The 57,671-nt window shown below is 34.5% G+C and carries 59 protein-coding genes and 1 pseudogene (1 of these 60 running past the window's edge); 35 read left to right on the top strand and 25 right to left on the bottom strand.

Annotation, left to right across the window (positions count from 1 at the left end):
* Positions 1–649, top strand: partial view of a class I SAM-dependent methyltransferase gene (locus ACT9TX_RS03330; RefSeq protein WP_481336787.1) — the 3' portion only. It extends 98 nt beyond the left edge of the window; the window shows 649 of its 747 coding nt (coding positions 99–747); its start codon lies off the left edge, out of view; it ends in the stop codon at positions 647–649.
* Here the strand turns inward: ACT9TX_RS03330 and ACT9TX_RS03325 are convergent, their stop codons facing one another.
* The gene (locus ACT9TX_RS03325) at positions 650–1,081 is read right to left on the bottom strand and encodes a hypothetical protein (protein WP_481336786.1); all 432 of its coding nucleotides are present in this window, start codon (positions 1,079–1,081) and stop codon (positions 650–652) included. It lies immediately after the preceding gene.
* A 113-nt stretch (positions 1,082–1,194) separates the two neighbouring features.
* Here ACT9TX_RS03325 and ACT9TX_RS03320 point away from each other — a divergent pair, with 113 nt between their 5' ends.
* Both ACT9TX_RS03320 and ACT9TX_RS03315 read left to right on the top strand, forming a co-directional pair.
* A complete protein-coding gene (locus ACT9TX_RS03320) occupies positions 1,195–1,818 on the top strand; it encodes a phosphatase PAP2 family protein (protein ID WP_481336785.1) in 624 nt (207 codons plus the stop codon).
* Positions 1,815–3,482 carry a glycosyltransferase family 39 protein gene (locus ACT9TX_RS03315; protein ID WP_481336784.1) on the top strand — a complete coding sequence of 556 codons (1,668 nt, stop codon included), beginning with the start codon at positions 1,815–1,817 and terminating at the stop codon, positions 3,480–3,482. Before ACT9TX_RS03320 ends, ACT9TX_RS03315 begins: the two co-directional genes overlap by 4 nt.
* A gap of 50 nt (positions 3,483–3,532) precedes the next feature.
* Here the strand turns inward: ACT9TX_RS03315 and ACT9TX_RS03310 are convergent, their stop codons facing one another.
* Positions 3,533–4,270, bottom strand: a complete 738-nt coding sequence (locus tag ACT9TX_RS03310) for an MlaE family ABC transporter permease (protein WP_481336783.1) — start codon at positions 4,268–4,270, stop codon at positions 3,533–3,535.
* Positions 4,271–4,611: 341 nt separating this feature from the next.
* Entirely contained in the window at positions 4,612–6,957 is a 2,346-nt protein-coding gene (locus ACT9TX_RS03305; protein ID WP_481336782.1) for an NADP-dependent malic enzyme, read from the bottom strand.
* A 395-nt stretch (positions 6,958–7,352) separates the two neighbouring features.
* On the opposite strand from ACT9TX_RS03305, the gene ACT9TX_RS03300 reads away from it, so the two are divergent.
* From ACT9TX_RS03300 to ACT9TX_RS03275, 6 genes are all read left to right on the top strand, one after another.
* Complete coding sequence (locus tag ACT9TX_RS03300; protein WP_481336781.1) at positions 7,353–7,847, top strand: hypothetical protein; 495 nt, start codon at positions 7,353–7,355, stop codon at positions 7,845–7,847.
* A gap of 412 nt (positions 7,848–8,259) precedes the next feature.
* Positions 8,260–8,466 carry a hypothetical protein gene (locus tag ACT9TX_RS03295; protein ID WP_481336780.1) on the top strand — a complete coding sequence of 69 codons (207 nt, stop codon included), beginning with the start codon at positions 8,260–8,262 and terminating at the stop codon, positions 8,464–8,466.
* A 38-nt stretch (positions 8,467–8,504) separates the two neighbouring features.
* A complete protein-coding gene (locus ACT9TX_RS03290) occupies positions 8,505–9,662 on the top strand; it encodes a tyrosine-type recombinase/integrase (protein ID WP_481336779.1) in 1,158 nt (385 codons plus the stop codon).
* A gap of 218 nt (positions 9,663–9,880) precedes the next feature.
* On the top strand, positions 9,881–10,864 hold the full coding sequence (locus tag ACT9TX_RS03285; RefSeq protein WP_481336778.1) for an adenine-specific methyltransferase EcoRI family protein: 984 nt from the start codon (positions 9,881–9,883) through the stop codon (positions 10,862–10,864).
* A 23-nt stretch (positions 10,865–10,887) separates the two neighbouring features.
* On the top strand, positions 10,888–11,691 hold the full coding sequence (locus ACT9TX_RS03280) for an EcoRI family type II restriction endonuclease (RefSeq protein WP_481336777.1): 804 nt from the start codon (positions 10,888–10,890) through the stop codon (positions 11,689–11,691).
* A 291-nt stretch (positions 11,692–11,982) separates the two neighbouring features.
* Positions 11,983–12,162: a hypothetical protein gene (locus ACT9TX_RS03275; protein ID WP_481336776.1), complete on the top strand. Its 180-nt coding sequence runs from the start codon at positions 11,983–11,985 to the stop codon at positions 12,160–12,162.
* Here ACT9TX_RS03275 and ACT9TX_RS03270 read toward each other — a convergent pair.
* Positions 12,148–12,282 (bottom strand): hypothetical protein, encoded by a 135-nt coding sequence (locus ACT9TX_RS03270; protein ID WP_481336775.1) that lies wholly within the window; start codon positions 12,280–12,282, stop codon positions 12,148–12,150. The genes ACT9TX_RS03275 and ACT9TX_RS03270 overlap by 15 nt on opposite strands.
* Before the next feature lie 18 nt (positions 12,283–12,300).
* Here ACT9TX_RS03270 and ACT9TX_RS03265 point away from each other — a divergent pair, with 18 nt between their 5' ends.
* Together ACT9TX_RS03265 and ACT9TX_RS03260 are read left to right on the top strand one after the other, a co-directional pair.
* Positions 12,301–12,696, top strand: a complete 396-nt coding sequence (locus ACT9TX_RS03265) for a hypothetical protein (protein WP_481336774.1) — start codon at positions 12,301–12,303, stop codon at positions 12,694–12,696.
* A 345-nt stretch (positions 12,697–13,041) separates the two neighbouring features.
* Positions 13,042–13,224 carry a hypothetical protein gene (locus ACT9TX_RS03260; protein ID WP_481336773.1) on the top strand — a complete coding sequence of 61 codons (183 nt, stop codon included), beginning with the start codon at positions 13,042–13,044 and terminating at the stop codon, positions 13,222–13,224.
* Between the two features lie 10 nt (positions 13,225–13,234).
* Here the strand turns inward: ACT9TX_RS03260 and ACT9TX_RS03255 are convergent, their stop codons facing one another.
* Complete coding sequence (locus tag ACT9TX_RS03255; RefSeq protein ID WP_481336772.1) at positions 13,235–13,408, bottom strand: hypothetical protein; 174 nt, start codon at positions 13,406–13,408, stop codon at positions 13,235–13,237.
* Positions 13,409–13,853: 445 nt separating this feature from the next.
* Here ACT9TX_RS03255 and ACT9TX_RS03250 point away from each other — a divergent pair, with 445 nt between their 5' ends.
* Positions 13,854–14,408, top strand: a complete 555-nt coding sequence (locus tag ACT9TX_RS03250) for a hypothetical protein (protein WP_481336771.1) — start codon at positions 13,854–13,856, stop codon at positions 14,406–14,408.
* A gap of 160 nt (positions 14,409–14,568) precedes the next feature.
* Positions 14,569–15,504, top strand: coding sequence for a hypothetical protein (locus ACT9TX_RS03245; RefSeq protein WP_481336770.1), 936 nt, complete (start codon positions 14,569–14,571; stop codon positions 15,502–15,504).
* A 219-nt stretch (positions 15,505–15,723) separates the two neighbouring features.
* On the opposite strand, the gene ACT9TX_RS03240 is transcribed toward ACT9TX_RS03245, so the two are convergent.
* Positions 15,724–16,185: a hypothetical protein gene (locus ACT9TX_RS03240; RefSeq protein ID WP_481336769.1), complete on the bottom strand. Its 462-nt coding sequence runs from the start codon at positions 16,183–16,185 to the stop codon at positions 15,724–15,726.
* A gap of 182 nt (positions 16,186–16,367) precedes the next feature.
* Between ACT9TX_RS03240 and ACT9TX_RS03235 the strand changes: the two genes are divergently transcribed.
* Positions 16,368–16,823 (top strand): hypothetical protein, encoded by a 456-nt coding sequence (locus ACT9TX_RS03235; RefSeq protein WP_481336768.1) that lies wholly within the window; start codon positions 16,368–16,370, stop codon positions 16,821–16,823.
* A complete protein-coding gene (locus tag ACT9TX_RS03230) occupies positions 16,823–17,836 on the top strand; it encodes a serine/threonine-protein kinase (RefSeq protein ID WP_481336767.1) in 1,014 nt (337 codons plus the stop codon). Before ACT9TX_RS03235 ends, ACT9TX_RS03230 begins: the two co-directional genes overlap by 1 nt.
* Before the next feature lie 427 nt (positions 17,837–18,263).
* Here ACT9TX_RS03230 and ACT9TX_RS03225 read toward each other — a convergent pair whose 3' ends face one another.
* Positions 18,264–18,440 carry a hypothetical protein gene (locus ACT9TX_RS03225; RefSeq protein WP_481336766.1) on the bottom strand — a complete coding sequence of 59 codons (177 nt, stop codon included), beginning with the start codon at positions 18,438–18,440 and terminating at the stop codon, positions 18,264–18,266.
* A gap of 72 nt (positions 18,441–18,512) precedes the next feature.
* Here ACT9TX_RS03225 and ACT9TX_RS03220 point away from each other — a divergent pair, with 72 nt between their 5' ends.
* The 4 genes from ACT9TX_RS03220 (at position 18,513) to ACT9TX_RS03205 (ending at position 20,646) form a co-directional block, all read left to right on the top strand.
* A complete protein-coding gene (locus ACT9TX_RS03220) occupies positions 18,513–18,854 on the top strand; it encodes a DUF6567 family protein (RefSeq protein WP_481336765.1) in 342 nt (113 codons plus the stop codon).
* 516 nt (positions 18,855–19,370) lie between these two features.
* Positions 19,371–19,871: a hypothetical protein gene (locus tag ACT9TX_RS03215; RefSeq protein WP_481336764.1), complete on the top strand. Its 501-nt coding sequence runs from the start codon at positions 19,371–19,373 to the stop codon at positions 19,869–19,871.
* Positions 19,864–20,001, top strand: coding sequence for a hypothetical protein (locus ACT9TX_RS03210; protein ID WP_481336763.1), 138 nt, complete (start codon positions 19,864–19,866; stop codon positions 19,999–20,001). Before ACT9TX_RS03215 ends, ACT9TX_RS03210 begins: the two co-directional genes overlap by 8 nt.
* A gap of 348 nt (positions 20,002–20,349) precedes the next feature.
* Positions 20,350–20,646 (top strand): hypothetical protein, encoded by a 297-nt coding sequence (locus ACT9TX_RS03205; RefSeq protein ID WP_481336762.1) that lies wholly within the window; start codon positions 20,350–20,352, stop codon positions 20,644–20,646.
* A 441-nt stretch (positions 20,647–21,087) separates the two neighbouring features.
* Here ACT9TX_RS03205 and ACT9TX_RS03200 read toward each other — a convergent pair whose 3' ends face one another.
* Positions 21,088–21,990, bottom strand: coding sequence for an LAPAL motif-containing putative phage structural protein (locus tag ACT9TX_RS03200; RefSeq protein ID WP_481336761.1), 903 nt, complete (start codon positions 21,988–21,990; stop codon positions 21,088–21,090).
* A gap of 313 nt (positions 21,991–22,303) precedes the next feature.
* On the opposite strand from ACT9TX_RS03200, the gene ACT9TX_RS03195 reads away from it, so the two are divergent.
* Positions 22,304–22,639: a hypothetical protein gene (locus ACT9TX_RS03195; protein WP_481336760.1), complete on the top strand. Its 336-nt coding sequence runs from the start codon at positions 22,304–22,306 to the stop codon at positions 22,637–22,639.
* On the opposite strand, the gene ACT9TX_RS03190 is transcribed toward ACT9TX_RS03195, so the two are convergent.
* On the bottom strand, positions 22,636–22,914 hold the full coding sequence (locus ACT9TX_RS03190; RefSeq protein ID WP_481336759.1) for a hypothetical protein: 279 nt from the start codon (positions 22,912–22,914) through the stop codon (positions 22,636–22,638). The two genes, ACT9TX_RS03195 and ACT9TX_RS03190, sit on opposite strands and share 4 nt — an antisense overlap.
* Positions 22,915–23,160: 246 nt before the next feature.
* Between ACT9TX_RS03190 and ACT9TX_RS03185 the strand changes: the two genes are divergently transcribed.
* From ACT9TX_RS03185 to ACT9TX_RS03115, 15 genes are all read left to right on the top strand, one after another.
* Positions 23,161–23,892, top strand: coding sequence for a hypothetical protein (locus ACT9TX_RS03185; protein ID WP_481336758.1), 732 nt, complete (start codon positions 23,161–23,163; stop codon positions 23,890–23,892).
* Positions 23,893–24,215: 323 nt separating this feature from the next.
* Complete coding sequence (locus ACT9TX_RS03180) at positions 24,216–24,776, top strand: HepT-like ribonuclease domain-containing protein (protein WP_481336757.1); 561 nt, start codon at positions 24,216–24,218, stop codon at positions 24,774–24,776.
* Between the two features lie 273 nt (positions 24,777–25,049).
* Entirely contained in the window at positions 25,050–25,982 is a 933-nt protein-coding gene (locus ACT9TX_RS03175) for a DUF4268 domain-containing protein (protein ID WP_481336756.1), read from the top strand.
* Between the two features lie 239 nt (positions 25,983–26,221).
* The gene (locus tag ACT9TX_RS03170) at positions 26,222–26,500 is read left to right on the top strand and encodes a hypothetical protein (protein ID WP_481336755.1); all 279 of its coding nucleotides are present in this window, start codon (positions 26,222–26,224) and stop codon (positions 26,498–26,500) included.
* A 12-nt stretch (positions 26,501–26,512) separates the two neighbouring features.
* Positions 26,513–26,761, top strand: a complete 249-nt coding sequence (locus ACT9TX_RS03165) for a hypothetical protein (RefSeq protein ID WP_481336754.1) — start codon at positions 26,513–26,515, stop codon at positions 26,759–26,761.
* A gap of 103 nt (positions 26,762–26,864) precedes the next feature.
* Positions 26,865–27,230: an endonuclease NucS domain-containing protein gene (locus ACT9TX_RS03160; protein ID WP_481336753.1), complete on the top strand. Its 366-nt coding sequence runs from the start codon at positions 26,865–26,867 to the stop codon at positions 27,228–27,230.
* A 229-nt stretch (positions 27,231–27,459) separates the two neighbouring features.
* Complete coding sequence (locus ACT9TX_RS03155; RefSeq protein ID WP_481336752.1) at positions 27,460–28,098, top strand: hypothetical protein; 639 nt, start codon at positions 27,460–27,462, stop codon at positions 28,096–28,098.
* 278 nt (positions 28,099–28,376) lie between these two features.
* Positions 28,377–28,913, top strand: a complete 537-nt coding sequence (locus ACT9TX_RS03150) for a hypothetical protein (RefSeq protein WP_481336751.1) — start codon at positions 28,377–28,379, stop codon at positions 28,911–28,913.
* Positions 28,914–29,146: 233 nt separating this feature from the next.
* A complete protein-coding gene (locus ACT9TX_RS03145) occupies positions 29,147–29,872 on the top strand; it encodes a DUF6000 family protein (protein ID WP_481336750.1) in 726 nt (241 codons plus the stop codon).
* A gap of 215 nt (positions 29,873–30,087) precedes the next feature.
* A complete protein-coding gene (locus ACT9TX_RS03140; RefSeq protein ID WP_481336749.1) occupies positions 30,088–30,621 on the top strand; it encodes a hypothetical protein in 534 nt (177 codons plus the stop codon).
* Between the two features lie 263 nt (positions 30,622–30,884).
* Positions 30,885–32,558, top strand: a complete 1,674-nt coding sequence (locus tag ACT9TX_RS03135) for an AIPR family protein (protein WP_481336748.1) — start codon at positions 30,885–30,887, stop codon at positions 32,556–32,558.
* A 498-nt stretch (positions 32,559–33,056) separates the two neighbouring features.
* Positions 33,057–33,479, top strand: a complete 423-nt coding sequence (locus tag ACT9TX_RS03130) for a hypothetical protein (RefSeq protein ID WP_481336747.1) — start codon at positions 33,057–33,059, stop codon at positions 33,477–33,479.
* A gap of 240 nt (positions 33,480–33,719) precedes the next feature.
* Complete coding sequence (locus ACT9TX_RS03125) at positions 33,720–34,217, top strand: hypothetical protein (protein WP_481336746.1); 498 nt, start codon at positions 33,720–33,722, stop codon at positions 34,215–34,217.
* 257 nt (positions 34,218–34,474) lie between these two features.
* Positions 34,475–34,837, top strand: coding sequence for a hypothetical protein (locus tag ACT9TX_RS03120; RefSeq protein ID WP_481336745.1), 363 nt, complete (start codon positions 34,475–34,477; stop codon positions 34,835–34,837).
* Positions 34,838–34,851: 14 nt separating this feature from the next.
* Positions 34,852–35,133: a hypothetical protein gene (locus ACT9TX_RS03115; protein ID WP_481336744.1), complete on the top strand. Its 282-nt coding sequence runs from the start codon at positions 34,852–34,854 to the stop codon at positions 35,131–35,133.
* 200 nt (positions 35,134–35,333) lie between these two features.
* Here the strand turns inward: ACT9TX_RS03115 and ACT9TX_RS03110 are convergent, their stop codons facing one another.
* The 16 genes and pseudogenes from ACT9TX_RS03110 to ACT9TX_RS03035 all read right to left on the bottom strand — a co-directional run bounded on the left by ACT9TX_RS03110 (position 35,334) and on the right by ACT9TX_RS03035 (position 57,403).
* Complete coding sequence (locus ACT9TX_RS03110) at positions 35,334–35,708, bottom strand: hypothetical protein (protein ID WP_481336743.1); 375 nt, start codon at positions 35,706–35,708, stop codon at positions 35,334–35,336.
* A gap of 2,047 nt (positions 35,709–37,755) precedes the next feature.
* On the bottom strand, positions 37,756–40,122 hold the full coding sequence (locus ACT9TX_RS03105) for a DEAD/DEAH box helicase family protein (protein WP_481336870.1): 2,367 nt from the start codon (positions 40,120–40,122) through the stop codon (positions 37,756–37,758).
* Positions 40,102–40,685, bottom strand: a pseudogene (locus tag ACT9TX_RS03100) (TOTE conflict system archaeo-eukaryotic primase domain-containing protein); the annotation flags it as partial. The pseudogene ACT9TX_RS03100 and the gene ACT9TX_RS03105, both read right to left, overlap by 21 nt.
* 88 nt (positions 40,686–40,773) lie before the next feature.
* The gene (locus ACT9TX_RS03095; protein WP_481336742.1) at positions 40,774–41,751 is read right to left on the bottom strand and encodes a nucleotidyl transferase AbiEii/AbiGii toxin family protein; all 978 of its coding nucleotides are present in this window, start codon (positions 41,749–41,751) and stop codon (positions 40,774–40,776) included.
* Between the two features lie 2 nt (positions 41,752–41,753).
* Positions 41,754–42,479: a DUF6088 family protein gene (locus ACT9TX_RS03090; protein ID WP_481336741.1), complete on the bottom strand. Its 726-nt coding sequence runs from the start codon at positions 42,477–42,479 to the stop codon at positions 41,754–41,756.
* A gap of 164 nt (positions 42,480–42,643) precedes the next feature.
* Positions 42,644–44,704: a Piwi domain-containing protein gene (locus ACT9TX_RS03085; RefSeq protein WP_481336740.1), complete on the bottom strand. Its 2,061-nt coding sequence runs from the start codon at positions 44,702–44,704 to the stop codon at positions 42,644–42,646.
* Between the two features lie 122 nt (positions 44,705–44,826).
* The gene (locus ACT9TX_RS03080; RefSeq protein ID WP_481336739.1) at positions 44,827–47,781 is read right to left on the bottom strand and encodes a type I restriction endonuclease subunit R; all 2,955 of its coding nucleotides are present in this window, start codon (positions 47,779–47,781) and stop codon (positions 44,827–44,829) included.
* Between the two features lie 5 nt (positions 47,782–47,786).
* Positions 47,787–49,235 (bottom strand): hypothetical protein, encoded by a 1,449-nt coding sequence (locus tag ACT9TX_RS03075; RefSeq protein WP_481336738.1) that lies wholly within the window; start codon positions 49,233–49,235, stop codon positions 47,787–47,789.
* A gap of 27 nt (positions 49,236–49,262) precedes the next feature.
* Complete coding sequence (locus ACT9TX_RS03070; RefSeq protein WP_481336737.1) at positions 49,263–50,531, bottom strand: restriction endonuclease subunit S; 1,269 nt, start codon at positions 50,529–50,531, stop codon at positions 49,263–49,265.
* Entirely contained in the window at positions 50,531–51,391 is an 861-nt protein-coding gene (dinD, locus tag ACT9TX_RS03065) for a DNA damage-inducible protein D (RefSeq protein ID WP_481336736.1), read from the bottom strand. Before dinD ends, ACT9TX_RS03070 begins: the two co-directional genes overlap by 1 nt.
* Before the next feature lies 1 nt (position 51,392).
* Positions 51,393–53,159, bottom strand: a complete 1,767-nt coding sequence (locus ACT9TX_RS03060) for a type I restriction-modification system subunit M (protein WP_481336735.1) — start codon at positions 53,157–53,159, stop codon at positions 51,393–51,395.
* A gap of 84 nt (positions 53,160–53,243) precedes the next feature.
* Positions 53,244–54,287: a DUF6371 domain-containing protein gene (locus ACT9TX_RS03055; protein WP_481336734.1), complete on the bottom strand. Its 1,044-nt coding sequence runs from the start codon at positions 54,285–54,287 to the stop codon at positions 53,244–53,246.
* Between the two features lie 36 nt (positions 54,288–54,323).
* Positions 54,324–55,412 (bottom strand): AAA family ATPase, encoded by a 1,089-nt coding sequence (locus tag ACT9TX_RS03050; RefSeq protein WP_481336733.1) that lies wholly within the window; start codon positions 55,410–55,412, stop codon positions 54,324–54,326.
* A 9-nt stretch (positions 55,413–55,421) separates the two neighbouring features.
* A complete protein-coding gene (locus ACT9TX_RS03045; RefSeq protein ID WP_481336732.1) occupies positions 55,422–55,742 on the bottom strand; it encodes a helix-turn-helix domain-containing protein in 321 nt (106 codons plus the stop codon).
* Positions 55,743–55,842: 100 nt separating this feature from the next.
* A complete protein-coding gene (locus tag ACT9TX_RS03040; RefSeq protein ID WP_481336731.1) occupies positions 55,843–56,907 on the bottom strand; it encodes a DUF6617 family protein in 1,065 nt (354 codons plus the stop codon).
* Between the two features lies 1 nt (position 56,908).
* Positions 56,909–57,403 (bottom strand): tyrosine-type recombinase/integrase, encoded by a 495-nt coding sequence (locus ACT9TX_RS03035; protein ID WP_481336730.1) that lies wholly within the window; start codon positions 57,401–57,403, stop codon positions 56,909–56,911.
* Positions 57,404–57,671: the final 268 nt, after the last annotated feature.

Raw genomic sequence — 57,671 nt, 5'->3', positions numbered from 1 at the left:
GCGCTTGGTAGCACATTTACAGCCAAAAAAAGATGCAACAATGTTGGATGTAGCTTGTGGTAAAGGTAGGCACAGCAAGGCTTTGGCCGATATGGGTTTTGATGTGACTGGTATTGATTTGTCGCAATCATCTATCGCAGCCGCTAAGTTGGATGAAAGCGAACACCTGCATTTTTACGAGCATGATATGCGCTTACCTTTTTGGATTAATTACTTCGATTTTGCATTTAATTTTTTCACAAGTTTTGGCTATTTCAGAACTGAACGTGAACACAACAATGCATTAAGAACTATTGCACAAAGCTTGAAAAAAAATGGTTTATTAGTAATTGATTATTTGAATGTGCATTACACAGAAGATAATTTACAGAAAAGCTTCACTAAAACATTCGATGGTATTACTTTTCATGTAAGCAAATGGCATAATGAACACCATTTTTTTAAGCAAATACAAGTAACTGATACCAAGAATTTCTCACCAAAACATTTATCTACAGAGAAAGTAGCTAAGTTTAGTTTAGGCGATTTTACAGATATGCTTGCTTACCAAAAAATGCAAGTACAGCAAGTGTTTGGTGATTATCAACTAGGTAGTTACGATGTAAAAAAATCGCCACGAATGATTATCGTGGCGAAGAAAATGGTGTAACTAAAATTTGGGTTTTAACTGTAATGTTTTAACTGAATCGACAAAGGCAATTGAATCTTTTTGTGATGGAAATACAAAGTTGTATTTGTTGTTTCCTTTTGGTTCAAAGCGTTTATGTTTGAGCTTATTGATAACATCTGTCAAGTTTCTAGTCGCTGTTGGATTTGCAACCATATTGTCAACATAGCTACTATCTGGTTTTGCGATAGGCATATTATCGGGTTGGCTTTTGTAAATGTCTAAACCATTGCCATTATTGAATGTAAACGTTTGACCACTAGGGCCAACATTTGCCGAAGGCATATTATCAATTGGTTTATTCAACGATAAATTATTCAAGCGGTTTTCTCTAGCTAGTTTAAGTGAAGGTGATTGCTGCGCAAAGCCAACAAGCGTACCAAGACTTAATACTGACAATATTAAAAATTTCATAAGAGACGGTTTATTTTGCTAATATACAGAAATGACAGTATTTGATACGATTGCGCTGCAAAAAAAACCTTAAAATTTACACGCAGTGCTTAGGCAAACTTTACTTTTACAAGATGTTATCAATCAATGCTATTTTTCTCAACATTGTAGATTGGATTAAAAAATGGGATACCTATTTTTTTCTGAAAATCAATACCAGACTCACCAATCCTTTTTTAGACTTTGTATATCCTTGGTATAGAGATAGTATTACTTGGGTACCTTTCTATGTGTTTATGCTCGCCTTTATGGCTATCAATTTTGGTAAAAGAACTTGGCATTGGTTGTGGTTTGCAGTATTAACCATTTTAGTGTCAGACCAAACAAGCAGCACATTGATAAAAGGTTTCTTCGCAAGACCAAGACCTTGTAGAGATGAAATATTACAGTTTCAAGTACGCTTATTGCTAGATGGTTGTTCGGGTGGTTATAGTTTCACATCGTCTCATGCTACCAATCATTTTGCTATTGCTATGTTTTTCTCACAAACACTTAAGCCATTTATAGGCAAGTGGCACCAACTTTTTTTTGTGTGGGCTGCTACCATTGCTTATGGCCAAGTGTATGTAGGTGTGCATTACCCTCTAGATATTATTTGTGGTGGTTTGCTTGGTTGTGGTATTGGTTATCTTGTTGCTTTATTGTTTAATAGAAACGTGGGTGACTTGCAACTGCGTTCTCAAATACCTAGTTTATGATTGCAAAACGTTCGTCTATTATCATATTAACGCTGTGTGCTATTGCGTATTTGCTTGGTATGTTTTGCGTGCCGCTAATGAATATTGATGCGGCGCAATACGCATCCATAAGCCGTGAAATGCTAGAGCGACATAGCTTTTTACAAGTGTTTGATTTGGGTAAAGATTACCTCGACAAACCACCAATGTTGTTCTGGCTGTCTGCCCTAAGTATGAAGCTATTTGGTATTCATGATTGGGCTTATCGTTTGCCATCATTTTTGTTTGCAGTGTTGGCTATTTATAGTACCTATCGTTTGGCTTTATTGTTTTACAAAAAAGAAATTGCCATTTTAAGTGCATTGGTATTAGCTACTTGTCAGGCTTTGTTTTTAATCAACCACGATGTAAGAACCGATACCATGTTAATGGGTTGGGTAATTTTTAGCCTGTGGCAATTAGCAGAGTGGTATAGCACTGAAAGTTGGTTAAACTTCTTCTTAGCATTTTTGGCTATTGCCGGCGGCATGATGACGAAAGGCCCAATTGCCTTGATGGTGCCTGCCTTTGCATTTGTACCACATTTTATGTTGAGAAGAGAATGGAAGCAATTATTTAGGTTAGAATATTTACTCGGCTTAATCATTATTGCTGTGGCTTTAGTACCTATGAGTTGGGGCTTGTATCAGCAGTATGATTTACATCCTGGTAAATTAATAAACAATATACCTATCAAATCTGGCTTGAAATTTTATTATTGGACGCAGAGTTTCGGCCGCTTTACTGGTGAAAATTATTACCGTGAAAATGGTTATTTCACCTTCTTGTTTGAGAATATGTTGTGGAGTTTTTTACCTTGGATTTTATTCTTTTTAATAGGCTTAGTGTTTGATTTTATAACGCTAATACAATCTCGTTTTAAACTCACGCAAAATGAAGAATGGATAAGCACAGGTGGTTTTGTAATTACTTATTGTATACTGGCTCGTAGTCAGGCGCAGTTGCCGCACTATATTTTTATTGTATTTCCTTTGGCAGCCATTATTACGGCGAAGTTTTTATACAAACTCACTTATACTGAGCAATTGGTTATATGGCGTAAAGCTTTAACAGTATTGCACGTGGTTATTTTTACAGCTATTTGGGCTGCTTTGGTGGCTTTATTAGTGATTCCGTTTGCATCTATACCAAAGTATGTGGGCTGTTTGGCAGCTATTGGTTTGCTAGCCATGTTGTACATTTTAACCTTAAAGAAAACGGGCTTTCCTAAATTGCTTGAAGTGGCTTTTTTCACAATTATTGGTGTCAATATTTTTCTCAATTCAGCATTTTACCCAACACTTCTAAAGTTTCAAATAGGTAATACTGTAGCCGATGTGATTGCTAAACAACAATTACCAAAAGATAAAGTAAGCATTTATGGTGCTGGTAACGATTATACGCTGCACTTTTATGGTAATCATATTTTTAAGCAAAAGACAAGCATAGCACAACTTGATAGCAGCGATATTATATTAACACCAAAAGATAGTGTTGCAGTAGTTGCAGCTAAATTTCCTGCAAATAAAATATTGTATAATGGTAGAAGCTATGGTGTAACACAACTAACCAAAGAGTTTCTAGACCCTACTACAAGAGAAACGGTAATAGACAGGTATGTGATTATGAAACTAAATGGTAAGTAGTTTTTCGGTCGACGGTCGACAGTCAACAGTCGACTGCAAGAATCGTGCAATTACAACAACAACGCTGCTAGCACATAATCTGCAAATAAAATCAAGATACAGCTTACAACCACAGCACTTGTACTAGAGCGGCCAATTTCTAATGAACCGCCTTTTACGTGGTAGCCATAATAAGCTGGTATGCTGCTGACAATAAAGGCAAACGTATAGGCCTTGTACATGGCAAATTGTATGTTGAAGAGATTTAAGTTTTGGCGTAAACCGATGTCGAAAATATCTGGTGCTAAAATACCTGTAAAGTTACCTGCCATTCTACCGCCCCAAATACCCAATACCGCTGAAATAACTATCAATGCAGGAATTACAACCAAGCCGCCTAATATTTTGGGTAGCACCAAATAACTTTTGGTATTAATGCCCATTATTTCAAGTGCATCTATCTGTTCGCTTATGCGCATATTACCTAATTCGCTTGCTATTTTACTACCCACAACACCTGCTAGTACAATGCTCAATACAGTAGGTGATAGTTCTAAAATCATACTATCTCTCACAATTTGAGCAATGGTTTGTGGTGGTACCAATGGGGTTACTAATTGATAAGCTGTTTGTACAGTAGTAACCGCACCTAAAAACAATGAGATGATAATAACAATTGGTAAAGCACCTACACCAATTTCTACGCATTGGTGCATAAATTCTTTCCAGTACATTTTTAAATTTTCAGGCTTGGTAAACATGCCTTTCAACATTAAAAAATAAGCACCTAAATGACTAAAAAATTTCATGCACTAGATTTAATTGTTACAAAGAAACGAGTTTTAAAGAGAACAGTTACAAGTTGCAGGTTACAAGTTTCAAGTTACTGGTTGCAGGTTACATGTTGCAAGAACCGTATTGGATGTGCCTAGAAATAAAAACAAGATTCAAGCGGCATGCCTGAATCTTGTTTCTTTCGTATTTTATTTCTTTAAATCAGTAACTAGTAACTGGCAACTAATTCCTTCTTTGCTTTTTTGCTCTGTGTTTCAAATTACCAGCAACCAGTAACTAGCAACTAATTCCTCTTCCTTGCTTCCTTGCCCTGTGTTTCAACATCTCAAATCATAAATCATAAATCTCAAATCCCTTACATCTTATGCTTCTTCTTCAAGCTTTTCCACCAGCTAGTTTTGGCTACTTCTACTTCTGTATCTAGCTTGGTTTTAGATTGTGCATCTACCACAGCCACCAATGCCATATTTACAATATTACGTACGCTACTACCTAGTTGCAATACGTGTACTGGCTTTTTCATACCTAATAAAATTGGGCCAATAGCTTCTGCACCACCTAGCTCTTTTAATAGGTGATAAGCCAAGTTGCCTGAAGTCAAGTTCGGGAAAATCAACACATTCACATCTTGGTCTACTAGCTCGCTAAAAGGATAGTTTTCTTTCAATACATCGTTGTTAAAAGCCAAGCTACCTTGCATTTCACCATCTACAATTAACGATGGATTGCGTTGTTTTAAAATGGCCGTTGCTTTAGCTACTAATTTGGCTTCTGCACCGTCGCTACTACCAAAATTACTGTAACTCAACATGGCTATACGTGGTGTAATATTAAAGCTGCGTACTTCTTTCGCCACCATTTGTGCTATGTCTGCTAGTTCTTCTGCGGTTGGGTTAAAGTTTACCGTAGTATCAGCCAAGAAAATAGGCCCTTTCTTGGTAATTAATAAATACATACCGGCTATCTTTTTCACGCCTTCTTCTGTACCTATTATGTGCAAGGCTGGTCTTATCGCTTCTGCATAGTTTCTTGTTAGGCCACTAATCATCGCATCTGCATCGCCTGTTTCTACCATCATACAGCCGTAGTAGTTACGTTCTTGCATCATTTTAAAACTCTCATACGCATTAAACCCTCTGCGTTGGCGCTTTTCAAAAAACAACTCCCCATAAACTGTTCTTTTTTCTTCTTGTGCATCTACTCTTGGGTCAATAATTGGCATTTCATGAATGTCAATATCGTTCTCTTCGGCTATCTGTTTTATCTTATTTACATCACCCAATAAAATAGGGTAGGCCACACCATCTTCATACAAAATGCTGGCAGCTTTTAATATTTTCACATTATCTGCTTCTGCAAATACCACACGTTTAGGATCACGTTTTGCCTTGCTTGCAATTACACGCAATAGCTGATTATCTAAGCCCAAGCGTTTATTTAGTTCTACCACATATTCATCCCAATTGGTTATAGGCTTTTGGGCTACACCACTTGCTATGGCTGCTTTTGCTACGGCTGGTGCTACGGTGCTTAGTAGGCGAGGGTCTACCGGTTTTGGTATTATATACAGTGGCCCATAGCTCATATTTTTTTGGTTGTAAGCCATGTTTACAATATCTGGCACAGGTGTTCTTGCAAGTTCTGCTAACGCTTTTACGGCAGCTAATTTCATGGCTTCGTTAATCTTGGTGGCACGTACATCTAATGCGCCTCTAAATATGTATGGAAAGCCCAGTACATTATTCACCTGATTAGGATAATCGCTTCTTCCTGTCGCCATTATCAAATCTTTACGTGCAGCAATGGCTTCTTCGTAGGTAATTTCTGGGTCAGGGTTGGCCATGGCAAATACAATTGGGTTCTTGGCCATGGTTTTAATCATCTCACCAGTTACCACATTGCCTACGCTTAGCCCCACAAATACATCGGCATTTTTAATAGCTGTGGTAAGCGTCCAATCGCTTTTTTCGGTGGCAAATTGTTGTTTAATTTCATCAAGGTCAGTACGTCCTTTGTGCAAAGCGCCATCCTTATCTAGCATTATAAAGTTCTCGTACTTAGCACCAAGCGCCACATACATTTGCACACAAGCCATAGCGGCTGCGCCAGCACCGTTAATTACAAATTTGGCATTGCCTATTTTCTTTTTCTGAATATCCAATGCGTTTAGCAATGCCGCACCACTAATAATGGCTGTACCATGTTGGTCATCATGCATTACCGGAATTTTCATCCGTTCCTTTAGTTCACGCTCTATGTAAAAGCACTCAGGGCTTTTAATATCTTCTAGGTTGATGCCGCCAAACGTAGGTTCAAGCGCCTTTACTATTTGTACAAATTTCTCAGGGTCTTTCTCGTTTATCTCAATGTCAAATACATCTATATCGGCAAATATTTTAAACAATACACCCTTTCCTTCCATCACAGGTTTGCCTGCTTCTGGCCCTATATCGCCAAGGCCAAGCACCGCTGTACCATTGCTTATCACGGCTACCAAATTGCCTTTGGCCGTGTATTTATAGACATCATCGGGGTTTTCTTTAATTGCCAAGCAAGGCCAAGCCACACCAGGGCTGTAAGCAAGGCTCAGGTCACGTTGGGTTTTGGCTTCTTTGGTAGGTATTACCTCTATTTTACCCGGCCTACCTTGTGCGTGATATTCTAATGCTTGTTCCTTCTTACTGTTGTTCTGTTTTGTCATTTGTATCAATTTTTTTATTGAAACTAACTGTAGTAGTGCTATGATGCTTTTGTTGCGTCGCACACTTGTACGGTTGGTTCTTTATGCAGCTTTTACAGCATTGCTACCATTAGCAATGTTACGGCTAAAAACTAACAGTTGATAGTTTTTAAGGGATGCAAAGTACAATATTAGACATCAGATTGCTACAAATTTTTGCCTTTTATCATTCTTGTAATAGTTATTTACAGTGCTCCTAAAAATGTCATATCTCTTTTTGATAGTACTTTCTTTCTTTTTTGGCCTTTAGTACCATTTTAATTAAATTATGGTTAAAAAATGGTCTATTTATTTGGCTATTTAAAAATGCTGTTATATTTTAGTATTCATTTATTAACCAAAAAATTATTTATTGTATGGCAAATGTTTTGCAAAACCGCATCAGCACTAGCTTTACTACTACCGAGCTAGACAGTTTAAACACCCACCACACGGCTTACGTAGCAGTAATTAACCCCAAAATGGTAACCGTAACCGATGAGGAGCTAAAAGGTATACCAAGTATTGATGTAGACAACTATGTATTTGTAAATGACACTATTACTACTTGCGATGCAGAGGGGCTAGCTATGCTGCCACCCAATGTAGCAGCACAAGTGCCTGAAATGGAAAAGGATTATACCTTTTACGACCAAGCAGAGGTAGAAATTACAAGGCTGCTAGGCGCTGTAGACAAGCTAAGACGTAGCCAACGCCTTGCGGCTGCCGAAAGCTACGGAGTGGCTAATAAAGTGTACGAAATGTTTGGCAGCCTAGCCGATGCAGGTGTACCCGGTGCACAGGCTAAATACGATTACCTAAAAGCCCGCTACAAAGGCAACGGGGCAGGTAGGCCGCAGGATGCAAAATAAGGGTATTAAAACCTATTTTACAGGTTATATATACCTAATAAATAGGTGTATATAACCTATTTAAATAGTGCAATATGAATATTAAACATGTTAAATACACTGTTTTAATTAATGTTAAATATCTATTAAACGGGTTGTTTACACCTATTAAACCAGTATGATACACCTATTGTTTAGGTTAGTTATACTGGTTTATTGTATTTATTATACCTAATATAATGGGTATATAACCATGTAAAAATGCGGTTTTACATTATTTTACAATACAAAACATACAATTATGACCCCACCACCACATATAGGAAAGATGCTTAGGCAATACATAGATGATAATCGTTTGTCGTAAGCAGCATGGGCAAGGCGAGCCAATGTAAATATTACCACAGTAACGCAATATTTAAAACAAGCTACCATGCGGGTAGATACGCTAATGGCAGTGTGCGAGCAACTAGAATACAATTTTTTGCGAGACATAGCCAACAGCTTACCACCCGAACTACCACCACAAGCCCCTACAGACCAAAGCGCCGAACTAGCCAGCCTAAAAGCCGAAAACGAAAAACTAAAAATAGAAATAGCCGCACTAGAAAGGGCGATAGGGCTGATGGGGAAGCAATAGTACTAAAAAATAATACCTTCAATTTTAAAAAAGTGCGTATGCTACACATTGTATTACAACCACTATGGCATAATAAACAAATGGTGATAGGCATTTATTTTGCAAAAAATACCCAGTTAAATAGCATTATTAAACAATTGCCCAGTGCAAAATGGACACAAACACACAAATGCTGGTATATATCTAGTACCAACGAAGCCTACCATGCACTACAACTAGCGGTAAAAACCCTAGCAACTATAGATGCAAGCTTACTTACCCCACCACCAGCCAAAAATAGTATAGTGGCTGTACAGCAAATGCCAGCTACTACTAGCGTAGTGCTATTAAAAATACATACTAAAAATGCCCATGTACTGCCCAATATGCAGCAGCACCTACAATTAAAAGCCTACAGCGCTAGCACCATAAAAACATATACCAACGAAATGGCACAACTGCTATATACCCTAAAAAGTACTTCTGCCGATACACTAAGCATACAGCGCATTAAAGACTATTTGCAATACTGCTACAACACACTACAGCTAAGCGAAAACACCTTGCACAGCCGAATGAACGCCCTGAAATTTTACTATGAACAAGTGCTACACAAAGAGCGTTTTTTTTGGGAAGTACCACGGCCAAAGAAGCGCCTAATACTGCCCAAAGTAATAAGCGAAGAAAAAATATTGAAAGGATTATTGCGTATAGAAAATTTAAAACACAGGGCTTTGCTATTTACAGCTTATAGTGCTGGGCTAAGGGTAAGCGAAGTGGTAAGCCTAAGGGTAACAGATATAGATAGTGATAGAATGCAAATACGGGTAGAAAATGCTAAAGGCAAAAAAGATAGAACGGTAACGCTGGCAAAAGCGACTTTGCAAATTTTAAGAGATTATTTTATTGAATACAAGCCCACCAAATATTTGTTTGAGGGGCAACACCAACACGAACACCTAGCCACAAGAACGGCGCAGAAAATATTTCAACAAGCTTACAAAAGCTTGCAACTGCCAGCAAGCATTAGTTTTCATAGTTTAAGGCATAGCTATGCCACCCATTTATTAGAAAACGGCACCGATATAAAATACATACAAGAACTTTTGGGGCATAATGATATTAAAACCACTTTACGCTATACCCATGTAAGCAAAAAAGAACTGGGTAAAATAGAGAGTCCGTTGGACAAGATTATGAGGCAACTTTCGGAATGACGTAAATTGTATTTCCGTCTTTTATTTAAATGGACGCATTTTGTATTGTTGCAGTATTTGCAATGGGTTTAGAAAATAATAAATAATTTGGGTGGCAAAAAAAGGACGCCTATTTTTGAGTTAGGTGCAAGCGTAGAGCGACCCCTAAACAGACAGACATTTCGACAAATAACAAAAATTAAATTCGTAAATTGCGAGCTTAACGAATACAATTGAAAATGATAGCAGAAAGGACATTAAATAGAACATTGCACATTGCTAAGTCTTCCAAAAAAGATGAGTTTTATACCCAACTATCGGACATTGAAAGTGAGTTGAAACATTACAAAGAAAACTTTAAAAACAAGGTGGTTTTTTGTAATTGTGACGACCCAAGAAATAGTAATTTTTTTAAATACTTTGCATACAATTTTGAATATTTAGGACTAAAAAAACTAATAACGACTTGTTATAAAAATCAAGAAACAGACTTGTTCTTTCAAGAGGAATCCGAAAAAGCAGTATTCCTCGAATACAATGGTGACATAAATGGTAATAAAATTCCTGACGCAGAAGAAATTGGTATAAAACCTCTCATTGGTGATGGTGATTTTCGGAGCAGAGAATCCATTGAACTTTTGAAACAATCTGATATTGTAGTAACAAATCCACCATTTTCTTTATTTAGAGAATATGTCGCCCAATTGGTAAAATACGATAAAAAGTTTTTAATAATTGGAAATATCAATGCAATAACATACAAGGAAATTTTTAAACTAATTAAAGATAATAAGGCTTGGTTAGGTATTAATATGGGCAGAGGTATTTCAGGGTTTATAGTTCCAAAAGATTATGAATTATTTGGAACAGAAGCTCGAATTGACGAAGATGGAAATCGAATAGTTGCAACAAATAATTGCTTATGGTTAACAAATTTGGACACATTTAGACGACACGAAGATATTATGCTCACTAAAAAATACTATGGTAATGAAATTGAATATCCTAAGTTCGACAACTATGATGCAATTAATGTAGATAAAACCCAAGATATTCCAATGGATTATGATGGAGTTATGGGAGTTCCAATTACATTTTTACATAAATACAATCCAGAACAATTTGAACTAATTAAATTTAGAAAAGGAAATGACGAGAAAGATTTATCTATAAATGGCAAGTGTCCATATTTTAGAATTTTAATCAAAAATAAAAAACTCTAAATATTTCAATACAAAACAAATCAATGGCAAAAAAGCAAACAGAACGACTACGAATAGAAAAAGTAAGAGGACAAGGACCGAAGGAAATATTTGGAGAGAATGCTCAAATACACGATAAGTCAGTAAATAGTTTTTCAAAAGCTGTTTTTGAAACTTTGAAAATAGACTTTCCTCATCTTGAGTTTCGTTTTAGAGACAACATCAAAAAAAAGGAAATCAATGAAAAACTCAATTCGGTTGACCCAAGATTAGGCGTTACTGTTTTTGTTGAAAACGCATCAATAAAACCCGATGGCGGAATTATTGAAGTTAAAGACAAAGACGACAAGTGGCGAATCGTATTAGTATGTGAAGCAAAACATCAAGGAAAAGATATTGAAAACATCGCCAAAGGAATTTTGGTGGGCAAAAACAGCAATCAGGATTTAATGGTAGCAGGAAATGCAATTGAGCGTTCTCACAAGAACATCAATGAAATGAGAAACATAATGATTGACGAAAAGCACTTTCCGTATATCCTGTTTTTACAAGGTTCAAATTTTCTGACAGAACCAACAGCGGTATTAAGACCAGACGGAACTGAAGTAATTTTGAAACACGATGCAGGTTCTCTAAACAGAATAGACAGATTGACCTCAGCAAATTACAGTTTGCCTATCAACCAAAATAGTTGCGAAAATATATTCATCACAGTTGACGGAAAATCTGTTATGCTTCAAGCAGTATCCATATATACAAAATCAACCGAATGGACGGTTGATGAAATGTTACCTATAATGATGGATGTTTCAATAACATCACTAAGAATTTTAGGCTTGACTGAATAAAGATGATAAGAATAACCTATGACAGACAGAACGCCAGCACCTAACATATGGTTTGGCATTATTGGGGCTTGACGAATATTGCCTCAGCATTTGTTCTTTATTGCACTTCAGTTCGGGCTTGACGTTATAAATTTGGCTTATGAATAAAACATCAGCAATATTGCAATCATTGGGCTTTGGTTATGGGCAGACGGAATTCTAATTCCCCAACAACGCCAAGCCTTTTTCGTTGTACGTCACTTTTATGTTTTGTACCTTGACATATTTATTCACTTTTAACTATAAACAATTATGACACAAGAGCAATTTTTATCTATTGAATCTTATTTAGAAAATCTTAAAACTCGTTTTGACTCTTTAAATATTAAAAGTATCAAAGACGATACTGATGCTATCTGGAATAAACTAGAAGAGCAAAATGAGAAATTAGACAAAATAACTAATCTATTGACAGACTTAATCAACAAATGATTTGACAATAGCAGTTTCTTTTATTCTAAAAATGACACTAAATAAAAGTTCACAAGCATCTTTTACGGTAAGTCCTTTTACTAATTCTTGAACTTGTACTTCAATTTCTTCGGTTGACATATTTTTAAATTTATTTAAATGACTAAAGATTTTTTATTAAAATTTGTTTGGACTGATTTTGCAATTATGTCTTTTGAGGACACGCAAGTTCTTGTTTTACTTTATGACAACCCTTCTGTAGCTAAACAATTCCTAAGTATTTTACATGACAATGAATTTGATATATCAGTCAATACAGAAAATGAAAGATATTATATAAAAATAAAGTTTATTAAATTTGACTTAGGTTTGAAAATAACTACCAACAAGACAGAAGAAACTCATAAGATTGAAAAATATCTTTATGATGACATTTCTTATATTTCTACAGGTATTTTAGACAAAGTCAAATTGCCTACGAGGTATGTTCTATTTGATCAACGCCTGAAAAGTATAAAGTTTGACCTTGACACATTTCTAAATAACCCTCATTAGAAGGAACAGAATACCATAAAAAAATTACTTTTTCTTTTTCGTTACTACCATTTTCTACATATACATCAGCTTCCATAAATTTATGATTTAAAGCGAACGTACAACATGAGGTTTTGTGCAAGGCTGGCTGACAGTTGTACAATCAGCTTTTGTAACCTTTTTTAGCATTTGTCTCAGCTTGACGTTCTTTGTTTTACAATTTTGTTTATTGAGCTTTTGTTTTGGGCTGATAATTATTAATGTCAGCCCTGCACAAAGCCTTTTTCGTTGCACGTCAGCTTAGTGTTTTGCACCAGAGGCTGACTTTTACAACATTTTTATTTAATCGTTTATAAACCATCAATTATGACACAAGCTCAGTTTGACGAATTAAAATCTTTAATAACCTCAATAAAGGATGATTCATCTGAAATTAGAGAAATTCAAATGGATTCTTTAGAGGAAAAGGTTGACAAAATTTTAAAGAAACTAGAATCTATGGAAAATGAAATTATAACTCAGTTACGTGAAGACATAAAAGGTATATGATGTGCTTAAACTACACAGTTGACTGAACTTTAGTTTCATCAGCTATTTCCTTTGCGACACCACGTAAAAGTGTAGACACTTCTGTAACTGAAAGACCTTCTAAACATTTTTTAATTGACTCGTTACGTGATGCCACTTCCTGTGACAAACCGTAATAGTACTTTTCTAATTTTTCTTTTGACATTGTTATTTATTTTTAATTGTTTTATAAAATATGGGGACAGAATTTACAAGTAGCTGGTAGACAACTTGTAGTTAGACCTTTATGACGAGTTATCAGCTTCGAGAGGTACTATGTCTTATCCCCACCATTTTTTGTTTATTTTTAGTTGACTTATTAAGCCGAACGTGCAACATATGGTTTGGCGTTATGTTGGCTGACGGATGTAATTCAGCAGTTTTGCTACTTTCAACTTCTGTTCCATCTTGACTTTTACTATTTAACATTTGAATAAATTTTAAACTTTTGAATAATAATTTAGCTTCAGTTATGGGCTGACGGAATGCTAATTCCCCAACAACGCCAAGCCTTTTTCGTTGTGTGCAATTGGTTCAAAAAGCTGTTTAAGAGGACGAGAATTGACAGACCAAGAGTATTGACCATAAATCAACAAATACAAACTAATCATATGAAAAATGTGACAGGTACTGACAGTTTAAGACAAAGGTGGGGCAACTTTTTAAAGTCATTTGTAGAGCCATATCCTGCCGTTTTACTAGCAATAGGTACAATACTTTCTTTGTCTACTATTTTCATCTGCTCTGACGGTATAAAAATGACGTTGACAATTCTTAGTGCAATTTTTATAGGGCTTGGTGTTAACGAATTGACAACATCTTTTAAAAATGCAACAGAGACATCTTTACTTAGAAGTAAAGCAGAGTACACTGTAAGGTCTTTAATAGGGACACTTGAAAATATCTACTACAATACTAATTCAACTTCTCAAGTAGACAAATTATCAGAAGTTTTAAAAATGGTAGATTTAATTGACTACTGGAAAGACTATCATCCTGAACTTTCAAAAGCGACACTTTTTGACTATAAGTTACTTGTAGGAAAATTGAAAGAAGAGGCAGACCCAACTAAACGGAAAGAATTGGAAGACAAGAAGCAAAAAATTGAATCAGGTTGGGATAAACTAGGCTCTAGAGTTTTAATGCCTATTTCTGGTTCACTGTAGACAAAAACTGCACACAACATATGTATTGCCAAAAGTTTGGCTGATGAATAAATCCAATCAACATATTTTCAAATACCAAACCTTCGGCAATACTTTTCCGTTGCCTGCAAGCATTTTGGACACCCTAAACTTTAATAACAATTATTAAAAAAATTGCACTATGGACATAAAAAAACCCAATTGGTTTGTTAGAATTTTAATTATCCTTCTTTGCGTTTTTATTGGAGGCTTGATTTGGTTTAATTTTTTTTGGAGCTTTCCATCCGTTCAAATTTCAACAGGACTAATTATACTTGTTGCATTCTTAACTGTTTTAGTATTAAGTGAGGCTTTTGACAACTTTTCAATTACAAAATTGATTTCAATGTCGAGAACTGTTCAAGAAAAAGAAAATAAGAACCAAGAGCTTAAAAAGGAAAATTCAGACTTACGTAATCAAATTATTACAATTTCGACAAGCATTAGCCAAAAGCAAGTAAATTCAACTTTTGTGCTAACTGACGAACTTGCAAAAATGTTATCGGTAAGACCAGCAGACGAACCAGAAAAACAACAAAAGAAAGAGGAAACTGAACAGGAAACAACAACTGCTTCTACTACAACAACGACGACTACAGCACCATCTGAAACGCCAACTAAAAGATATATTCTAACAGCAAAATATGAAGAAGTTGGTTTAACTAAATTTTTAGCGACAGAAGGATTAAGCCAATTACCGATGGTTAGAGACGCAAAATTTACAAATCAATTTCAACAAATTGACCCAGTAAGTGAATTCAGTCCAATTTTTGACGGTTACATTAAAACAATAGATACTGAAATTTTCATCGAAATGAGAATTCAAAACAGGTCGATGATTATGTTACGAGAACGAATTTATTTAATGTTAAGTAAAATAAATTATTACCGAAACATCAAAAGAGTAAATGCCTATCTTTTTTTAGTGTTAATAAACAGACCAGAGGAAGACATTAATCCATCTACTCTTGAAAGACTGAAAAAGGAATTTGAGCCAGCTATCACAAACGGACTTTTAAGAATTAGAGAGATTGAAATATCCAATGAAGAGCATCAAGCAATTATTAATGGACAATAAATCGAGATATGCCAGCAGGCAACATTGGGTTTTGCAATATTGGGGCGGGACGTTGTAATCTTCATCTTTAGCAACATGGCAGCAGTTGTTCGGGCAGGACAAACATCGGTGGGCTTTTGGTTGTTATCTTGTACATTTGTTTTTCAATCAGCAGCGGTTCCGGGCTTGACGTTTTTCAAATCCCCCAACATCGCAAAGCCCTGCCCGTTGGCTGCAAGGCTACAAGACTACTTCCATTTCGACACCTGCCAATGGATAAATAAGGTTTTGTAACTGATGTACATACTTAATTTGTTGCCTGTAAGTACCTCTACCAAGTTGGAATGTGAAATATTCATCATCGCCCCATTTAACAATAGAAATTTCGTGGCTGTCTATTAAATCGGTTCTTTTTATTGACAAATCCCAATAGTGTGTATCACCTTCTCTTTCTTCATTACCAAAAGAAGATATGCCATCAACCTTTCCATATTTAAAACCACAGTTTTCTAAAATTTCAGGCGTTAAAGGAATTGGCGTTATCCAATTTAAAAGTTTTGAATTTTTTAATTCACCATTAAGTGTTTGAAAGTAAACCCTCAATCTTCTTACTGCACTTTCTTCTTTCATTCCAGTTACAACATAAAGCTCATTCAAATAAAAAATGTAATTACCCCTTCTCAATTCGTTTTCTTGTATCATAATAATTGTTTTAAAATTTCCTAAACTAACCGCCCTGACAGCCAACATTGGGTTTTACGCAATGCCGCTTGGAAGTTGTTTTATAATTTGAGTATCGTTAGGGCGGCACTGACGTAAAGCCCTGCCCGTTGGCTGTCATTGTAGACAGACCCTAATAACTTACAAATTAGAAAATCACAAAAATGAAAATTATAGGTTTCAACTTTACCAAAAACGACTTTAGATTTTGTGTACTTAATGGATTGACAAACCCACCAACAATAATTGAGAAGAATAAAATCATTTATCCAAACAATATGGATACTGCTGACTTGATGGAATGGTTTGAAACACAACTCTCATTAATCATAGACAAGCATCACCCAAATCAATTATCACACAAGATTTCACTTAATTTGACAACGCTTGACCAAATTAAAACATCTTGTTATCCACAAGCAATTTTAAACTTACTTGCTAAAAAGAAAAATATCCCAATAACGACATACTCATCACAAGCAATAAATGCTACAAAATTTGGACAGCCTAAAAAGACAGATGTGTTCGCCTACATTGACCCAATTATAGGAACTCATCCACCTTATTGGGACAAAGCCACAAAAGAAGCTGTTTTAGTTGCTTGGTTTAATCTATTATAATGACAGGTACAACTTTAGATAAATTTCAAATTATTGACCATTTAGGTAATGGTGCATTTGGACACGTATTTCTATGTTACGACCCTTTTATGCAAAAAGAAATTGCAGTAAAAGTTATCAAAATTCCTGACCCTGAAAGCGTTGTAAATGCCTTAAAAGAAGGACAGACATTGGACTTGTGCAGACACAAGCATATTGTCGATGTCAGAGATGTTAGGGCAACAATTTATGAAGGTGAGCCTGTTATGATTATAGTAATGGAATATCTTTCTAAAGGCTCAATTCAAAAGCATATTGAGAAAAGGTTTATTTCAGTAAAAGAATCTTGTAAAATTATTCAGCAAAGTTTATTAGGACTTGAGCAGGCACATAATCACAATGTTTTGCATCGTGATGTAAAGCCTGGAAATATTATGTTTGGCGACAATGGAGAAGCTAAACTTTCCGATTTTGGATTTGCAATCAACTATCATAAAGACCCAAGTGATATTTTGGGTTACAGACCCCACCAACCTTTAGAAGTCATAGAGGGAAATCCAATGGACAAGTTGAGTGATATTTATGCAACAGGCATAACATTCTACAGACTATTAAACAATACTAATAAACTGCCATTTACTTTTAAGACTAAAGACGAGTGGCTGAAAGCTGTTAAAAAAGACCAATTTCCACCAAGACAATTTTTAGCACACATTCCTAAAAAAGTTATTGCAATTTTAAATAAAGCAATTCATAAGAACAAAGCATCTCGTTATCAAAACTGCACAGAATATAGACAAGCAATTGAAAGATTAAATTTTCAAATAGACTGGGTGTACATAGACAATGATAATTGGACAGGGCATAACAATGGCGACACTTTTAGTATTACAAAATTTAAAAAACGAACTGGCTGGTTTATTGACTTTAAGAAAAATGGCATTCGTAGGACTGAACATTGTTTTGCTAATTTACCAGACGACAAAGTAGAAGACGAATTTTATAAAGTAATCCAAGACACAACATTACAGTAGGACAAAACAACGAACAGCCAACATTGGGTTTTGTGCAAGTTGGGCTGACGGAATAACAATGAGCATTTGTAATTCTGTTCAGCTTTTGTTCGGGCAGGACGTACATCGCTGAACTTTTGTTCTTAACTTCAACTTCATAATTTCAATCAGCAGCGGTTCCGGGCAGACGGAATACTATTTCCCAACCTGCACAAAGCCCTGTCCGTTGTACGTCACTTTTATGTTTTGTACCTTGACTTATTAATTTTTAAAATAAAACCAATTATGACCAATCATTTCATTGTTACTTCATTGACAAATTCTAGGCAAATTCTATTAAATCTAAGCAATGTTGTTTATGCTGAAAGATTTAAGAGTCAAAATCATGGAAATAGAGATGTGACTAAAGTTTATTTAGTAGATTCAACAGAACCTATTTTTATCGACATTAGTCCCATTGACTTATATAATCATCTTGTAAAACTGAACACGAACCCACTGCACGAGTACAATCTTCCAAAATAACTTTTACATCTCTTAAAGGAATACCAACAAGTAATGTTAAAATAGCTTTTTCTATTTTATCCTTGTCTTCTTGACTTATTTCATTTTTATACTTTGACATATTTTTAAATTTTAAACGGAGCAAGCTGAACACCGTATTTATAATATAGTAGGCATCCAAAACTTTCATAAAATGAAAAAGATTTTGTTACCATTTGTTGTTGTCCTTTTTTCCTCTTGTACTGCTGTACATAGCGGATTTTTAGAAAATTCTGCATCGTTAAATCAAGCTAATTTTTCTTATATCAAAAAAGACTTAATTGGAAAAGTAACTTGTACTTATGTTCTTGGTATTGGCGGAAATAATAAAAAAGCATTAGCTCAAGAAGCTAAACAAAATTTATTGAAAGAAACACCTTTAAAAGACAATCAAGCATTGACTAATATTACAATAAACTATAAAATTAAAAATGTATTAATTTTTAATAAAGTTACTTGTACTATTGGAGCAGATATTGTTGAATTTAAAAAATAATTTGATAAGACTAAAAAGCTAGACTAGAAAAACGACTGCAATGACGTAGAATGTTTAAAGTAGTTAGCATTAAGAGTTATGGTCACATTTTCTATCTTACACAGTTTAATGACGTTTGGTGTACTCAGAGAAATTTTAAAGAATTTTTGTGGACAGTTTAAACTTTCAGGGAAATTCAAAAAAATTAAGTATGAGTTTAAGATTCAAAAACAGTGTAACTGTTAACTTAGGTGCATCTTAACCAGCTTACAGGCAACCTATTCCAACATAGGTTGTTTTTAGTCTTATCAAATCAAAAAGCGATTTAAAGCGAACGTACAACATGAGGTTTTGTGCAAGGCTAGCTGACAGTTGTACAATTAGCTTTTGTAACCTTTTTTTAGCATTTGTCTCAGCTTGACGTTCTTTGTTTTACAATTTTGTTTATTGAGCTTTTGTTTTGGGCTGATAATTATTAATGTCAGCCCTGCACAAAGCCTTTTTCGTTGTATGCCATATTTGACAACCCTATAGAAAATGACAATTCAAACAAAAATTTGGTACGACTTAGTTCACACAAAGTATGGTGACGAATATCTTTGTTTGTATTTGGGCAGACAACGTACAATTCGCAAATGGTTTAAAATATTGACAATCCTTTTTTCAGCAAGTGGCATATTCAGTGCTTTTCAATCTGCTAAAATTCCGACTATAATTTCTTGTTCTATTATTGGTATTGTTCAACTTGTAACAAGCATTGAAAACTTTATCATTCACTCAGAAGACGACCTTGACAAACTTAGCAAGTTGCGACTTCTATATTATGACAGAACAAATAAAATTGAGGAGCTTTACAACTCTCTTATAACTCTAAAGTTGACAAACGAAGAAGCCACTACTGAATTTTTTAATCTTCGTAAATCAGCAAAAGAAATTGAAGAGCTTGACAACAAATTAAATGTTCGAGATTTCAAAAAATTAAAATCAATCGCAAACATTAGTACCAATAATTACTTAAACACTTACTACAATGAGTAACGACAAAAAACCAAGTTCGACTTCAAAACCAGAAATTAATAAGCCTTTGCCTGGTGGAGAAATAGTTATTAGAGGCAATGTTCCAAAAATGGAAAATCCGCCACCGCCACCAACAAAAAAAGGTAGTTAAGGAGGTGCAGGAGGGTTTTCCATTTTTGGAACACCAAACTGTTGACCACACCTGACACATTTCTTATTCATTTTGTTATGCCCTATAATGACACAGATAATACGGCATACAACATTGGGTTTGCTGCAAGGCTGGCTTGACAAATGAGCAATGGGCATCAAATCGCTATCAGCTTTGGTTCCAGCAGACCGAACGCTATCGGCTTTTGTATGTATTTTCATCTTTAGTTTTTTAATTTGGCTGCTGTACCAAGCTGGACGTTATAAATTCCAGCCCTGCAAGCAAGCCCTACTCGTTAGCCGTCACTTTAGACAAAATCCGTTTTTTTAGACAATAAAAATTATTATTATGACATACAATCAATACATTGAAAATTATAAATCATTTGCAGAAACCGCTTTAGACAATCACAAGCCAATCGCAGACGAATCTTTAGAATCGGGAACTTTAGCTAGTATTTTATCGTATACTAAAGACCTTTCAAGAAAGATGCAATCACTAAATGACATTTTAATTGAAAAAGGTAACTCATTTTTAAAGGAAGCCGAATATGACACAAGTATCGATTCGGTTAAACTTAAAAACGACTTGTTCGACATCGGAAAAACATATATTGCCAAATTTACATCAAATTATAAGATTTGATTTCATTTGATATGCACTCATTGAAGTCATTAAAATTCAAATCGCAATTGACTATGATACCTATTTCCTTTAAGTCTGTGACATTTTTCTCTAAAAGTGTTAGCAAGTCGACCATTTTTTCATTTTTCTCAAAAACAGACTTTGGGATTATTGAATTAATTTTATTTGACATATTTCTTATTTTTTGCACCCATTCGTTTTTTGTCGGTGGACAGAAAAGCGAACGACTAACATGGGGTTTTGTGCAAGTGGGGCTGACACAATAACAATGAGCATTGGTAATTCTATTTAGCTTTAGTCGTGGGCTTGACGAACAAAGCCAAACAGAGAAATTAATTTTATCTTTTAATCAAAGCCCAACAGCAGCTTCGGCAGACGTTTTTCAAGTTCCCCACCTGCACAAAGCCCTAAGCGTTGCCTGCAACCCTAAGACAAAACGCACTAATTTAGAAAGTCAAGTTTAGTATCATTTGTTCTGCCAATTATATCAACAATGTTTGACACTTCGTATTTGCCAGACTCTAAATAAGTATTAAATCTTTCGTCAAATTTGTAGTGTATTTTTAAGTCAGCTTTTAGTCTATCACCTTGACCAAGTTTTAAACCTTCATTTATTTTCCTTAGAAAGGCATCATCAGAAATGACAGCTTTTATATCTCGACCTGTGTGTATTAATTCCCAAACCCATTTTTTCTTTTTTTCAGGAAAAAGGTTTGGTTTCTTAATAAATAAAACTTGACCAGTTTTTGTTTGCTCATCAACTTTTCTAAATAGATAAGGGTTTTCTTGACCTAACATTTCAAACTCTGCCTTATCAATTTTTAAAAGTTTTTTGTTTTTTCGTTTATCAGTTACTTCAATATAATCAATGTCATTGTTTCCACTCAGTAACTTACTTGTATTATTGAAAGCGTTTGAAATGACAGGACTATTTTGATAAATTTTAAAAGCATCAGGGTGTATTTGAATATTGTCACCATTTAAGTGAATTTCAATTTTATCGTTGCCGACACTTTTTGTTTCGACAGCTTTTTCACCTTTTAAAAACTTCTTTAGTTTGACAATATCACTAAATATTTTAAAGACAGTTTCTATGTATTGATAATGTTCCATTACAAACATTCCAGACACAGCAGCTACTTCAATAATATGGTTTATATCAAGTGAACCTTTTTCGACACCTTTAATTTTTATATCAAGTTGGATTTCTGGAAATCTATAATCTTTAATTTCTTTAAGTGCTGTGACAAAATTTATTTGAGAATGTAAGACAGTCAAAGCATCAAGACTTTTGAAATCGCCTTCATACTTAAACTCATAGGCATTGGTTTTTTTAGCAGCCATAAGAAATGTTTTATAAATTAAGTTCATAAAAATATGGGTCTTATTTTAACTGACAAAAAAAGGGCAGCAGGCAACATTAGGTTTGGCAAAAATGGGGCTTGACCCAACGCACTTGTGCAGCATATCTTTTTTCATCTTTTGTTTGGGCTTGACGAATAAAGCCAAGCATTTGTAATTAATTTCATCATCATCTAAAAATCAGCAGCAGTTCCCAGCTTGACGTTATAAAATTCCCCAACAACGCCAAGCCTTTTTCGTTGTACGTCACTTTTATGTTTTGTACCTTTTGACTTATTTTATTAAATAACAAATTATGAGAAATTTTCTAGTTCAAGAAACGGCTGTTAAACTAAATGTATCAACTTATTTATATGAAGTTGGTTCTGAACCTACATCAGATTTAATTGCTACAGAGAACTTTATTTTAACAAGATTAATTGTGGGTTTTAAACAAGGTAAAACAATTGACTGTTACACCTATGTGAATCATTTTATTACAACTAATGAACATGAACGTTTACTTAAATTTCTTAAAGACAATCCAGAAGTAGAATTTTACTACTTCATTGACGAAGAAACAACAAAGCTTAAATATCATCTTAACAACACTGTTCTAAAAAAAGACCCACTATGTTTTCCTAGACATTAAATATTATAATCGTACATTAATGGGTGACACTCTTCTATGACAACTTTATCATTAGCTCTATAAAAACCTTCGATTTTAGATTCCTTTAAGATATTAATAATAGTTTCATAAGAGCATTTATAAGTAGTCATCACAACTTTTCCATCTCTTTTTGTTGCTATTTTAAACTCTAAATCCGTAACACCATAACGTTCTATTTTAGGACATTTTATATTAGAGTTGACATCAGGGTCTAAATTTAATTTAACATAATCCAAAAGCCTTACTTGTTCCATAAATTTATGATTTAAAGCGAACGTACAACATTAGGTTTTGTGCAAGGCTGGTTGACAGTTGTACAATCAGCTTTTGTAACCTTTTTTAGCATTTGTCTCAGCTTGACGTTCTTTGTTTTACAATTTTGTTTATTTAACTTTTGTTACATGCTGATAATTATTAATGTCAGCCCTGCACAAAGCCTTTTCGTTGGCTGCAATTTTTCTGACACACCAAAATTGACAATCTAACAGTATTGACACTAAATGAAAATTTTACAAATAATTTCAATGGGATTTTTAGGACTTTTATTCGGCTGTTCAAATAATTCACAAGACAAGCAAGTTGAGAAAAAGGAAAAGACACCAATTCAAACATTGGCTTATGCAATTTCTGACGTTGGTTTATGGACTTGGTGGACAACTGATAGTACAAAATCTGTTCAACTTGAATTTGACAGAGCAATGCTTTTTATTGAGAATCCAGAAAATAAAGAAAAACCGAGTAACAAACTTGCGTTAAGATTTGTAAATCCAAAATCTGTAACGATACTCTATAAAAAAGAAAGCAAGCTTCCTAAGAATTGGCTTGAACTATTTGAGAAAGATAAATTAGAACCATTTTCAGTTGACTACGAACATTTTTCATTTGACAAAGAGCAGGTGAGTAAAATATTAACAGGTGCTGACAGTTCAGAAACAATAATGGGCGAGAAATATAATGACAACACAAGTGGTACTTGTAGATTAGGATTTTGGGCAGGAGAAATTGGAATTGTTATAGTTGCAGACACAATGAAAATAGTTTCACATTCAGGACAAATTGAATTAAACAAAATACCAGAGCTTCATCAAAAATGGTGGGATTATTGGAAAAAATATTGGGATTTAAAGGACACAAAATCATCTTTGCCTTACGACCCATTATGTGAAATAACAATTCCTTCAACAAAAGAAAACATTGAAAAAGTAAAAAGCAACTTGGACAAAAAGAAATAAAACAGCAGCCAACATTAGGTTTGGCATTATTGGGGCTTGACGAATATTGCCTCAACATTTGTTCTTTATTGTGCTTCAGTTCGGGCTTGACGTTATAAATTTGGCTTATGAATAAAACATCAGCAATATTGCAATCATTGGCTTCAGTTATGGGCTGACGGAATACTAATTCCCCAACAACGCCAAGCCTTTTTCGTTGGCAGTAAGCTTAGACAGACACCACTATGAACTACAAACAAATACGTTATATCATAATCATAGTTTGCTTATCACTAATTGTGGTGAGAGTTATTTTTCCAGACATAAAGTTTGACACAATCTCTATGATACTTTTAGGAATTGCAGTATTGGCAATTTTAATTCCTGACGTTGACAAAATTTTAAGCAAGACAAAAAAATTAAAATTTGGAAGTGTAGAGTGGGAACTTAATGAACTTAACAAGACTACTGAAAAAGTTGAAGATAAACTAAAGGACGAAAAATTAAAAAATGCAGGCATCGCAGGTTTGACACATCGTTACGACTACAATTTTGAGTTACAAAATGACCTGCCGACAACAATTTTGAAACTTTCAATCGACATAGAAAAAACTATGAGAGAAATTTATGAAATAGTTTTTAAGACACGAGAAGAAAGACCACTTGCAACAATAAAACTAATTGATACTTTACGACAGAAAAATATTATTGACGAAGAGACATCAAACTTGCTAAAACAATTTTGGAAAACAAGAAATACTGTAGTTCACGGACACAACTCAATTGAAGTTACTGAAAAAGATATGTTAGCATTTTCCGACATAGGAATTAGACTTTTGAAAATTTTAAAAAACTTGGAAAATAATCTAAGTGACGGAAAGGTTACAATTTCCAGGCTATCATAATTTTCGACAGACAAAAAGCCTACTGCCAACATATGGTTTGGCATTATTGGGGCTTGACGAATATTGCCTCAACATTTGTTCTTTATTGTACTCTAGTTCGGGCTTGACGTTATAAACCCGATAGCTATCGGGTTGGCTTATGAACAAAACATCAGCAATATTGCAATCATTGGGCTTCAGTTATGGGCAGACGGAATTCTAATTCCCCAACAACGCCAAGCCTTTTTCGTTGGCTGTCAGCTTAGACGACAACCCTAAAACTAAAAACAGACAATGGAATTTGGAATTTTAAAAACAGTACCAGCAAGACAAAAATGGACAAACGAAGCCAGAGATTTTACACCTTGGCTTGGCAACAATATAAAAGAATTAAGTAAAGCAGTTGGACTTGAACTCGAAGTTGAAAATATAGAAGTTGCAGTTGGACCTTATTCTGCTGATATTTTAGCAAAGGACACAGGAACAGGAAAATATGTTGTTATAGAAAACCAACTTGAAAAAACTAACCACGACCATTTAGGGAAAGCAATTACTTATGCTTCTGTGCTTGACGCTTCAACTATTATTTGGATTGCAACAGACTTTACAGAAGAACATAAAAAAGCACTTGATTGGTTGAACGACCACACATCTGATGAAATTTCAATTTATGGTGTTCAAGTTGAACTTTGGCAAATTGACAATAGCAATGCTGCATTAAGATTTAATATTATTAGCAAACCAAACCAAGCTGTTCGACAAGCTGCAAGGTCAAAAGCAACAGACGAACTTTCTGATAATAGAAAATTACAATTTGATTTTTGGAATAAGTTTAAAGACAAACTTGCCAAGACAAAAAGAATTCCATCATTACAAACACCACGACCACAATATTGGTTTGACATTAGTTTAGGCAAAACCAACATTCATATTTCAAACACTTGCAACACAGACGTAAATACTGTTGGCGTGAGAGTTTACATTGGAAATAAAATTGTTGATAAAATGTTGCCGTTTTTAGAAAGCAAAAAGACAGAAATAGAAACAGCGATTGGACAAAGTTTGCAATGGAATCCCAATCCTGAAAACAGAGATAAAGTGATTTTGCTTTTACATTCAACAGACTTTAATGACCCTAAAAAAGTTGAAGAAGCTTTGGATTGGCTTGTTGAAAACACAATAAAATTTAGAGACACTTTTTCTAAACTTGTGACTCAAATTATATGACAAGAAGAAAGCCGAACAGCCAACATTAGGTTTGGCATTATTGGGGCTTGACGAATATAGCCTCATCATTTGTTCTTTATTGTACTTCAGTTCGGGCTCGACGTTATAAATTTGGCTTATGAATAAAACATCAGCAATATTGCAATTATTGGGCTTCAGTTATGGGCAGACGGAATTCTATTTCCACAACAACGCCAAGCCTTTTTCGTTGCCTGCAAGCTTAAAAAAACACTTCACATATGGACAGAGTAATTACAATTTCATCTCTTACGATAGACCTTGACAGAGTAAGAGCAATTAATATGAATAATTTTACCAATCTTGGTAAGACAAATTTTTTGACCGTTGAATACAACTCAAGAGTTGAATATTCAAAAAATCCCTTTACCAACGAAATTGAAAAAGATATAATTGTTGATACAATCTCAAAAGAGTTTCCAGACTACGAAACAGCCAACTTATATCATATTGAAATGATAGATTGTTGGAAAGAATATTTAGCAGAGAAAACCAAATAATTCAAACACAAAATGACAGCAGAATACAAACGAAGCTTTTCACTTTTTGACGCTTATGATTTCTTAAATTCAAAGGGGTTGGACAAAGAATGTTTAGAAATAAAAAACTCACCCGACAGTTTTAAATCTTATACAAGCACACTTAGACGAGCTAAAATAATTGTGTTAGTAAAAGGTAAAAAAATGCTTGATGAATTCTGTAACACTGTTTGGAATTCAGGTTTGACAGACAGAGGTAAAAACAAGAATACAATTTTTTGAAAACCTCATTTTAAGATTTAATGATGACCAAGAAGGAATAACTATTGAAGACGAAGAAGACGAAATTACAACAGAAGAAAATGAGTTTGCTTACGAAAATGATTTGCAAAACTATCTTGTTAGAAACCTTTCAATTATTGAGAAAGGTTTAAGACTTTACGAGGCTGATGGCAAGAAAGGAGTAGAATTTTATGTACCAGGAACATCAAGGAGAATTGATATTTTGGCTTTAGACCAACATAACAAATTCGTAGTTATTGAACTCAAAGTAAGTCGTTGTTATGAAAAAGTTGTAGGACAAACATTATTCTATCAATCAAGTATCAAAACATTTTTTAATCAAGATAAAGTAAGAGCAATCATTATTGCAAGAGAAATTACTTCTGAACTAAAAACAGCAACACAATTTTTACCAGATTTTGAACTTTTTGAGTACCAACTTTCTTTGACACTTAACAAAATAAACTAAAGACAAGAAGAAGAAAGCCAGCAGGCAACATTAGGTTTGGCATTATTGGGGCTTGACGAATATTGCCTCAACATTTGTTCTTTATTGTACTTCAGTTCGGGCTCGACGTTATAAATTTGGCTTATGAATAAAACATCAGCAATATTGCAATCATTGGGCTTCAGTTATGGGCTGACGGAATTCTAATTCCCCAACAACGCCAAGCCTTTTTCGTTGCCTGCAATTTTAAATGAAACTTCCTGCTGACATACAAGAAATATTTTTTGACACTTTAAATGGTGACAAAACTATTTTAGAATTTGAAGGCTGGCTTTATGCAGACAAACGACTTGAAAGTATTCTTAACTCAGACGATTATTTAGAACTAATTTCATATGGGTATAAGTCGGACACATCAAAAAAATGGCTATACAGATTATTTGAAAAACATATTGATGTTGGAGAGTTTGAAAAAAGAAGAATTCTCAAACTTTTGACAAAGGCTTTAAATAGAGACAATGATTTGCCTGAAATATTAATGACTTTTTATGACTTGTATTGTAAGGGTTATAATTTCTTTGACAACTTAGGATTGGGATATGGTTTAGCTGTAGAAGTTCCAAGATTTAAAAATACAACAGCAGATACTTGGGACGAATTGACTAAAGAACAACAACGTAATTTACTTGACAGTTTTTACCCAGACTTAGAAACAGAAATCAAAAAAGTTATTTATTGGTTGGACAATGGCAAAGTCATTTTAACAGGCATTACAGACCAGTATAATCATTTTGAGTACATTGACAATAGAACTGAAATTGAGAAACAACCAACAGGTTATCAAATAGCAGCTATTGACAAACAAAAACCTTGGTGGAAACTTTGGTAGTTTTTCGTCTCGTTGGACGAAAAACTGCAGGCAACATTGGGTTTGCTGCAATTTGGGCAGACGGAATAAGCCTCAACATTTGTACTACTATTTAGCTTCAGTTCCAGCTTGACGGAATTTTATTTGGCATTTGAACAAAATATCGGCAATATTGCAATTATCAACTTCGGTTACGGGCAGACGGAATACTATTCCCCAAACTGCAGCAAGCCCTGATCGTTGGTAGCAACCCAAAAGTAAAACTCTCTAAACATTAAAGGGTAAGACAAAAATCGCTAATGAAAAAACTTCTTATTTCCATTTCGACAATTATAATATGTGTTTTATTAGCAGGACTTTTTGGAATACTTCACGACCAAGTTACTTTTTCAATCTCGACAGAATATTTTACAAGATTTAAGTATGAACAATTTGGTTTTGACCCAAAATGGTTTGGTGGACATAGACAAACAGTTGCAGTAATAGGTTTTTTAGCCACCTGGTGGACAGGACTCATTATTGGAATAGTTTTAACACTAATTGGAGCATTTATTTTTAAAAGTCATTTGACAATGATTAAGGCATTGACGAAAGCTGTATTGATGACTTTTTATATAACAATAGTATTTGGAATTATTGGCTATGTGTATGGACACTTTATTTTAACAAAAAGTGGAGTTGATTGGTATTTACCTAACAACTTAATTGATAAAAATGCTTTTATAACTGTTGGTTCAATCCATAATTTTAGTTATTTAGGTGGACTTTTTGGACTTATATCAGGAATTGTGATTCTGATTAGGAGAGTAAAGAAAGAAAAACTTGAAAAAGCATAAAATGGGCTGCTACCAACATTGGGTTTGCTGCAATTTGGGCTGGACGTTGTAAGCATCAACTTTTTGTTCGTTATTTAGCTTCAGTTCCAGCTTGACGTTATAAATTTGGCTAATGAATAAAACATCGGCAATATTGCAATTATCAACTTCAGTTACGGGCAGACGGAATTCTAATTCCCAAACTGCAGCAAGCCTTTTTCGTTAGCGGCTATATTATGGACAACCTAAACGAAATGGCAAGACTTCATTCAGCAGGTGCAACTGTTAGACACAGTTCACCTTTTGAAAGTTTGCCAACGCACAAGAATGACAAAGACTTATCTGTTGACTTTATAAAGAAGTGGGCAGTTCCTTATTATATGGAAATCGGCTCTTACGACAATTCAAAGTGGATTGACAAAATCAAAGAAATCAAACCTCAAATAACGAAAGACGTTTGCCTCAATTTATTGGGCGACTTCAATTGGCGGACACGATTAGTCGGCTCTTACTTTGCAGCCGTAAAAGATTACAAAGAACTAATTGACACAATCGGAACACATCTTCTTAAAAGCGAAGTTTGTTGCGTTGGACACATTTACTCATTGACACTTGCTTTTTTTAATGACGAGAATTGTATTAACTATCTGAAAAGATATTTGGACTACTACTTGACCAAACCTTCATTGTATTTTGACCAAAAGTTTGTTATGGAAGCCATTTTGTTTTTAGACAAAAAAAACAAGACAGACTATTTCAATGGATATTCAGGGAGTTGGAAAGCTTTGCAAAACGAACGACAGAAATCTGAAAAATATCAAGCACAAGAAGTTGAAAAAATCTTAGAGCAGAAAGGAATTAAAGTGTCAGGCGACGATTTACAAAATTCAATAAACGAAAAGAAAGAGGAAGTATTCTCTACAGATTTTTTTGACGAGCAAATTGCAGTGCTTCGTGACTTGAACCAATACAGCCGCTAACATGGGGTTTTGTGCAAGCAGGGCTTGACATTCAAACTTCGGCTGTTTGCATCGCTGTACTTTGGTTCGGGCTGGACGGAATTCTGTTGGACTTTTAGTTGTTAACTTGTACTTTTATTTCTTTATTGGGCTTCAGTTCCGGGCTGGACAATCAACAATGCCCTGCCTGCACAAAGCCCTGTTCGTTGGCTGCAACCCTTTTTGACACTTTCATTATGACAACAAACAAAATTTTAGGTTATATTGGCTTGGCTATTTTGATAGCTATTGGAATTTTTGTATTTGCATTTATGAGGTCTTGCAACAATGGTTTTGGTTATCAAGCAGGCAGTGGACTTGGTTCTTTGGTTGACATTGATAAAGAAAAATACAAGAGTGAGTATGTAGAAAAATATGTTGATACATTTTTTAAAGTTTATCCTCAATACTTACCTACATCAGAAGACTTAGCAAAATCAATGACTTCTAGTTATGAGTTTTTAAATATGACTAACATTTACTTTGACAAATACCCAAGAGAAACATATTGTGTGCAATGGAGTGGAACAGGATTTATTAGTGTTCGTTTTGCTTACAATTATGAGACAAGCCAAGAAGTAATTGAAAACGTTAGAGCAAATTCTATGATTGCAGATAGCACAAAAAAGAGAATGACTAAACGACTTAGAGTTGAAGTGCTTGACAAAATCGACTCTATTATTTCTAAGTCAAAGGATAGTACAATTGCAATTTGGAAATCCCCTTTTTGACAAACACAGATAGGGCAGCAGCCAACATTAGGTTTGGCATTATTGGGGCTTGACGAATATAGCCTCAACATTTGTTCTTTATTGTGCTTCAGTTCCAGCTTGACGTTATAAATTTATCTTATGAATAAAACATCAGCAATATTGCAATCATTGAGCTTCAGTTATGGGCAGACGGAATACTAATTCCCCAACAACGCCAAGCCTTTTTCGTTGCCTGCCATTATATTGAGACCCCTCAACCAAACAATAAAAATAAAGTATAAATGAGTATATTGCACGTAAATCATATAAAAGCTAAGTTGGCTGAAATCTATAAAGATAAAATTGATATTTCTGATGCTAAGTCAGAACAAGATAAAGAAAATTTCTTTTTAACTAGGTCTTTTGCAGCATATACTCTTCAAGTATTAGCAAATATTGACCCTGATATTGCTTCAAGTACAATAGTTGACAGCTTTGATGATAATGGTTTGGACGCTATCTATTATGATAGAAAAAACAAATATTTATGGCTTGTTCAATCTAAATGGATAAAAAATGGAATTGGTGAACCAGACACAGGTGAAGTTGGAAAATTTAAAACAGGTATAATTGATTTAATTGAATTACAACTTGACAGATTTAATACAAAAGTTCAGAATAAAGAAAATGAAATTTTAGAAGCGTTAGAAGACCCACTTGTAAAGCTAAAAATTGTATTGGCATTTACAGGCAAAGATGGTCTTTCAGAACATAATCAAAGAATTGTTGATGATTTAATAGAAGAACTAAATGACCCAACTGAGTTAGCTGTTTTTAGTAGATTTTCTTTGAAACAAAGTCATAAATCTTTAGTGGGAATAATGGAAGGACGTCCTATAAAAGCAGATTTAATTTTATCAAATTGGGGAAAAGTCGAAGACCCTTATTTTGCAATTTATGGTACAATAAACGGCAGTGATATTGCAAATATTTGGGCTGAAAATAGAGGCAAACTATTTTCAGAAAACATACGTGATTTTATTGGATTTAGTGAAGTAAACGAGGATATTGTTGAAACGATACAAAATGAACCTGAAAATTTTTATTTCTATAATAATGGGATTACAGCTTTATGCCAATCAATTAATAAAAAGCCACTTGGAGGAAGTGATAGAAATTCTGGAATATTTGTAGCTGAAGATTTTAAAATTGTAAATGGAGCACAAACTGTTGGGACCTTAGGAAATATTTTTGAGAAAAATCCAGATAAAGTTGGAGAAACAAAAGTTTTTATAAAAATAATATCTCTAGAAGGATGCCCTGAAGGATTTGGATTAAACGTTACTAAAAAAACGAATACTCAAAACAAAGTAGATAAAAGAGATTTTGTTTCGTTAGACCCTGAGCAAGAGAGAATAAAAATTGAATTAGCATTAGAAAGCATCAATTATCATTATAAAAGGTCAGACTCAATGCCCAAAAATGATAATAACAATTATAATGTTGAGGAAGTAATTACAAGTATAGCTTGCTCATTATCCAATGTAGACAATTCAGTTTTAGCTAAAAGAGAAGTAGGTAAATTATGGGAAGATATTACTCAAAAACCATACACGGATATTATTACACCAACTTTATCAGCAATTCAGATTTTGCGTACAGTTCAAATAAATAGAGAAATTATTAAGGGTTTGAAAATTAAAGAAAAAGCTTCAACAGGAAGAAACAAAAGCCACTACATACACTCTAATAGATTTACGTTACATATTGTACTTGCGAAAATTGGTCAACATATAATTTTTGACCCACATTTTGACTTTTCAGAATATAGGAAAACTGAATTAGACAATTTCATTTCTACAACTATTAAAGAAATAAAAGCAACTGCAGATAAACTTTATAAATCTTCACTTGTACACCAAGTTTATAGAAATTACACAAAATGTAGAGAAATAAAAAAGAGCTTAATAAAGTAAGAAAAATAACGGCAGCCAACATTGGGTTTGGCGTTATGTCGGCGGACAGATAACGCCACATCAACTTCACCTATCTATCATCAGTTGTTCCAGCTTGACGTTATAAATTTAGCGACAGAAATAACAATGAACATTTGTACTTTTACCAAGCAGCGGTCATCGGCTGACGTTTTTCAAATTCCGCCACAAACGCCAAGCCCCGTCCGTTGGCAGTAATTTTAAAAGACAGCCTTCAATGAAACATTACATATTTTTTTAATCCTAATTATTTCTTTAAATTCTTATGGACAATTTGCAATTGTTAATGACAAAGACAGTTTACTAAATGTTAGAGAAGATGGAAGTATAAGTAGTAAAATTGTAGACAAACTTCCTAATGGATTTTTAATTTATTGCTTTGAAAAAAAAGGAAATTGGACAATCATAGACTATTCAAAAAAAGAAAAAGAATTACACGGTTGTATCTATTCAAATAAATATAAATTGGTTTCAAGTTTTTTGACTATTCCTTTATTGCAAACAAATGACAATGTTGTAATTTTAAAGAAAGACACAATTCAGGTAAAAATATTTCAAAGTAAATTCAACAAAAGCAAACACAAGTTTAAATTCGTTAAAGATTATCCAAACCAAATAGAACTAATTGACAATAAAAAATACTATGGTGAAGATGGTGGAGTTCCTAAAACACAATTTGAAAAAGTAGAAATTAAAGTTGGACAAAAGAATATTATACTTCCAAAAATTGCATTAGAAGGACTTTACAATCCAAATCTATTTAATGCACAAGTCAACTATGACATAACAAATGAAATTTTTTATATTCAAACAATGAATAGTGATGGAGCAGGAAGTTATGAAGTTATTTGGAAAATTGAAAAAGGTGTCTATAAAAACAGACTTGTTGCTTATGGATTTTGAGAAAAACTACTGCCAACAGTGGTTTGGCATTATTGGGGCTTGACGAATTAAACCTCAACATTTGTACTACTATTTAGCAGCAGTTCGGGCAGACGAATATAAATTTGGCAATTGAATAAAACATCAGCAATATTGCAATCATTGAGCTTCGGTTATGGGCAGACGGAATTCTAATTCCTCAACAACGCCAAGCCTTTTTCGTTGGCTGTAATTTTGACTAACTGCACTATCAAACTTTTTATGAAAAATATTTTTAAGACAATTTTCTTTTTTTTAGTTTCTATATCAATTGTTTCTTGTGGACAAAACGAACCAATAAAACAACAGTCTTCAAGTTCCAATGTGCAAATTGAAACTAAAAAAGACACTGTAATTGAGCGACCTATTTTGATTGACACATTTTCTACTTTCCCCCCAGAAATTGACGGCTGCTCTTGCTATTTTTCTAACAATGAAAATGAGTTTAAGAGCAATGTTCACATTTATGTAGACGACTATCAAGACGCATCTTTTATTCACATCAATGGGGTTTTGACAAAATTCAAATTAGTAGACTCAAAACAAGTTTCTGAAAAACACCTCATTAAAAAATACGACAACAAAGACTTTGAGCTTACAATAGACATTAAACAAATTGGACAAATTGACGAAACTTGGCAACAAAAAGGAACACTTAAATTGACAAGAAAAGGTGGTAAGGCGATTACGATAGATATTTATGGCGAATGTGGTTGTTAGACAAAAACTACAGCCAACATCGGGTTTGGCGTTATGTCGGCGGACAGATAACGCCACATCAACTTCACCTATCTATCATCAGTTGTTCCAGCTTGACGTTATAAATTTAGCGACAGAAATAACAATGAACATTTGTACTTTTACCAAGCAGCGGTCATCGGCTGACGTTTTTCAAATTCCGCCACAAACGCCAAGCCCCGTCCGTTGGCTGTAAGTTTATGGGACACCCTCTAAAATTCATATCATTAATATTTGGGTTGACAATTCTCACAAGTTGCGACAATGAATTTTCAGACCGAAATATTCAGAAGAAAGCTGTAGCAATTTCTCAAAAAATTGACAGCATTTCAATAAAGACATTTAAAGAATGGAGTTATGGCAGACGTGGTGACTTTGATATTTGGAGTAAATTAAAATCGGAAAATTCTGAATATTCATTTTTTTACAATACCATTAAGGACACAAACTTTGTGACAATTTATAGAGCTTTGAATTTTCAAAACGACTTTCATTCTACCTTTTCGTTTGACACTTCAAAATATTGGCGTTTTACATTTGCTGAATTTAAACAAACAGTTTTTCGCATTACATCAGTTGACAACACGGACAAGACAAAATAATTGACACTTCAATTTTGACTACAAGTATTTTTCCAAAACAAAATCCATTTGCCATTTTAAAATCGCTGACAAATTTAAAAGACAGTTTAAAAATCATAGGCAGTTCTTACAGACCAGACATTGGAAACTTTGTAGAGTTTTGGCTTTCACGAGACCATAAACTTGTTTACTTGCCAGACAATTTAAAAATCAATGTTAAGGACTCATCATTTTGGAAAAAAGATTTTGAAAGTGGTAAGACAATAAATAAAAATTGGGTGCTTATTCATTATGACAATCTCAAAGAAGGTGGGTGACAAAACCTACAGCCAACATTGGGTTTTGTGCAAGTTGGGCAGACGTTGTAACAATGAGCATTTGTAATTCTAATCAGCTTTTGTTCGGGCAGGACGTACATCGCTGAACTTTTGTTCTTAACTTCAACTTTATATTTTCAATCAGCAGCGGTTCCAGGCAGACGGAATTCTATTTCCCAACCTGCAAAAAGCCCTGCTCGTTAGCTGCCATTTGGAATAGCCTCTAATTGGTTCAGCGTTTTGAAAGTATTGTAAATTATAAATTGTTCTTCTTCGCCGAACTTTCTGTTTTTAAACCAATTGACAATTTTTTGACGTGTTTTTTCTTTATTGGCTTCTTCTATTATTTCAGGAGTTTCAATATGCCACTTTTCCCAACTATCACCATAAGTAGGGTAGCCAACAATTTTAGACCAATTATCGAACTTAGGTTCATTCACTAACTTCGTATCATTAGACAAAATTGCTTGTGTTTTAGTAAGCCTTTCGACAGTAGCAAAAGTGTAAAATATATTATTACCCCATTGTTGGTGTTTTTTATAATAAACTTTATCGCCAACTTTTAATTTTTCCATATTTATTTATTTGCGTCTCGACAAAACGGCAGCTAACATTGGGTTTTGTGCTATTTGGGCGGACGTAGTAACAATGAGCATTTTATTGCTATTGTACTTCGGTTCGGGCTTGACAAACTTTGTTGAGCATCACTTCTTATCATCAACTTTTATTTATAAATTGAGCATCGGTTTCGGGTAGAAGGAATACTATTTCCCAACCTGCCACAAAGCCCGGCTCGTTGGTGGCAACCCAGTTCAGTATTTTTGGGACATAAGGTTGGCGAAAATCCAGCGTTTTTTGTTGGTCGGATTGGACAGTTTTTCGCCCAAAACCACGACTTTTACTTTCAGTTTGGGACAGTTTTTTCCTTGACTGATTGGGCTGCCGCCAACATTGTGTTGTCGATAGCGGGGGCGGACAGAAGAAACCCCAACTTTGGGATTTTTTCTGTACTTTTGTTTCGGCAGACGAATGAAGCAAAAGCAGTAGTAAGTAATTGAAAATCAGAAATTTATATCGGCAGACGTTCCAGCGGACGTTTTCCAAATTCCCCCGCCATCGGCAACACTTGTTCGTTGGTGGCAACCCAGTTCAGTATTTTTGGGACATAAGGCTGGCGAAAATCCAACTCTTTTTGTTGGTCGGGTTGGACAGTTTTTTGCCCAAAACCATGACTTTTACTTTCAGTTTGGGACAGTTTTTTCCTTGACTGATTGGGCTGCCACCAACATTGTGTTGTCGATAGCGGGGGCAGACGGAAGAAACCTCAACTTTGGGAATTTTTCTGTACTTTTGTTTCGGCAGACGAATGAAGCAAAAGCAGTAGTAAGTAATTGAAAATCAGCAATTTATATCAGCGGACGTTCCAGCGGACGTTTTCCAAATTCCCCCACCTTCGCCAAGCCCAAAACCGTTGGTGGCAACCCAGTTCAGTATTTTTTGGACATAAGGTTGGCGAAAATCTAACTCTTTTTGTTGGTCGGGTTGGACAGTTTTTCGCCCAAAACCATGACTTTTACTTTCGGTTGGGGACAGTTTTTTTCCGTTTTGGTTTGGGCTGCCACCAACATTGTGTTGTCGATAGCGGGGGCGGACAGAAGAAACCCCAACTTTGGGATTTCTTTTGTACTTTTGTTTCGGCAGACGAATGAAGCAAAACAAGTAGTAAGTAATTGAAAATCAGTAATTTATATCGGCGGACGTTCCAGCGGACGTTTTCCAAATTCCCCCGCCATCGGCAACACTTGTTCGTTGGTGGCAACCCATTTCAGTATTTTTGGGACATAAGGTTGGCGAAAATCTAACTCTTTTTGTTGGTCGGGTTGGACAGTTTTTCGCCCAAAACTACGACTTTTACTTTCAGTTTGGGACAGTTTTTTTCCGTTTTGGTTTGGGCTGCCACCAACATTGTGTTGCCGATAGCGGGGGCGGACGGAAGAAACTACAAAAGAGTAGCCCCCTAACCCCCTAAGGGGGAATTGGGATTAAGGCTGCTTTTATGTAGGACACAGGTAGCTGCCGTGAAAGTATGCGAAGGAACTGCAAGGACTGTGACATACCTACGCTAGTAGCCCGAAGGGCAGCATGGGTGTAGCAATATCATATAAGCGACACTACAAATAATTGCTACTGCCTTGCTGGTATGGCGCATGTACTTGCTGACGACAAATACTGAACACCGCTTTACCTTGCTGTGCGTAGGTTCTGCGGCGTGGGCAATAACTTGCTTGTAGAACGTTAGTGGGCAAGCAACTACTGAGATGTGGCAACGCCACGCAATGGATTTAAAGTAGCCAAGCAAAGGCAGGTGCGAGGTACAAGCTAGAGGTACGATTAGCGAAGTGCCTTGCTGCTGCTGTGATAGCTAATGTGGCTACGAAGCAAAGCATTGTGCAAAGGGTAGCGACACTTGGCTAGGGCTTTAGCCAATAAAAGGTATTTCATCCCAACGTGTGGTGTATATCTATTAAAGTAAAATATTGTAGTAACACAAATATTCTTTCTCAAAGGGGGCACTTTTCTTGAGGGGTAAATCAGGTACTATCGTGACTGCTTACATCCTTTCTAAAATAACCTTTCCTGTAGCAAGTCTTTCCATTCAATAAAACCTTTTGGCTCATTTGCGTAGTTGTGTAGAATACGACTGAAATTTTCAGGATTTGTTTCAAGAAATGCTTGCCTACCTTGATTTTGGATTACGTTTAGTTGTATATTAACTTCTTTTAAGTAAGATGGTATCAATTCAGGATTTTTATCGAAATGCCATAAATAAGTTGCTTCTTCTGTATCTAATGTTTCTAATACAATATGAAACTGATTGTGGCCGACAAGTAAGAAAATAAATGAAAATGGGTTTAAGATAAACTGTATTTTAATGATATCATCACTGTGCTGTTCTGATAAATAACGAAGTTGTCTGTGGTGTTTAAAGTGTGTTTGTTTTAAAATATCATTTAACAATTCTTCGCCAGATTCATAAAGCGAATTATCTAATTGAACTGGTTGTGCATCAAGTAAATTATTTTGTATTGCACCTGCATTCTTTTTTCCTATAAAGTTTTTAGTAACAAACTTGAATCTAACACTTTCAATCACTTCTCTATTTATTTTTTGTATATCGCCAGATATTGCTAACTGAGAAATCAACACATCATTTTTAAATTCAGCGCTAATTTCGACAATAACATATTTTGATTGCAATGCTTTAATAAAAAACGGTTTTAGGACTTCAAACTCAGGTCTTATTTCAATGTTTTCAATTTCAAAATAAATTTCTGATTTAATAACTTCAGCAACATACTTAAACGCAATACCACCATATCTAAATTCTAACTCTTCAATTGGAACTTTTATTGTTTGTTGTATTGTTACGAATTTATCGTTTGAAGTTTTTTTAACTATTTCTGAATCATCAAATAGTGTAGCTTGTTTCTCAATTTTTCGGTAATAAGCACTTCTTTTTAAAAATAATTTGTTGAGGTAATCTATTTTTATATCTCTGTAATCATAAATAGTTGGGGCAATTTCTGAACGCTGAACTCTTCCAATATACTGAATCAATTTACCTTCAAATGAAAAAGGGTACACTAAAAAAAGGCACTGTATATTTTGTAAATCCGTTCCTTCGCCAAAAAACTGACCAGTTGTTATTAGTACTTGATAATTGCCTTCCTTTAATATTTTCCATTTGGTTGTTCTGGCGCTTTCTGAATCTTCGCCACATATTGTAACTGTTTCATAAGACTGTTTTAAATATTGGTTCAGAGAATCAATGTGTTCTTTTCTCTCGGTAATGATAACGACCTTTTTACCTGCATTTAATTCTTTGATTACATCTTCCAATACTTGTTTATTTCGGGTCGAATCGTGGATTAATATTTTTGATAGTGTTTCAAATTTGTCTGTTTTAGAATTGTAAGGAACATCCAATTCTGTAATGCGGATAATGATTTTGGCTTGCCTATGTGTACTGATATCCTGTGGCTTTAATTCTGAAATTATTTCGCCTAAATGAATGAAGATAAGTTTGCCATCATTGTATTTTCTAAAAGGCGTAGCAGTTAGCCCGTACAAATAAAAACTGTTTATTTTAGCAACAGTCGTTCTATAAGTTGCTGCTGGGACATGGTGACATTCATCAACTATAATTGTTCCAAAAGCATTTGTAATGTTTGTAGCCTCAGGTTTCTCTAATTCTTTTGTCAAGCTTTGAATTGTAGCAATGGTGAGGTTTTTACCAATTTTTGTTTTACCCTGACCAATTTTTCCAATTTCGATTTTAGATATTCCCAGAAAAGTTTCAATTCTTTCAATCCATTGTTCTGCCAGTTGTTTGCGATGAACAATAATTAAAGCAGGTTGCTGTTTTTGAGCAATTATTTTTAACGCAACAACTGTTTTTCCTGAACCTGGTGGTGCTACAATTACACCAATGTTTTTTTTATCAGTTACTGCTATTGTGGCATTTTGTTGTTCTCTTAATGTGGCGTTGAATTTGAAAAAAGTTGTTGGTCTTAGTTTTCTCTCATCAATAAAGTTATACTCAATTTTATTATCTCTGCAAAAGCGAAGAACCTTACCAACAAAGCCTTTGGGAACGATAATTTGATTTTCTGTTTCTTCAATAAATTTGAAATATTGTTCAGTACCAAAAGTGTTTCTGCCGACTTTCTTTTTGATTATAAATTCATTGTTAGCAAAATTCAATTCTTCTTTTAGAAAGTTAATTAGTGCTGAGTTTATTCCAGCTCTGCGAATTGAAACAACGTTATTTAAAGTAATGGTTAATTTATTTGATATTGCCTGTGTTGAAGAAATTGTTGCCGATGTGCCTGTAATTTTTTGATGTAAATTATCAAGCTCAATAGTTGAAATTCTATTTATGTTGCTAAAAAAACTCCATTGGTCTTTATGTGGTTCTAATGAATCCACATAAATAAAACAACTGTTGCCTTGCTCAAACGTTTTCTTATACAATGGCAAAGCAATTAAATTGCCAAAGCCTTTGCCAGAGAGAAAATCCTGATTGGGGAATAATCTATCGAAACTTGAACTTTTATCAAATACTGAAAATATACCTGCTTGTTCCAAAACAGAAATAAATATTTTCCTGCTTCTTACTGCTGGGTAAGATTGCTCAAAAATATCCAAACGTGACCACCTTTTCCAGAACGTGAACGTTCCAAGTACGCAGAAATATTCATTTCGCCACATACTTTAATAAATGCTCTACATTGTTCTATCCAATTTTCTTTGTCAAAATCTGCTGCTAAAAACCAAGTAGTATTATCTTTTAATAATGGATAAATGCCTATTAATTGTTCACCGTTTAAGTGCTTTATTATTTGCTCATCTGTAAGTGTTAAGTGTATTTTATCTGGATAGTTTTGAAACGTGCCACCTTTCATTTTATGGACTCTAAACCTATATGGGTCGAAATAATATGCAGGCATATAGCCACTTTTATTATCCTTCTCCCAACGTGTAGCAAACACATCTTCTCTGCCTTTAAATAAGGATTTGAATAATTGAATATTTTTTTTGTATCGATTGGTGTCATTAATAAGGCTAAGTTGGTACTACTTAAATGGTATTCCAATTTATTTTGAGTAATCTATTTTGTATTTGTTTTAGGGTTTTTATTAAATCATCTTCATTCGGAAGTTCACCAACTACTAATTCTTTGAAGGTGGTTCTATAAGTTGCTTTTATTTTGTTCCAAGTATCTACTGGGTTGCTGAAAATAATTGCAGTTGATGGATGATTATTGAGCCATTCATTATTGTTTTTGAAACTTATTTTATCGTCATTTCTGACTTGCAGTAGCAATGCTTCAAATTCTGAGCTTTTAATAAAAGTATTGATTTCAGCATTTTTCAGCATTAAATGGATATCATAGATATGCCTTACTTTATTTGATAAATCTTCATAAGGATGTGCCGTTTGTGAGAATCGAACAAGACTCATTATTTTTTCGCATAGCGTTCGTTCCTTGCTTAGCACTTTAACAATAAACGGGTTCATTTTATATTGGTCAATCAATTCAAATTGCTGCGTTGTATTCATCATTTGGGTAATGTAGCAATCTACTTCTGATATGATAAACGGATTAGAACTACCTAGCCAAGTAGCTTCTATAATAATTTGTTCTCTTACTTGTCCAAACGTTCCTTGAAAGTTTTGTTTGGTGTATTGATGGGCTGTTTTACGAATCATTCCCAACTTATTTGTGATGCCTTCAATTTCTACTTCTGGCATTATTATATTCACTGCATCTGTAATTGCTTTTAGTTTGTTTTTGAGTTTATTGCCTGATTCTCCTTTATTATTTAACACCACCATATCTACATCTTCTGAGAATCTTTGAATTATTTTATGACACTTTGAAAGGGCTGTGCCGCCTTTAAAAACTGCTTCTTCTGCAATGGGTGAGTGGAATATTGCAAACAAGGCAACAGTAACCCAATAATCTTTCTCAACATAGATTTCTGGAATATTGAAACGCTGTGCTGTTGCTATCACAGCATCTTCAAAAAGTTGTTTGTTAGTGTGCAAATTCATAGTTATCTGATGTTCCAGTTTTCAATTGTTGATAGTTCTTCTTGTGTTATTCCAAATTCAAAAACGGATAGGGGGTTTATACTTTTTGTTAATTCTGCAAATTGTTCTTGGGGATTTAATTTGCTTAGTAATGCACCTAAGAATGCCCTTACTCTTGGTGGATATTTGATAGCAAATTTTATTAGTTTCTCTATTTCTTTAGGTGCAAGTTTTTGAAGTGATTGCAGCATAAAATTGATTGTTTGTAATTTATTATTATCAGGAATGGTTTTAAAATCTTTCATGACATCTAACAATTCCATTAAATAATAATTATCGTTGGTTACATCTACATAGCTTTTTACCGACCTTACTTGTATATTTCCAATTTTTGTAACAATACGTTTGTCTCTTGTTGCTACTTTTATGTTCTTTGGCACTTGTGTAGTTAGCTTCATTCTATTGTATAACAATGTGCCTGTTATGTATGCAACACGTTTGTTGTTTTCAAACAGATATGGTTTTAATAATTCTTCTTCTTTGGGTTTTAGGCTGCCAAAGGCAGTTTGCTTGGGTTTATAAAAAACACCTGTTGATGCTCGGGTTAATAGCCCTTTTTTTATCAGTCTTTCAATGGCTTTGGCTGCCGCTGAATATTCGGTTTTAGTAATAGAAAGTTCTTGGTACTTAAATGTAGTACCATCTATCATTTTACTAATTTTTTTTTCTATTTTTTCAGCTACTGTCATAAAGCTGTTCTTTAGAATGCAAATGTATTACAAAAATAGGAATGTCAAGTAATTGGTACATAATACTTGACATTTTAAGAATAGAATTGTTAGTGAAAATGCTTGGGTATATTGGTAAATACGCTATTTTTTATTTTCCCTTCTGAATTGTAATGCAGTATAATTTATAAAAACCAAAGCTTGTCTGTGCCATACTCTGGTATAACAGGATTTTTGAAGAATGGGTATATTTCTGCTAACATTTCGCTGTAAGCTATGGTTACAGGTAGGTTTTGCTGGCTGACACTTTTCCAATACATGCGGCTGAACTGATAGACTTGGTCTATTAAAGTTTCTATAAGCAAATCATCTTCTAAAATAATGAGATTGGTTGCTGTAATTTTTAATTTAACTGGAAAATGATACTCTCTTGCTATTGGATTTGAGTTTTCATTGTATCGTGTATTGTTAAATAATAAATACTCTCTTTCTGCAACTCTTGTGTATGTACCACTATAAGGCATCAATTTTCCTTTACTTAAAGTATCGAAAGCCAATAAGTCTTTACTAGCTGTTTTATTAATAGTGACAATGATAATATCAATTTTTAGGTTTAGCTCGTTGTAAAGCATTTCGTAGATAGGCTTTAACTCTTTCTTGCTTATGACCTTATAAAAGTGAATGATTAAGCGTGTGGCTTGCTTATTCGCTTTTAAAAAGTTCTCAACAGCTTCTCTAATAGACCCTGTAAGTGCTTTTAAATCTTTGGATTTAAAGCAAGAGAAATTTTTAAAGTCACCTAGATTATCAAAACAAAATGCAGACCCAAGATATTTACTATCAATTGTAGCATTGTGGTAAGCACCTATACCAACTATTAATTCCTTTGATGGCTCTCTTTTTAAAACCCAGGGCTTACCACCAAGTTTTGAAAGCATTGCAATTTGAATATTGGGTAGATAGTAATTGAATTCAGGCTTAGGGATGTTTTCTTTATAGATAACCTGTGATAAATACTTATAGGTTAGCAACATTTCTTTGATGCGGAAGTACACTCTTTTTTCTTCACTTTCTGATGTATGCTTGTTAAAAGGGCTAATATAAATTGCAAAGTATTGAATATTGGGTTCTGGGTTTCTATGCTTTAAAACTTGATAAACTTGACCAATGATGTGATTTGGGGTAAGAGAATTAAAATAAATATTTAAACTATCATCGAATGAAAAAGGCTGGTGGACAAAGTTTTGAAAATTAGGATGGTATTTATAACCCTTGGTAAAATAGGATTTAATTGTATCTACTAGGCTAGTATCTTGCTGGTGTGCAATAAAAAAGAACTTGACATTGGCGGCAAGTGTAGAATGCCTGAATGGGCCATATTTTTTTAGGTCAAATTTTGGTTCTGTGCCTACTTCGCTACCAAATTGTAACAATTGTGAATCGCCTAGTAAAAGTTTAATGTTTTCTTCTGGCACATTGAAAAAGCCATTATTTGTAAATGTGAATTGCTTTTTTAGTAATGGTGTATTTAGGTGATTATTAAAAAAGCTAGATAGATGCTGAAAGTATTTAGGATAGCGATTAGAAAGGTCGGGCTTATCGAAAGGGATTTGCAGAATTGGTTTTAGTTTATTACTAATAATTGGATAAGCGTTTTTAAGGTTTTGCTTAATAATGTCAGCGTGTTTCTCGTACTTATAAATGATGCCATTACAATTGATATAATTTAGATTTTCGGTAGGAAAGCCGACCATATCGTGTAGGCTTTTCTTGTAAACCTTTGTTGTTCCATCATACGACAAGACTAATTCGGGGCTATTTGTTAACTTACCATGCTGTACTTTAATGGTGTATTGAAAGTATTCGTTGTAAAGCGTGCTTGTATTTGTCTTGTTAATAAACCATACTTCAACATCATCAATAAAATTGCGCTTCATGATGTTTGCAACGCCATTTTTAAAATAACTGTACAATAGATAGCGATAATAATGACAAGCAAAGCTGGTGTGTGTACGCAGATTTACCGTAATTACAATTGCATCTTGCTTAGGCGGCTGAAAATTGGTGTAAAGCCACGGGCTAACCAATTTTTGAGTTGGTGTCATTTTGTCGTCTAACAAGCCAATTAAATCTTCATCGATATACAAAGGGCAGTAATCTTCTACATATTCAGTATATAATGCTACAGTAACAACATCTTGAATAATAGAAAATGGAATGATGTTTAATTGTAAATTTTGTACCATGCTTAAATGTCAATTTATCGACAGTAGCAAGTATAACAAAAAATTATGCCACTAAAGGATTTAGCATAATTACAAAAAGCATGATGTGGATAATATGTGAAAATAAGAGAAAGCAAGAATGACTAAAGGCGCATTTGATTTTGTTTCCATATTTTATCAAAAACAAAGTCTAGGTACTGCCTTTTGAAATCAGCATCGTCTGTAAATCTTTTGTACAAATCGGTATAAGTGAAGATTACATCTTGCATTAAATCTTCTACCTTTTTGTCAGATGTAATTTTTGCGTTTTGCTTATCTGAATTATTTAGAGAGTTTACAATAGCTTGGTCTTTTGCAAAGTCTGCTGGTAATTGTTCAAACAGGAATTTCTTGATTTTATCATCATCTGTCCAATTATCAATTCCAAAACGAGTATTGAACTCATTTATAATTGCCTCTAATTCATTGAACGCATTATCACCTTTTTTGCCTTTCATTATTGGGGGTGTTGGGTCTATTTCTTCACCACCATTTAAGCCAATATTATCTGTAGTTGTACGTGTTAATCGATAACTATCTAAATCAATTGCTTCAATAATTCCCTTAGCCAAATCTTCATTTTCTTTTGGTTTTATTTTTGGCATCAAAAACTTTAAGAACCAATACAACCTTTCCCAATAGGCATTTTTAAAAGATAGAATTTTAGATAAAAACGCATAGGTGCGGTAGAATGATTTAGCCTTTACAAAAAAATCTATCTGTGCTTCTTCGTTTAATTCAGATTTGAAATTATGGGCGCAAGCATCAATAATTGGGTCAAGTTGTTGCCTGTCAGCATTATTGAAATAAAGGTTTGTAAAATTATGAACATCATCTAGTGCATATACTTGGGCACTATCTAAGACATCTTGCAAATCGTTTAATTTGTTAGCGTCTGTTTCTTCACTTAAAATGGTAGTTGTATAAAATGGTTCGAAGGCTTCTTTTATTTCATCGGTAGTATTGAAGAAGTCTAATACAAAAGTATCTTCCTTATAAGGTTTGAAAGCTCTATTGAGCCTTGAAAGGGTTTGTACTGCTTGTACATCTCTCAATTTTTTATCTACATACATTGTATGCAGCAAAGGCTGGTCGAAGCCAGTTTGAAACTTATTAGCTACAATTAAAAATCTGTATTCTTTCTTTTTAAATTCATCTGGGATAGCAATACTTGGAAAGCCATTTAATTTTGCTTCATCTATATCTACGCCATCAATTTGACGGCTACCGCTAAACGCAACAATTGCTTTATAGGGCGAATTGATTTCTTTAAGATAGGTTTTAAAAGCATCGTAGTATTTTATTGCATTATTGATGCTTTTGCAAACTACCATTGCCTTAGCTTGCCTATTAATTTGCTTGGCTACTTCTGAATGGAAATGGTCAATCATCACTTTGGATTTCTCCATAATAGAGAAGGGATGGCTTTCTACATAAGCTCTTAGTTTTTTATTTGCCTGATGGGTTTCAAATTCAGGATTGTCTTCTACTGCTTTATTGAGTTTGTAGTAAGATTGGTAAGTGGTGTAGTTTTTAAGCACATCTAAAATAAATTCTTCTTCGATGGCTTGTTTCATGGTGTAAGCATCGAAAGCTTCGAACTTACCCTCGCTTGTTTTTGTACCGAATGTTTCTAAAGTTTTGTTTTTAGGTGTAGCCGTAAAAGCAAAGTAGCTGGCATTCTTCAACATTTTACGTTGCTCAATCATTTGGTTGATGGCATCTTCTGATGTTTCAAATTCATCATCTTGTCTGTTATCTTCTTCGCCATAAGCTTCTGATTTATCAGCTAATACCCAGTTCATTTTGCTTGCCGTTTCGCCACTTTGGCTACTGTGTGCTTCATCAATAATAATGGCGAATTTTTTGGCTTGTAGCGTTCCTATTTCATCTATAATTTTAGGAAATTTTTGTACGGTAGTTACGATAATTTTTTTGCCATCTTCTAGAGCTTCTTTCAATTGTTTACTACCTTTTTCAATGGCTTCAACCACCTTATTTACCTGTGCAAATTGCTTAATGTTGTCTCGTATTTGCTTGTCTAATATTCTTCTATCTGTAACAACAATTATGCTATCGAAAACCGTGTTTACATTCTCTAAATCGTGTAAACTAACTAGCTGGTGAGCCAACCAAGTAATAGAATTAGACTTGCCTGAACCTGCTGAATGCTGGATTAAATATTTTTGACCAACACCATTGACTTTGGCATGAGAAAGCAAGTTTTTAACAACCCTTAACTGGTGGTATCTTGGGAATATTAATTTGCGTTTTATTTTACCAGTGTCTTTGTCTTCTTCCTCTACAATTTGTGCGTAGTTTTCTATGATATTGCTAAGACTTTCTTTAGTAAGTGTATCTGACCATAGGTAGCTTGTTTTGATGCCATTGGGGTTTATAGGATTGCCTGCACCATTATTAAAGCCTTTATTAAATGGTAGGAAAAATGTATTAGCGCCTTTTAGTTCACTTGCCATGTACACTAAATTGCTATCTACTGCAAAGTGTACCATACACCTACCGAATGCAAATAAAGGTTCTTTTGGGTCTCTATCTTGCTGGTACTGGCGAATAGCATTTTTAACTGTTTGCCCTGTCCATTCGTTTTTTAATTCAAAGGTTATAATAGGCAAGCCATTGATAAGTATGGCCATATCTAACGAATTACTGTTAGATAGGCTGTAATGCAACTGACGTGTAACTGAAAAGATATTAGCTTGGTAATTTTCTAAAGCTTTTTGGTTAAGTAGAGAAGTAGGGTTTTTGTAGTAAAGATTGATTTGAAGATCTAAATCTTTAATGCCTTTACGTAATATTTCAATGATGCCTTTTGCTTTTATTTGCTCTGCAAGGCGTTTTAAAAATTTTTCTTCACCTCTTTTTACAATAGTATCATAAGCACTCGGTTGGGTTTGTTTGATAAACTCAAACAATAAGCCTTTATCTATACAAAGTTCTCTATCATAGTAAGCACTGTAGCTATTACGATAGCCACATACATCTACCAAATGTTTTTCTATGAGGATTTCTAACCCCTTTTCTGATATATCTGATTGCATAACTACTATTTAAACAAAGCCGTAAACGGTAAACCTACATTTAGTCCAACAGTTGGTTGTAATTTGTAGTCGACTTTATTAGTGTAATTGTTTGTATTATTTAATCTAACCTGTGGTTCTATGTTGATGGCTTTGTCTTTAGATTTTATACGTAATGGCAAACCAAAACGCCAGTTAATGGCATTATAATCGCCAATGTTTTGTTCAAAGCGAACGCTAATACCCGGTGTTACTAATCTCTCACCTCCATTTTTTTTGGTGTCTGATAAACTTATAACTGCTAATAAACTTACATTTTTTGTGATAAACTCGCTGTAAGTTCCTATGTAACCTTTGTTAGTTTCTAAAATAGCTGCGTTAGCTGGATTAATACCAGGAAATTGCTGGTACTGATTATAATCTACATTAGTCATTAAATCAGCCAAAGCTGAATTGTTACGAAATACTTTAAATGTGCCTGATACAAAAAAGGTGAAGTTTTGATTGTCCCTTAAATAATTAAGCTGACCATTTAACTCCCAGTTGTTAAAAGTAACTTTATTAAAGGGTTGTGTATTATTTTCGGCTATGTAACTTTTTTTCTCTGTTACAGGAAAAAAGCCCCAAAAAGACAACCAAGCAGTTTGAGACCATGCATAGGTATTTTTTTCATACAATGCATCAACCTCAGCTTTTGCAATTTCGTCCTCGTAGTCTTTTAATTTTTTATCGTAGTTAACTGTATTGTCAAGTTTTAAAAATGATACTTTTAGTTTAGAAGCCGTTAATTCGGCTATCTTGCTCTTGTCCTCTTGTGTAATTGTTGATTTTGCATTTAAACTTGCTATTTGGGCATCAATAGCTGTGATTAAATCTTGTTTGCTTTTATCCAGTAGTGCATTTGTAGTTGCAGTTGAATAAGCAGTTTTTTCTTTAGCTATTTTAGCTAAAACCGCTTGTGTAGCTGCATTACGCTTGATAATCATTTTACTTTTTTGGTCACTACTACCTTCTAGATTATAGAAGTTTATGGTGCTGCATGGGAACAAATACGAGTATTTGAAACCTATTCTTATATCACTTTGCCACTCATCTTTTTTATACAATGTGGCGAAGTTGTTTTTGATGTTGGTTTCAAGCATAGGGTTGAAAAGGCTTACTAACCTACCATTTGTATTAGTTGTAACCTTATTAAAACCAAAAGTTAGTTTATCACTTTCCGATGTGTAAGTGGCATATAATTTTGATAGACTGATTTCTGATGAGCCGCTTAAATAGGTAGAAACTTTCTTTTGAAAAAAGTAATTGAAGGCTTTGTCTGACACTAGTTTGTTTTCTAATGTAGCATCTACATTTGTTGTGAAGTTTTGAATTTGTGTTGAAATTGCATCAAAAGAAGTGGCTCTCGTTTGTGCATTGGTTTTAAATGCACCAAATAGTGCAACGGCTAGTGAAAAGATGGTAAATTTTTTCATGGTTGTATAGTTTTGGTTATTGATGAACTAGGCTTTTATTTTCCCCATCACAGCCTCGGCTATCATAGCTTCTTTGTATTCTTTTATCAGTTCTATTTCTCTTTCAGCTTTGGCTATGGTTTTATCTATGGTGGAAGTTTCGGTTTTGATGTGTTGAATAATTTGGTTTTGTTCAGATAACGGTGGATAGGCAATTGGCAGACATCCAAACTTGTCTTTATTTACATACTTTAGAGTTGTTTGAGTTGCATTGGTTTCAAAAAAAACATTTGCATTTAGTATTGAATATTGCAAATATTCAGGGTCAATACTTTGAGGAATAAATGCTTGTAATTGTTGATTTATGACACAGTCAAATGGAATTACAAGAGCAATATCAAAACTACCTACACAAGATGCAATAACACTATTTTTCTTAAGTATTCTAATACCTGCTTCACTAATTGCATCCTCAGAAACAAAAAACTTTATGTTATCAATATCTAATTTCTCTTCTGTAATAAATTCGCTTGTAATCCAAGGTAAACCTTCCCGATAGTCATTCAAGTCTGGTTTATTTCTTTCAGGTACAAAAATATTTGAAAAAGTTTTAGCTCTCCTTACTTCCCAATGCTCAGGAATATCACCCAACCATTTAATGCCGCTATCTTTCAGTTTTATATTCTTATCAATACCTTTTGTTACTGCTTCATTTATTACACTTTGCCTTTGCTCTTTGAGTAGAGCAATAAATTGTTGCTTTTTGGTAATAAAGTGGTTTATTTTTTGGGATTGGGTTTTTATGTATTCAACAATTTGGTTTTGTTCTTCAATGGGTGGCACAGGAAGTTTTAACCATTTTAATTCCTTATAACCTACACTTTGTCGAACACCACCACCCAAACTATAGAAATATTTCATCAAGTCTAAAGTGTGCAGTATGTAATAGAAATAGTCTGCAATACAATTTTTGTATTTTAATACCAAACCAGTGTATGCTGAAGTAATAATTCCATTTTCTTTAGCTAAACCAACTCTTAAACTCTTTTTATCATTTTGTAAATCAGTTAACCTTAAAATTATATTGCCTGTTTTAACTATTTGGTATGTATCAAAACTTTCAGGCAATAATCCCATATTACTTTCAACATCTCTCTTGATTATATTGCCATAGCTTAATGAAAGAACATTTTTTTCATTAGAGTCTTCGTTTTTAATTTTATTATCATTAAACAATGCCCATACTGGAATATTTTTCCAATGTGCAGGATAGTTGCCCAACCAAGCTGTTTTGTTATATGTAGCGGTAGTGGTCATTATTTCTTTTCGGGTTCTATTTTTTTAGTAGGCTTTTTATCCAATTTTTTTTGTACTGTTTTTATGCTTTCCTCTACTGGTAGGTTTTCGGGCATTGTACCACCAATTTCTTTAATAGTTTGGCGTACTTTTTTGCCTACTTCGTAGTGTGTTTGGTTGGCTTTTTGTTTTCCCTGTATATTTTCGTTGCGTAGTTTTTCTTCGGTTTGTGTGGCACGGAAAAGGTTGGCTGCCAGCTCGGTACTGCCCATATGGTCCAATATATGTTGGCTCTTTTTTAGGTTCTTCTTTTTATGTATGCCTTTGGCATCTAAGCCACCATAAAGCCCTGCATAGCCGTGGTTTTGAAATATGGCATAATCCAACCCATCTTGCACCCCTGCATTTTTTGCAGCAGCAGCTAAGTAGGTATTGTGCTTGCTCATTTCGGTACGCAAAAAAATACGTTTCTCTTCCTCGGTGCTTAATTTGTTGTAAGCATCCATTTGCTGTATTTCCTGTATTCGGGTTTGCACCGCAAAATAGGTTTGCCCCAGGGCTACAACTTCTTTGCTTGGGTCGGCATTTTGCACTATTAGGTAACAAGCATAACGGCTTAGTTTAAAACTTGGATAGGTGTGTTTTGCCCCTTGCCCAGCTATTAACACCTCGTTGGCTTCAACGATGTGTTCATTTACTTCGTATCCACTGTTTTCACAGGCTTCAATGGCTTTTTCAATTACACCCGTAAAGTTTCTAAAATCGGTATAATCCAAGACTTTAGCTAATTGCCTTGCCAACCAAAATTCGTTGCCATCTTCATCTGTATTTTTTATTTGCTCAAAAACAGAAAGACTGTTTTTACTTATTTCTTTTGCCATTTTATTCAATAATTTCTTTTAATAAATTTTCTGTTTCTTGCTCAATAGCCAAAATGTCTTTGGTTATTTCGGTTAATTTTCTTGGTGCTTGATACTGGTAAAAGTATTTAGCAAAATTTACCTCATAACCTACTTTGGTTTCTTTGGCATTGTACCAGGCATTTGGAACAAATGACAAAACTTCGGTTTCAAAGAAATCATCAATACTATCTTTGAGTGGTATGTTTTCAATATCCCTCAACTTGGCATCGCTTTTTGGCTTGCCTTTACCATCTAACACTATGTTTCCTTGCTCGTCTTTTTCGGGCTGATGCACCGTAATTTGATGGTAACCAAAATCGGTATTATCTAAAATGATGCTGTGCTCATTGGTTTCAAAATCTATAAACAACTTGGTAATAACATCAATATGGTTTGCATCGAACTGCACTCTTTTTTTGCCTAATGGCTTACGCATTTTGCTATTGAAATGGTCGGCTGTTACATTTATCAATTGTAGCTTTCCTTTGCGTTTCTTCTCTTTTTTGTTAGTAAGAACAAATATGTAAGTAGGTATGCCCGTGTTGTAAAATAAATCGTTGGGCAGGGCTATTATAGCTTCTAACAAATCATTTTCAAACAGGTATTTGCGTATTTCGCTTTCGCCTTGCCCTGCATCGCCTGTAAACAAAGCACTACCATTATGGATGGTTGCAAAACGGCTACCTAGTTCGCTATCCTTTTTCATTTTGCTTACCATATTCATCAGGAAAAGCAATTGCCCATCGTTTACTCTGGGCACTCCAATTTTAAAGCGGTGGTCTATGATTTCCTTTTTATCTACTATGGCAGGTTGGTCTATCTTCCAAGTTTTGCCATAAGGTGGATTGCTCAACATAAAATCAAACTGCAAGTTTGAAAAACCATCGTTGCTTAATGTAGAGCCGAAGGCGATTTTATCGGGGTCTTCTTCTTTAATGAGCATATCTGCTTTGCAGATGGCGAATGTCTCGGGGTTTACTTCTTGCCCATATAAATGAAAAGTTGCTTTAGGGTTTATTTCTAACGCAAAATGTTCTGCTTCGGTAAGCATACCACCACTGCCACAGGCAGGGTCGTAAATAAGGTAAGTGCCATCTTTGATTTTATCTTTTATTGGGTCGAAAATTAAGTGGGTCATTAGTTTAATTATTTCACGAGGTGTGAAGTGTTCACCTGCTTCTTCGTTGTTTTCTTCGTTAAAGCGTCTTATTAATTCTTCAAACACATAGCCCATCCCTAAATTGCTTAACCCGTCTAAAACTATTTTGCCTTCATTATTAAGAACTGGTTTAGGGCTTAGATTGATTGTGCTACTACAAAATTTTTCAACTAGTGGAAATGTAATATTGCCTTCTTCCATCGTGTCTAGCTGATTACGCAGCTTGAACTTGCTAATAATATCTTGTACATCGCTGCTAAAGCCATCTAAATAGGTTTCTAAGTTTTGGCGAATATTACCTGGTTCGTTGAGTAGTTTTTTGAAAGTGAATTTGGATGTATTGTAAAATACATAGCCACTTACTTTACGAAGCTGTGGGGCTTGGTTGTCTATCTTCATTGTGTTTAGCTTTTCGTGCATTTGCAGCACTGCTTCTTTGGTTGGTTCCAGAATAGCATCTAAACGCCTTAATACCGTAAAGGGCAAAATAATGTCTCTGTATTTACCTCTTGTGTATACATCACGAAGTACATCATCTGCAATACTCCAAATAAAATTGACTATACTATTATGTTGGCTCTGATTCATTAGAAATACGATGGTTTATAATAACTTTTTGAATTAAAAATAATCAAGTAGTTATTAACAAACATAAGCCAAATAAGAGAAAGATTAGTTAGGTGTTATTAAAAAAATTTGATTTTGGAAAGTAAACATACCACCATTAGGGTTGCTGGATAACCACCACTCAAAAGCATTGGTAATTTCTATTTCGAAAGCAAGGGCTTGAAACTGTTGTAATGGTGTTTGTAGCAGGTAATCTGCAAGGTCGAAGCCCTGTTGTTTATCCTGCAAAGTGGCTTTTGTTTCTAATAAATTTGAGACTTGAAAGTTGGCAATATACTTGAGTTCTTGGGCTTTTAATAGCCATTTATCATAGGCTTTGAGGTCAGGAAATAAAACTACGTTTAAGCCTTTTAACACACTGCATTTAAGTGCTGTAAGATTAGACAAGCTGCCAACTGCTAGCCAACAATACTGAGGTAAGTAAATGCTAGCTATGATGGCTGTTTTTTCGCTTTCAACAATAGCTACAGGCTTGGTATTGTGCTTTAATAAATGCTCACCAAATAGGCATTGTGACAAGCTAAAATTAGTTACTTGCGGTAATAGCTTATGTACCCAAGTAATATGGCTAAAAGGCTGTTTAATACGCATGCCTGTGGTGGCATTGTACAACATGATTTTACCTGTGTGGATATTGCCTTGCTGGTCTATCTGCCAAAAGATAGTAGCACCTTGCCAATGCTTAGATGTGCCAACTAAGTATTGGTTAAGTACTTGCTGCGTGGTGGTAATACCAAACCTGCTAATGAGAAAAGCCACAAAATGATTGTGATGGTAACTAGCAAGTGACTGCTGAAACAATGGCTGGCTAATGAATGTAGGTGGTAAAGCCTGTGTAACTGGCAGTTGCGGTATTGAGTTGGCGAACTGTTCAATAGAGGATGGATGTAGCTGAAAATATTGCTTGGGTGTAAGGTGGTAGCCACAATTTGCTTCTCGATTGCAACGGCCAACAGTAGGGTGTATGTGCTGCTGCGAAGCTGTATGGATATACCTTACAAAAGACTTGCTACGGTGGTTGCAGCTAGGGCAATGGTAACGTGTAGAAAGCCCTTTGTATGGTTGTAACATGTAAGTATGTGCTTGCATGGTAGTAACATTTAGGAACATTAGGAACAAGTGTTACTAGTTGTTACTAGTGTTACCATTGTTCCTAAGTTTTTTAATCAATCTTGTAATTTTTACTTTAAAACTCTCGAACTGTGCATCATTGGGGCAAAGCTGCTTGGCTACTGAATAACTAGAAACAGTAGGGTTGCTTTCAAGGATTTCAGCAATTCGTTTCTCTAGTTCGTTTTTGTCTTTTTCAGATACTTGCTTTAAATGCGCTTGTTCTGGTGCATAGTTGAGAAACTGGAATTGCAAGAAATTGCTTGGCTTTGTGATTTGGCAAATGATGACATTATCGCTACCGTATTTGTCTTCTGTATTACGCTGCTTAATCTGCTTGATGTAGCGCAAGGATTTGTCTTGAAAGCTTTCGCCAATGGCAAAAGATGTATCGCAAAAGTTCATGAGTATTTTGCTGCCTTGTAGGTCGTTTTTGGTTAAAGGCTTTGTGGCATCACGCTTTGGTGTATGTGCTAAGGCTAGAATAGACAAGCCGAACCTACGCTTGAGGGCTTTTAACTGCTTCATTAAAGGCAAAGTATCTTTTGCCTTTTCGTTTTCGCTTTTTAGGTAAGTGAGATTGTCGATAATTAACACTTTGGCTCCTGTTTCAATGATGGCTTTTTCTAAGGATTCATTTAGTAAGTCTTCAAATGATTTGCCATCTTGAAAATCTGCATCGGGATTGATTTCGACCCGAAGCAGATTGTCGTGAAAAGAATAATGGTTTTGATTGTTGACAGAGTAACGTATTTCAAATTGCTTGTCAGATAGTTCAAAATCGAAATACAATACTTTTTGAAGTGTAGCGGTTAACTGAAAACCATTAATAGCAATGCCACTACTGATACTATTGGCTATTTGCACTGCAAGAATAGATTTGCCTAAGTTGGTATCGGCAAATAAGATGCAGATTTCGCCTTCGAACCAGAAGGCATCGAATAGCATTTGTGGCATAGGACGAACCTTTGCTTGGTCAATCCATTTGTTAGCAGGTTTTACTGTAAACATGCCTTTAGATTCATCATTGCCACTTGCTGGCTTTAAGAACTCGTTGGCATTTTGAATAATCTCTGCTGGGTTGATGTTTGTTTCAACTTGCATGGTAAGAGATTATTTTTTTGAAGCATTACGTTTAGAACTCAAGGCAGCCAATTCTTCTTCTACTTGCTTATGAGTTTCTTCAGTAGTGGATTGACGGTTGCGAGTGAGCCATTCGTCTAACTCTTCGCGTTTGAAATACAGTTTTTTGCCTTGTGGGCAGAAATGAGGGATTTGCCTTGCACTTGTGAGTTTGTACAAGTGTGAGGGGCTAACATCTAAATAAGAGCAAGCATCATTAAAATTAAGTACTTGCTTTTTCAATACTGTTTGCTCTTGAAGCTTGTTAGCAATTTCAGTGAGCTTGTCGAGGATTAAATTGTTTTGTTCCATAACTATAATTTTTTTGTTGGAACAAAACTGCTTGATGTATTAGGGGTAAATGGTATAGGTATTTATACAGGTTTAAATTTCTAAACCTGTATAAACCTATCTAAACCTTTTTTGTAAATAAATCTGCGAAATAGCTATCAATTTTCGCTTTTATTTCGGGTGTTAATTCATTTTTATACTTTGAGTTTGATAAGTTACTTTGTTTGATTGGCTTTCCATTTGCTGAATAAAAGCACTTGCATTTATCTATATTGACAAATGTGAGATTTGGTATGAAACGCTGTAAGGTTTCAAAGATGTATGTTGCTTTATTTGTTTTACAGCCTAACTGGATGTGGTATTTTTTCTGAGAAACGTCTTTTACAGTTAGCAGTTCAAAAAAGTCTTCTTTAGAAGTGACATTTATATCAATAAAAATTTCATGGTTGCATAGTACTGCGATGAGTTGTTTTAGCTTGTCTATATCACCCTTATAACCAAAGCTGAAAGGTTTATTATCTGATTTGGCTATAGATGTTACTTTGATATTTGGTTCTGTGATTTTCAATTCAGGCTTAAATGTGTTGTCAGCCATATTGTACATGAAAAAATCATCTATGTTATAGGCATCTTGCAGGTTGAATTTATGGATTTCTTGTACTGCAAAATAGAGTGCAATTACCGATTTCATTAAATACACAAGGGTAAATTGTACAGGATTTAATTGGATGGTTTCTTGGTCTATTAAGTCATCTTCTATCAATGTGGTTTGAACTTGACTTGCTAAAGCTGAAAGGCTCTTTAGTACTTTGTGACCAATTTGATAAGGCACATCTATTGTTTCATCAATGATAAAAGGATTGGCAAGTACTTGGTTGTATAATCGTAACAATTCAGTGCTAATGAGTAAATGGTAGTAGGTTGTTATTAGGTCCTTTGGTGCTGGTGTGTCTACAATAGCACAAAGCGCTTTTACTTCTTTGAAGTTGTTTTCAGGTATCGATTTAAGTAAAGTTGGAAATGGGGATAATAGCTTTTGAAGGCGCAACGAGATATTGGCTGGTGTATTTGGTTGAATTTTTGATGCTTCTCTAACAATGTCAGTAAAGCCAGCAATTTTATTAAAGTTGACAAGCCACGGCTTTAATTCGCCGTGGATAATGCTATCAAGAATTTTTATTTCCATTTTAGAAATCTGTTAAGAGGTTAACTGTATCTAGTTTCGTACTATCTGAAAAACTGTCTAAATAATTAGCTGTAACAATGACTGAACTATGGCTAAGTGATTCGCTAATAAATTCAGTAGAAGCCCCTTTGCGTTTTAACACAGTAGAGAACGAATGACGAGCTGCATAAGTGCCAATTTTTTGTTCGATATGTAATTGCTCTCTGATTGATTCCATGTGCTTATTTACCCACTTAATGAAACGCTGGCAACGATGCTTAACGGTTACAGCGGATAAATTAGGCTCTAGGATGGGAAATAGGTAAGGGTTTGTTTTATCCTCATTCTTCCATTTTTCAATTATCTCTAATGCTCTAGGGTGCAAGCCCACTTTGATTGGGCGCAAATCTTTCTTTTTGGTGTTTTTGGTTTTGGCTCTTACAAACACCAATAAATTGCCGTTGATATTTGAGGGTTTTAATTCGATTATATCGGCAAAATTGATACCACTACACAATTATGAGAATATCCAAAAATCAAGGGCTTTTGCTTCGTTGGAATTCTCTGGCTTAAAGTTTAGCAGCTTGCTAATATCTGCATCCGTAAGGGCTTTTTTGACATTACGACCAGAGGGGATTTCGTATTTCTTGAAAGGGTATTTTTCTGCGGCAAATACATTTTCATCAATCGCCTGGTTTATGATAGCACCACAGGTGTACGAAAGATAAATTAGCTCTTTGATACAATAAAATTAAATTTATCCGTTGCTTTAAGATGGAATTACA

It is taken from the genome of Parasediminibacterium sp. HNIBRBA5674, assembly GCF_056745525.1.
This window is presented reverse-complemented; position numbering and strand designations above follow the sequence as displayed.

Coding starts and splice junctions, on each gene's coding strand:
- ACT9TX_RS03325 (WP_481336786.1), bottom strand. CDS start 1,081: ATGAAATTTTTAATATTGTCAGTATTAAGTCTTGGTACGCTTGTTGGC.
- ACT9TX_RS03320 (WP_481336785.1), top strand. CDS start 1,195: ATGTTATCAATCAATGCTATTTTTCTCAACATTGTAGATTGGATTAAA.
- ACT9TX_RS03315 (WP_481336784.1), top strand. CDS start 1,815: ATGATTGCAAAACGTTCGTCTATTATCATATTAACGCTGTGTGCTATT.
- ACT9TX_RS03310 (WP_481336783.1), bottom strand. CDS start 4,270: ATGAAATTTTTTAGTCATTTAGGTGCTTATTTTTTAATGTTGAAAGGC.
- ACT9TX_RS03305 (WP_481336782.1), bottom strand. CDS start 6,957: ATGACAAAACAGAACAACAGTAAGAAGGAACAAGCATTAGAATATCAC.
- ACT9TX_RS03300 (WP_481336781.1), top strand. CDS start 7,353: ATGGCAAATGTTTTGCAAAACCGCATCAGCACTAGCTTTACTACTACC.
- ACT9TX_RS03295 (WP_481336780.1), top strand. CDS start 8,260: ATGCGGGTAGATACGCTAATGGCAGTGTGCGAGCAACTAGAATACAAT.
- ACT9TX_RS03290 (WP_481336779.1), top strand. CDS start 8,505: ATGCTACACATTGTATTACAACCACTATGGCATAATAAACAAATGGTG.
- ACT9TX_RS03285 (WP_481336778.1), top strand. CDS start 9,881: ATGATAGCAGAAAGGACATTAAATAGAACATTGCACATTGCTAAGTCT.
- ACT9TX_RS03280 (WP_481336777.1), top strand. CDS start 10,888: ATGGCAAAAAAGCAAACAGAACGACTACGAATAGAAAAAGTAAGAGGA.
- ACT9TX_RS03275 (WP_481336776.1), top strand. CDS start 11,983: ATGACACAAGAGCAATTTTTATCTATTGAATCTTATTTAGAAAATCTT.
- ACT9TX_RS03270 (WP_481336775.1), bottom strand. CDS start 12,282: ATGTCAACCGAAGAAATTGAAGTACAAGTTCAAGAATTAGTAAAAGGA.
- ACT9TX_RS03265 (WP_481336774.1), top strand. CDS start 12,301: ATGACTAAAGATTTTTTATTAAAATTTGTTTGGACTGATTTTGCAATT.
- ACT9TX_RS03260 (WP_481336773.1), top strand. CDS start 13,042: ATGACACAAGCTCAGTTTGACGAATTAAAATCTTTAATAACCTCAATA.
- ACT9TX_RS03255 (WP_481336772.1), bottom strand. CDS start 13,408: ATGTCAAAAGAAAAATTAGAAAAGTACTATTACGGTTTGTCACAGGAA.
- ACT9TX_RS03250 (WP_481336771.1), top strand. CDS start 13,854: ATGAAAAATGTGACAGGTACTGACAGTTTAAGACAAAGGTGGGGCAAC.
- ACT9TX_RS03245 (WP_481336770.1), top strand. CDS start 14,569: ATGGACATAAAAAAACCCAATTGGTTTGTTAGAATTTTAATTATCCTT.
- ACT9TX_RS03240 (WP_481336769.1), bottom strand. CDS start 16,185: ATGATACAAGAAAACGAATTGAGAAGGGGTAATTACATTTTTTATTTG.
- ACT9TX_RS03235 (WP_481336768.1), top strand. CDS start 16,368: ATGAAAATTATAGGTTTCAACTTTACCAAAAACGACTTTAGATTTTGT.
- ACT9TX_RS03230 (WP_481336767.1), top strand. CDS start 16,823: ATGACAGGTACAACTTTAGATAAATTTCAAATTATTGACCATTTAGGT.
- ACT9TX_RS03225 (WP_481336766.1), bottom strand. CDS start 18,440: ATGTCAAAGTATAAAAATGAAATAAGTCAAGAAGACAAGGATAAAATA.
- ACT9TX_RS03220 (WP_481336765.1), top strand. CDS start 18,513: ATGAAAAAGATTTTGTTACCATTTGTTGTTGTCCTTTTTTCCTCTTGT.
- ACT9TX_RS03215 (WP_481336764.1), top strand. CDS start 19,371: ATGACAATTCAAACAAAAATTTGGTACGACTTAGTTCACACAAAGTAT.
- ACT9TX_RS03210 (WP_481336763.1), top strand. CDS start 19,864: ATGAGTAACGACAAAAAACCAAGTTCGACTTCAAAACCAGAAATTAAT.
- ACT9TX_RS03205 (WP_481336762.1), top strand. CDS start 20,350: ATGACATACAATCAATACATTGAAAATTATAAATCATTTGCAGAAACC.
- ACT9TX_RS03200 (WP_481336761.1), bottom strand. CDS start 21,990: ATGGCTGCTAAAAAAACCAATGCCTATGAGTTTAAGTATGAAGGCGAT.
- ACT9TX_RS03195 (WP_481336760.1), top strand. CDS start 22,304: ATGAGAAATTTTCTAGTTCAAGAAACGGCTGTTAAACTAAATGTATCA.
- ACT9TX_RS03190 (WP_481336759.1), bottom strand. CDS start 22,914: ATGGAACAAGTAAGGCTTTTGGATTATGTTAAATTAAATTTAGACCCT.
- ACT9TX_RS03185 (WP_481336758.1), top strand. CDS start 23,161: ATGAAAATTTTACAAATAATTTCAATGGGATTTTTAGGACTTTTATTC.
- ACT9TX_RS03180 (WP_481336757.1), top strand. CDS start 24,216: ATGATACTTTTAGGAATTGCAGTATTGGCAATTTTAATTCCTGACGTT.
- ACT9TX_RS03175 (WP_481336756.1), top strand. CDS start 25,050: ATGGAATTTGGAATTTTAAAAACAGTACCAGCAAGACAAAAATGGACA.
- ACT9TX_RS03170 (WP_481336755.1), top strand. CDS start 26,222: ATGGACAGAGTAATTACAATTTCATCTCTTACGATAGACCTTGACAGA.
- ACT9TX_RS03165 (WP_481336754.1), top strand. CDS start 26,513: ATGACAGCAGAATACAAACGAAGCTTTTCACTTTTTGACGCTTATGAT.
- ACT9TX_RS03155 (WP_481336752.1), top strand. CDS start 27,460: ATGAAACTTCCTGCTGACATACAAGAAATATTTTTTGACACTTTAAAT.
- ACT9TX_RS03150 (WP_481336751.1), top strand. CDS start 28,377: ATGAAAAAACTTCTTATTTCCATTTCGACAATTATAATATGTGTTTTA.
- ACT9TX_RS03145 (WP_481336750.1), top strand. CDS start 29,147: ATGGCAAGACTTCATTCAGCAGGTGCAACTGTTAGACACAGTTCACCT.
- ACT9TX_RS03140 (WP_481336749.1), top strand. CDS start 30,088: ATGACAACAAACAAAATTTTAGGTTATATTGGCTTGGCTATTTTGATA.
- ACT9TX_RS03135 (WP_481336748.1), top strand. CDS start 30,885: ATGAGTATATTGCACGTAAATCATATAAAAGCTAAGTTGGCTGAAATC.
- ACT9TX_RS03125 (WP_481336746.1), top strand. CDS start 33,720: ATGAAAAATATTTTTAAGACAATTTTCTTTTTTTTAGTTTCTATATCA.
- ACT9TX_RS03110 (WP_481336743.1), bottom strand. CDS start 35,708: ATGGAAAAATTAAAAGTTGGCGATAAAGTTTATTATAAAAAACACCAA.
- ACT9TX_RS03095 (WP_481336742.1), bottom strand. CDS start 41,751: ATGAATTTGCACACTAACAAACAACTTTTTGAAGATGCTGTGATAGCA.
- ACT9TX_RS03090 (WP_481336741.1), bottom strand. CDS start 42,479: ATGACAGTAGCTGAAAAAATAGAAAAAAAAATTAGTAAAATGATAGAT.
- ACT9TX_RS03085 (WP_481336740.1), bottom strand. CDS start 44,704: ATGGTACAAAATTTACAATTAAACATCATTCCATTTTCTATTATTCAA.
- ACT9TX_RS03080 (WP_481336739.1), bottom strand. CDS start 47,781: ATGCAATCAGATATATCAGAAAAGGGGTTAGAAATCCTCATAGAAAAA.
- ACT9TX_RS03075 (WP_481336738.1), bottom strand. CDS start 49,235: ATGAAAAAATTTACCATCTTTTCACTAGCCGTTGCACTATTTGGTGCA.
- ACT9TX_RS03070 (WP_481336737.1), bottom strand. CDS start 50,531: ATGACCACTACCGCTACATATAACAAAACAGCTTGGTTGGGCAACTAT.
- dinD (WP_481336736.1), bottom strand. CDS start 51,391: ATGGCAAAAGAAATAAGTAAAAACAGTCTTTCTGTTTTTGAGCAAATA.
- ACT9TX_RS03060 (WP_481336735.1), bottom strand. CDS start 53,159: ATGAATCAGAGCCAACATAATAGTATAGTCAATTTTATTTGGAGTATT.
- ACT9TX_RS03055 (WP_481336734.1), bottom strand. CDS start 54,287: ATGCAAGCACATACTTACATGTTACAACCATACAAAGGGCTTTCTACA.
- ACT9TX_RS03050 (WP_481336733.1), bottom strand. CDS start 55,412: ATGCAAGTTGAAACAAACATCAACCCAGCAGAGATTATTCAAAATGCC.
- ACT9TX_RS03045 (WP_481336732.1), bottom strand. CDS start 55,742: ATGGAACAAAACAATTTAATCCTCGACAAGCTCACTGAAATTGCTAAC.
- ACT9TX_RS03040 (WP_481336731.1), bottom strand. CDS start 56,907: ATGGAAATAAAAATTCTTGATAGCATTATCCACGGCGAATTAAAGCCG.